58 protein-coding genes and 1 riboswitch (2 of these 59 cut by a window edge) are annotated in these 55,258 nt (G+C 71.4%); of the genes, 35 read left to right on the plus strand and 23 right to left on the minus strand.

Annotated features, from left to right (window positions below; translation table 11 throughout):
• A protein-coding gene (locus OM076_RS22215; RefSeq protein ID WP_270042262.1) for a TetR/AcrR family transcriptional regulator crosses the window boundary here: on the minus strand, positions 1-318 show its 5' portion. Its footprint begins 243 nt before the window's first position; 318 of the gene's 561 nt are visible here — the first part of the coding sequence; the start codon lies at positions 316-318; its stop codon lies off the left edge, out of view.
• A gap of 86 nt (positions 319-404) precedes the next feature.
• Here OM076_RS22215 and OM076_RS22220 point away from each other — a divergent pair, with 86 nt between their 5' ends.
• Together OM076_RS22220 and OM076_RS22225 are read left to right on the plus strand one after the other, a co-directional pair.
• The gene (locus OM076_RS22220; protein WP_270042263.1) at positions 405-1,238 is read left to right on the plus strand and encodes an SDR family oxidoreductase; all 834 of its coding nucleotides are present in this window, start codon (positions 405-407) and stop codon (positions 1,236-1,238) included.
• Positions 1,235-2,146: an SDR family NAD(P)-dependent oxidoreductase gene (locus tag OM076_RS22225; protein WP_270042264.1), complete on the plus strand. Its 912-nt coding sequence runs from the start codon at positions 1,235-1,237 to the stop codon at positions 2,144-2,146. Before OM076_RS22220 ends, OM076_RS22225 begins: the two co-directional genes overlap by 4 nt.
• Here the strand turns inward: OM076_RS22225 and OM076_RS22230 are convergent.
• On the minus strand, positions 2,071-4,284 hold the full coding sequence (locus OM076_RS22230) for a hypothetical protein (RefSeq protein ID WP_270042265.1): 2,214 nt from the start codon (positions 4,282-4,284) through the stop codon (positions 2,071-2,073). The two genes, OM076_RS22225 and OM076_RS22230, sit on opposite strands and share 76 nt — an antisense overlap.
• Positions 4,285-4,348: 64 nt before the next feature.
• On the opposite strand from OM076_RS22230, the gene OM076_RS22235 reads away from it, so the two are divergent.
• Positions 4,349-5,221, plus strand: a complete 873-nt coding sequence (locus OM076_RS22235) for a glutathione S-transferase (RefSeq protein WP_270042267.1) — start codon at positions 4,349-4,351, stop codon at positions 5,219-5,221.
• On the opposite strand, the gene OM076_RS22240 is transcribed toward OM076_RS22235, so the two are convergent.
• Together OM076_RS22240 and OM076_RS22245 are read right to left on the minus strand one after the other, a co-directional pair.
• Positions 5,158-6,993 (minus strand): cyclic nucleotide-binding domain-containing protein, encoded by a 1,836-nt coding sequence (locus OM076_RS22240; RefSeq protein ID WP_270042268.1) that lies wholly within the window; start codon positions 6,991-6,993, stop codon positions 5,158-5,160. The genes OM076_RS22235 and OM076_RS22240 overlap by 64 nt on opposite strands.
• A 16-nt stretch (positions 6,994-7,009) precedes the next feature.
• A complete protein-coding gene (locus tag OM076_RS22245; RefSeq protein WP_270042269.1) occupies positions 7,010-7,822 on the minus strand; it encodes a DsbA family protein in 813 nt (270 codons plus the stop codon).
• Positions 7,823-7,891: 69 nt separating this feature from the next.
• Between OM076_RS22245 and OM076_RS22250 the strand changes: the two genes are divergently transcribed.
• A complete protein-coding gene (locus OM076_RS22250; RefSeq protein WP_270042270.1) occupies positions 7,892-8,596 on the plus strand; it encodes a hypothetical protein in 705 nt (234 codons plus the stop codon).
• Here OM076_RS22250 and OM076_RS22255 read toward each other — a convergent pair.
• Genes OM076_RS22255 through OM076_RS22265 form a run of 3 tightly spaced genes read right to left on the minus strand, consistent with a single transcriptional unit; the run spans position 8,589 to position 11,927 of the window.
• Positions 8,589-9,668, minus strand: a complete 1,080-nt coding sequence (locus OM076_RS22255; protein WP_270042271.1) for an acetate kinase — start codon at positions 9,666-9,668, stop codon at positions 8,589-8,591. The genes OM076_RS22250 and OM076_RS22255 overlap by 8 nt on opposite strands.
• Positions 9,665-11,707: a phosphate acetyltransferase gene (gene pta / locus OM076_RS22260; RefSeq protein WP_270042272.1), complete on the minus strand. Its 2,043-nt coding sequence runs from the start codon at positions 11,705-11,707 to the stop codon at positions 9,665-9,667. Before pta ends, OM076_RS22255 begins: the two co-directional genes overlap by 4 nt.
• Positions 11,708-11,720: 13 nt before the next feature.
• Complete coding sequence (locus OM076_RS22265; RefSeq protein ID WP_270042273.1) at positions 11,721-11,927, minus strand: RNA-binding S4 domain-containing protein; 207 nt, start codon at positions 11,925-11,927, stop codon at positions 11,721-11,723.
• Between the two features lie 27 nt (positions 11,928-11,954).
• Here OM076_RS22265 and OM076_RS22270 point away from each other — a divergent pair, with 27 nt between their 5' ends.
• The 3 genes from OM076_RS22270 to OM076_RS22280 all read left to right on the plus strand — a co-directional run bounded on the left by OM076_RS22270 (position 11,955) and on the right by OM076_RS22280 (position 16,109).
• Positions 11,955-12,875, plus strand: a complete 921-nt coding sequence (locus OM076_RS22270) for a LysR substrate-binding domain-containing protein (RefSeq protein WP_270042274.1) — start codon at positions 11,955-11,957, stop codon at positions 12,873-12,875.
• 268 nt (positions 12,876-13,143) lie between these two features.
• Positions 13,144-15,084 carry a M1 family metallopeptidase gene (locus OM076_RS22275; RefSeq protein WP_270042275.1) on the plus strand — a complete coding sequence of 647 codons (1,941 nt, stop codon included), beginning with the start codon at positions 13,144-13,146 and terminating at the stop codon, positions 15,082-15,084.
• Positions 15,085-15,098: 14 nt separating this feature from the next.
• Positions 15,099-16,109, plus strand: coding sequence for a hypothetical protein (locus OM076_RS22280; RefSeq protein ID WP_270042276.1), 1,011 nt, complete (start codon positions 15,099-15,101; stop codon positions 16,107-16,109).
• Here the strand turns inward: OM076_RS22280 and OM076_RS22285 are convergent.
• Together OM076_RS22285 and OM076_RS22290 are read right to left on the minus strand one after the other, a co-directional pair.
• Positions 16,092-17,231, minus strand: coding sequence for a cobalamin-independent methionine synthase II family protein (locus tag OM076_RS22285; protein WP_270042277.1), 1,140 nt, complete (start codon positions 17,229-17,231; stop codon positions 16,092-16,094). The two genes, OM076_RS22280 and OM076_RS22285, sit on opposite strands and share 18 nt — an antisense overlap.
• Positions 17,228-17,866, minus strand: a complete 639-nt coding sequence (locus OM076_RS22290) for a GntR family transcriptional regulator (RefSeq protein WP_270042278.1) — start codon at positions 17,864-17,866, stop codon at positions 17,228-17,230. The genes OM076_RS22285 and OM076_RS22290 overlap by 4 nt, the downstream gene beginning before the upstream one ends.
• Before the next feature lie 80 nt (positions 17,867-17,946).
• Here OM076_RS22290 and OM076_RS22295 point away from each other — a divergent pair, with 80 nt between their 5' ends.
• Positions 17,947-18,945, plus strand: a complete 999-nt coding sequence (locus OM076_RS22295) for a VOC family protein (RefSeq protein ID WP_270042279.1) — start codon at positions 17,947-17,949, stop codon at positions 18,943-18,945.
• 34 nt (positions 18,946-18,979) lie between these two features.
• Positions 18,980-19,561: a polysaccharide deacetylase family protein gene (locus OM076_RS22300; protein WP_270042280.1), complete on the plus strand. Its 582-nt coding sequence runs from the start codon at positions 18,980-18,982 to the stop codon at positions 19,559-19,561.
• Here the strand turns inward: OM076_RS22300 and OM076_RS22305 are convergent.
• The 3 genes from OM076_RS22305 to OM076_RS22315 all read right to left on the minus strand — a co-directional run bounded on the left by OM076_RS22305 (position 19,550) and on the right by OM076_RS22315 (position 22,090).
• Positions 19,550-19,996: a hypothetical protein gene (locus OM076_RS22305; protein WP_270042281.1), complete on the minus strand. Its 447-nt coding sequence runs from the start codon at positions 19,994-19,996 to the stop codon at positions 19,550-19,552. The two genes, OM076_RS22300 and OM076_RS22305, sit on opposite strands and share 12 nt — an antisense overlap.
• Before the next feature lies 1 nt (position 19,997).
• Positions 19,998-21,278 carry a hypothetical protein gene (locus OM076_RS22310; RefSeq protein ID WP_270042282.1) on the minus strand — a complete coding sequence of 427 codons (1,281 nt, stop codon included), beginning with the start codon at positions 21,276-21,278 and terminating at the stop codon, positions 19,998-20,000.
• A 206-nt stretch (positions 21,279-21,484) separates the two neighbouring features.
• Positions 21,485-22,090, minus strand: a complete 606-nt coding sequence (locus OM076_RS22315; protein WP_270042283.1) for a TetR family transcriptional regulator — start codon at positions 22,088-22,090, stop codon at positions 21,485-21,487.
• 65 nt (positions 22,091-22,155) lie between these two features.
• On the opposite strand from OM076_RS22315, the gene OM076_RS22320 reads away from it, so the two are divergent.
• Positions 22,156-23,001, plus strand: coding sequence for an oxidoreductase (locus tag OM076_RS22320; protein ID WP_270042284.1), 846 nt, complete (start codon positions 22,156-22,158; stop codon positions 22,999-23,001).
• Here OM076_RS22320 and OM076_RS22325 read toward each other — a convergent pair.
• Entirely contained in the window at positions 22,988-23,422 is a 435-nt protein-coding gene (locus tag OM076_RS22325) for a cupredoxin domain-containing protein (RefSeq protein WP_270042285.1), read from the minus strand. The two genes, OM076_RS22320 and OM076_RS22325, sit on opposite strands and share 14 nt — an antisense overlap.
• A gap of 100 nt (positions 23,423-23,522) precedes the next feature.
• Here OM076_RS22325 and OM076_RS22330 point away from each other — a divergent pair, with 100 nt between their 5' ends.
• Positions 23,523-24,773, plus strand: a complete 1,251-nt coding sequence (locus OM076_RS22330; RefSeq protein ID WP_270042286.1) for a hypothetical protein — start codon at positions 23,523-23,525, stop codon at positions 24,771-24,773.
• Here OM076_RS22330 and OM076_RS22335 read toward each other — a convergent pair.
• Positions 24,770-25,663 carry a DMT family transporter gene (locus OM076_RS22335; protein WP_270042287.1) on the minus strand — a complete coding sequence of 298 codons (894 nt, stop codon included), beginning with the start codon at positions 25,661-25,663 and terminating at the stop codon, positions 24,770-24,772. The two genes, OM076_RS22330 and OM076_RS22335, sit on opposite strands and share 4 nt — an antisense overlap.
• An 81-nt stretch (positions 25,664-25,744) precedes the next feature.
• Here OM076_RS22335 and OM076_RS22340 point away from each other — a divergent pair, with 81 nt between their 5' ends.
• The 5 genes from OM076_RS22340 to OM076_RS22360 all read left to right on the plus strand — a co-directional run bounded on the left by OM076_RS22340 (position 25,745) and on the right by OM076_RS22360 (position 30,200).
• Entirely contained in the window at positions 25,745-27,013 is a 1,269-nt protein-coding gene (locus OM076_RS22340; protein ID WP_270042288.1) for a hypothetical protein, read from the plus strand.
• The gene (locus OM076_RS22345) at positions 27,010-28,308 is read left to right on the plus strand and encodes a hypothetical protein (RefSeq protein WP_270042289.1); all 1,299 of its coding nucleotides are present in this window, start codon (positions 27,010-27,012) and stop codon (positions 28,306-28,308) included. Before OM076_RS22340 ends, OM076_RS22345 begins: the two co-directional genes overlap by 4 nt.
• Positions 28,309-28,423: 115 nt before the next feature.
• Complete coding sequence (locus tag OM076_RS22350) at positions 28,424-29,578, plus strand: hypothetical protein (RefSeq protein ID WP_270042290.1); 1,155 nt, start codon at positions 28,424-28,426, stop codon at positions 29,576-29,578.
• Positions 29,575-29,922 carry a hypothetical protein gene (locus OM076_RS22355; protein ID WP_270042291.1) on the plus strand — a complete coding sequence of 116 codons (348 nt, stop codon included), beginning with the start codon at positions 29,575-29,577 and terminating at the stop codon, positions 29,920-29,922. The genes OM076_RS22350 and OM076_RS22355 overlap by 4 nt, the downstream gene beginning before the upstream one ends.
• Before the next feature lie 56 nt (positions 29,923-29,978).
• A complete protein-coding gene (locus tag OM076_RS22360) occupies positions 29,979-30,200 on the plus strand; it encodes a hypothetical protein (protein WP_270042292.1) in 222 nt (73 codons plus the stop codon).
• Between the two features lie 85 nt (positions 30,201-30,285).
• Here OM076_RS22360 and OM076_RS22365 read toward each other — a convergent pair whose 3' ends face one another.
• The 4 genes from OM076_RS22365 to OM076_RS22380 are packed head-to-tail and all read right to left on the minus strand — an operon-like array spanning position 30,286 to position 32,533.
• A complete protein-coding gene (locus OM076_RS22365; RefSeq protein WP_270042293.1) occupies positions 30,286-30,879 on the minus strand; it encodes a methyltransferase family protein in 594 nt (197 codons plus the stop codon).
• 21 nt (positions 30,880-30,900) lie between these two features.
• On the minus strand, positions 30,901-31,449 hold the full coding sequence (locus OM076_RS22370; protein WP_270042294.1) for a GNAT family N-acetyltransferase: 549 nt from the start codon (positions 31,447-31,449) through the stop codon (positions 30,901-30,903).
• A complete protein-coding gene (locus OM076_RS22375; RefSeq protein WP_270042295.1) occupies positions 31,446-32,162 on the minus strand; it encodes a cation efflux transmembrane domain-containing protein in 717 nt (238 codons plus the stop codon). Before OM076_RS22375 ends, OM076_RS22370 begins: the two co-directional genes overlap by 4 nt.
• 20 nt (positions 32,163-32,182) lie before the next feature.
• Complete coding sequence (locus tag OM076_RS22380) at positions 32,183-32,533, minus strand: ArsR/SmtB family transcription factor (RefSeq protein WP_270042296.1); 351 nt, start codon at positions 32,531-32,533, stop codon at positions 32,183-32,185.
• Positions 32,534-32,671: 138 nt separating this feature from the next.
• Between OM076_RS22380 and OM076_RS22385 the strand changes: the two genes are divergently transcribed.
• Both OM076_RS22385 and OM076_RS22390 read left to right on the plus strand, forming a co-directional pair.
• The gene (locus tag OM076_RS22385) at positions 32,672-33,796 is read left to right on the plus strand and encodes a serine hydrolase domain-containing protein (RefSeq protein ID WP_270042297.1); all 1,125 of its coding nucleotides are present in this window, start codon (positions 32,672-32,674) and stop codon (positions 33,794-33,796) included.
• The gene (locus OM076_RS22390; RefSeq protein WP_270042298.1) at positions 33,793-34,872 is read left to right on the plus strand and encodes a serine hydrolase domain-containing protein; all 1,080 of its coding nucleotides are present in this window, start codon (positions 33,793-33,795) and stop codon (positions 34,870-34,872) included. The genes OM076_RS22385 and OM076_RS22390 overlap by 4 nt, the downstream gene beginning before the upstream one ends.
• Here OM076_RS22390 and OM076_RS22395 read toward each other — a convergent pair.
• Complete coding sequence (locus OM076_RS22395) at positions 34,869-35,063, minus strand: hypothetical protein (protein WP_270042299.1); 195 nt, start codon at positions 35,061-35,063, stop codon at positions 34,869-34,871. The genes OM076_RS22390 and OM076_RS22395 overlap by 4 nt on opposite strands.
• A 21-nt stretch (positions 35,064-35,084) precedes the next feature.
• On the opposite strand from OM076_RS22395, the gene OM076_RS22400 reads away from it, so the two are divergent.
• The 6 genes from OM076_RS22400 to OM076_RS22425 all read left to right on the plus strand — a co-directional run bounded on the left by OM076_RS22400 (position 35,085) and on the right by OM076_RS22425 (position 40,108).
• Positions 35,085-35,705, plus strand: a complete 621-nt coding sequence (locus tag OM076_RS22400; protein ID WP_270042300.1) for a C40 family peptidase — start codon at positions 35,085-35,087, stop codon at positions 35,703-35,705.
• Positions 35,702-36,568 (plus strand): sugar phosphate isomerase/epimerase family protein, encoded by an 867-nt coding sequence (locus OM076_RS22405; protein ID WP_270042301.1) that lies wholly within the window; start codon positions 35,702-35,704, stop codon positions 36,566-36,568. Before OM076_RS22400 ends, OM076_RS22405 begins: the two co-directional genes overlap by 4 nt.
• Positions 36,562-37,545: a Gfo/Idh/MocA family protein gene (locus OM076_RS22410; RefSeq protein WP_372518071.1), complete on the plus strand. Its 984-nt coding sequence runs from the start codon at positions 36,562-36,564 to the stop codon at positions 37,543-37,545. The genes OM076_RS22405 and OM076_RS22410 overlap by 7 nt, the downstream gene beginning before the upstream one ends.
• Positions 37,546-37,637: 92 nt before the next feature.
• Positions 37,638-37,720: riboswitch (cyclic di-GMP riboswitch) on the plus strand.
• A gap of 39 nt (positions 37,721-37,759) precedes the next feature.
• Positions 37,760-38,296, plus strand: a complete 537-nt coding sequence (locus OM076_RS22415; protein ID WP_270042303.1) for a CAP domain-containing protein — start codon at positions 37,760-37,762, stop codon at positions 38,294-38,296.
• A gap of 29 nt (positions 38,297-38,325) precedes the next feature.
• The gene (locus OM076_RS22420; protein WP_270042304.1) at positions 38,326-39,768 is read left to right on the plus strand and encodes a hybrid sensor histidine kinase/response regulator; all 1,443 of its coding nucleotides are present in this window, start codon (positions 38,326-38,328) and stop codon (positions 39,766-39,768) included.
• A 10-nt stretch (positions 39,769-39,778) separates the two neighbouring features.
• Positions 39,779-40,108 carry a translation initiation factor gene (locus tag OM076_RS22425; RefSeq protein WP_270042305.1) on the plus strand — a complete coding sequence of 110 codons (330 nt, stop codon included), beginning with the start codon at positions 39,779-39,781 and terminating at the stop codon, positions 40,106-40,108.
• Position 40,109: 1 nt separating this feature from the next.
• On the opposite strand, the gene OM076_RS22430 is transcribed toward OM076_RS22425, so the two are convergent.
• Complete coding sequence (locus tag OM076_RS22430; protein WP_270042306.1) at positions 40,110-40,757, minus strand: hypothetical protein; 648 nt, start codon at positions 40,755-40,757, stop codon at positions 40,110-40,112.
• A gap of 28 nt (positions 40,758-40,785) precedes the next feature.
• On the minus strand, positions 40,786-41,901 hold the full coding sequence (locus tag OM076_RS22435; RefSeq protein ID WP_270042307.1) for a low temperature requirement protein A: 1,116 nt from the start codon (positions 41,899-41,901) through the stop codon (positions 40,786-40,788).
• Between the two features lie 21 nt (positions 41,902-41,922).
• Here OM076_RS22435 and OM076_RS22440 point away from each other — a divergent pair, with 21 nt between their 5' ends.
• Both OM076_RS22440 and OM076_RS22445 read left to right on the plus strand, forming a co-directional pair.
• A complete protein-coding gene (locus OM076_RS22440) occupies positions 41,923-42,507 on the plus strand; it encodes a DUF1989 domain-containing protein (protein ID WP_270042308.1) in 585 nt (194 codons plus the stop codon).
• A 55-nt stretch (positions 42,508-42,562) separates the two neighbouring features.
• A complete protein-coding gene (locus OM076_RS22445; RefSeq protein WP_270042309.1) occupies positions 42,563-44,014 on the plus strand; it encodes an NAD-dependent succinate-semialdehyde dehydrogenase in 1,452 nt (483 codons plus the stop codon).
• 550 nt (positions 44,015-44,564) lie between these two features.
• On the opposite strand, the gene OM076_RS22450 is transcribed toward OM076_RS22445, so the two are convergent.
• Entirely contained in the window at positions 44,565-45,305 is a 741-nt protein-coding gene (locus OM076_RS22450; RefSeq protein ID WP_372518072.1) for an MBL fold metallo-hydrolase, read from the minus strand.
• A gap of 150 nt (positions 45,306-45,455) precedes the next feature.
• On the opposite strand from OM076_RS22450, the gene OM076_RS22455 reads away from it, so the two are divergent.
• Entirely contained in the window at positions 45,456-46,022 is a 567-nt protein-coding gene (locus tag OM076_RS22455) for a chemotaxis protein CheB (RefSeq protein WP_270042311.1), read from the plus strand.
• A 187-nt stretch (positions 46,023-46,209) separates the two neighbouring features.
• Here OM076_RS22455 and OM076_RS22460 read toward each other — a convergent pair whose 3' ends face one another.
• Entirely contained in the window at positions 46,210-47,175 is a 966-nt protein-coding gene (locus OM076_RS22460) for a zinc-binding dehydrogenase (RefSeq protein ID WP_270042312.1), read from the minus strand.
• Positions 47,176-47,240: 65 nt separating this feature from the next.
• On the opposite strand from OM076_RS22460, the gene OM076_RS22465 reads away from it, so the two are divergent.
• The 8 genes from OM076_RS22465 to OM076_RS22500 all read left to right on the plus strand — a co-directional run.
• Positions 47,241-48,359, plus strand: a complete 1,119-nt coding sequence (locus tag OM076_RS22465; protein ID WP_270042313.1) for a hypothetical protein — start codon at positions 47,241-47,243, stop codon at positions 48,357-48,359.
• A 91-nt stretch (positions 48,360-48,450) separates the two neighbouring features.
• Positions 48,451-49,563: an NDMA-dependent alcohol dehydrogenase gene (locus OM076_RS22470; protein ID WP_270042314.1), complete on the plus strand. Its 1,113-nt coding sequence runs from the start codon at positions 48,451-48,453 to the stop codon at positions 49,561-49,563.
• Positions 49,544-50,485 (plus strand): AAA family ATPase, encoded by a 942-nt coding sequence (locus OM076_RS22475; protein ID WP_270042315.1) that lies wholly within the window; start codon positions 49,544-49,546, stop codon positions 50,483-50,485. Before OM076_RS22470 ends, OM076_RS22475 begins: the two co-directional genes overlap by 20 nt.
• A gap of 206 nt (positions 50,486-50,691) precedes the next feature.
• Positions 50,692-51,405 (plus strand): vWA domain-containing protein, encoded by a 714-nt coding sequence (locus OM076_RS22480; protein ID WP_270042317.1) that lies wholly within the window; start codon positions 50,692-50,694, stop codon positions 51,403-51,405.
• A gap of 195 nt (positions 51,406-51,600) precedes the next feature.
• The gene (locus OM076_RS22485) at positions 51,601-52,968 is read left to right on the plus strand and encodes a hypothetical protein (RefSeq protein WP_270042318.1); all 1,368 of its coding nucleotides are present in this window, start codon (positions 51,601-51,603) and stop codon (positions 52,966-52,968) included.
• Positions 52,969-52,999: 31 nt separating this feature from the next.
• Entirely contained in the window at positions 53,000-53,770 is a 771-nt protein-coding gene (locus OM076_RS22490) for a hypothetical protein (protein ID WP_270042319.1), read from the plus strand.
• 154 nt (positions 53,771-53,924) lie between these two features.
• On the plus strand, positions 53,925-54,428 hold the full coding sequence (locus tag OM076_RS22495; RefSeq protein ID WP_270042320.1) for a hypothetical protein: 504 nt from the start codon (positions 53,925-53,927) through the stop codon (positions 54,426-54,428).
• Between the two features lie 102 nt (positions 54,429-54,530).
• Positions 54,531-55,258: the 5' portion of a fimbrial biogenesis chaperone gene (locus OM076_RS22500; protein WP_270042321.1), read on the plus strand. The gene runs 22 nt beyond the window's last position; the window shows 728 of its 750 coding nt (coding positions 1-728); the start codon lies at positions 54,531-54,533; its stop codon lies beyond the right edge, outside the window.

Consider the following 55,258-nt stretch of genomic DNA (forward strand, 5'->3'; position numbering starts at 1 on the left):
GCCCTTCTTGGCCGTCGCGTAGGCGACGAAGCGCTCCATCCACTCGGCGAGCGCCACGTCGGGCGGATGCGTGGCCAGCAACTCGTCCGCGGCCTCGCAGAGATGCGTGACCTCGGCGCGGTAGGCGGCCTCGACCAGCGCTTCGCGCGTCGGGAAGTGGCGATAGAGCGTCCCGATCCCCACGCACGCCCGCTTGGCGACCGCGTCCAGCGAGACGTCCGTGCCGACGGTCGCGAACAGCTCGACGGCCGCGACCAGGAGCTTCTCGCGGTTGCGGCGCGCGTCGGCGCGCTTGATGGGGGTCTCAGGGGAAGTCATCGAAATGTAAACGGAGGGTCCCTCCGGTTGGTGCTACATTGAGCGAACCGGAGTAATCCTCCGCTTCATTCTAGGAGGCAAGCAACATGTCGAAAGTCTGGTTCATCACCGGGACTTCGAAGGGCTTCGGCCGGGTGTGGGCCGAAGCGGCGCTGGAGCGCGGCGATCGGGTGGTCGCGACGGCGCGCAACGCCGACACGCTGACCCCGCTCGTCGAGGCCTACGGCGACCTCGTGCTCCCGCTCGCGCTGGACGTCAACGACAAGGCCGCGATCGACGCGGCCGTCAAGCGGGCGCACGAGCATTTCGGCCGCCTCGACGTCGTCGTCAACAACGCCGGCTACGGCCTGTTCGGCGCGATCGAGGAGATCACCGAACAGCAGGCACGTGATCAGGTGGAGACCAACCTGTTCGGCCCGTTGTGGGTGACGCAGGCGGTGCTCCCGATCCTGCGCGAGCAGAAATCGGGTCACATCATCCAGGTCTCGACGATCGGCGGCGTGAACGCGTTCCCGATCCTTGGGCTCTACCACGCGTCCAAGTGGGGTCTCGAGGGCTTCACGCAGTCGCTCGCCGCCGAGGTCGCCGGGTTCGGGATCAAGGTGACGCTCGTCGAGCCCGCGGGCTACTCGACCGACTGGCGCGGTGCCTCGGGCGTCTTCGCCGACCAGATGCCGGAGTACGACGAGGTGCGCGACTACCGCGCCAAGCTGTTCAGCGGGCCGCTGGCGGAGCCCGGAGACCCGGAGGCCACCGGCCCCGCGATCCTCGAACTGGTCGACGCCGACGAGCCGCCGCTGCGCACGTTCTTCGGCACCGGCACGCTCGACATGATCCGCGCCGAGTACGAGAAGCGGCTCGCGGTCTGGGAGCAGTGGGATCACCTCGCCGTCGCCGCGCAGGGCGGGGTGAAGGCGTGACGACCTTCGGCTTCGAGTCCACCGCGCTGGAGGTCGTCGAGGGCATCGACCTGACCGGCAAGCGCGCGATCGTCACCGGCGGCGCGTCCGGGATCGGCGTCGAGACCGTCCGCGCGCTGGCCTCGGCGGGTGCCGAGGTCACGATCGCGGCGCGCGACGTGGCCGCGGCGGAACGGGTCGCGACCGACACCGGCGCGATCGGCGTCAGCTACCTCGACCTCTCGAACCTCGAGTCCGTCGACGCGTTCGCGCGTGGCTGGGACGGGCCGCTGCACATCCTCGTCAACAACGCGGGCGTGATGGCGATCCAGGAGCTGACGCTCAACGGCGACGGCCTGGAGATGCAGTTCGCGACCAACCACGTCGGCCACTTCGCGCTGGCGAGTGGCCTGCACGGCGCGCTGGCGGCCGAGGGCGCGCGGATCGTGTCGGTCAGCTCGAGCGGGCACCTGCGCTCGCCGGTGATCTTCGACGACCTGAACTTCGCGTTCCGCGACTACGAGCCGTTCCTGGCCTACGGGCAGTCCAAGACCGCGAACGTGCTGTTCTCGGTCGGGGCGACCGCTCGCTGGGGACGCGACGGAATCACCTCCAACGCGCTGATGCCGGGCGGGATCGCCACCGCGCTGCAGCGCCACATGGACCCGGGCTACATCGACCGGGCGCGCGAGTCGGGCTTCCGTCTGAAGTCGACCGAGCAGGGCGCGGCGACGTCGGTCCTGCTGGCGACAGCGCCTGCGCTCGAGGGCGTCGGCGGCCGCTACTACGAGGACTGCGCCGAGGCGCCGGTCGTCGAGCGGCGCGGCGAGATGGGCACCGGCGGCGTGGCGCCCTACGCGCTCGACGCCGACAACGCCGACCGGCTCTGGGCCCTGTCGGAACGGCTCCTCGGAGCGCACGTCCGATAGCGCCGTGACACGGTGAAGGTGCGGCCGTCGCGCAGCTTGACGGCCACCTTCACCGTGGTGCGCCCCTTCGGGAGGCGCACCGTGACGGCGCCGGTGAAGGTCTGCGGGCGCTTGGCGCCGACGGTCACGGTGGCCTTGGCCACCTTGACGCCAGTGGGACGGCGCAGCCGGAGGGTGAGCGTGCGGTGGCTGACGCAGCGGCTCGCCGAGGGCAGCGCGACGAGATCGGCGGCGGTGAGCTTCGCCGGTCCGGGCGTCGCGGTCGCCTGCGGCACGGCCGTCGCGCTCGGCGAGGGCGAAGCGGTCGGTTGCGGCGCGGCCGTCGCGGTGGCGGTCGGCGACGCGGTCGCGGTCGGCGTCGCGGTGGCGGTCGGCGACGCGGTCGCGGTGGCCGTCGGACTCGGCGTGGGCGTGGGTGTGGCGAAGCCGCACGCGCCCGCGGCGCACAGCGCGACCCCACCCGCCCCGTAGCCCAGCCCGAAACGCGCGGCGGCCGTGCCGGTCACGCCCGCCCACGTCCCCGCCAGCGTTCCCGCGGTGACGATCGGGAACTGGTCTCCCGGCGCTGGGACGTAGGCGCCGAGCAGGTCGAGGGTTCCGCCGAGGCTCGCCGCGCCCCCCACCGCGAGCACGTCGAACGTGCCCGCCGCGGCGCCTTCGATCTCCATGCGCAGCACGCCGCCCGCTCCCTGCGAGTACGCGCCCGCCACGCTCAGCGTCCCCGGCGACGCGCCCGGCTCGACGACGCCACCGTTGTTCGTCAACCCGCGAACGGTCCCGCGCCCCTTCAGCGTCCCGCCGTTCAAGACGACGTGCTTGTCGAGCACCGCGCCCGCGAGCACGTTCGTGAGCCCGGCGGACTGCGTGAGGACGCCGTAGGTGCCCGTCGGCACGTCACTGCCGAACCGGCCGGCCGACACCGTGATCGTGCCCGAGTTCTGCACCGATGCGGAGCCCAGGAACCCGCCCGCGCCCGTCTTGGCGATCGTCCCGCTGTTGGTCAGCAGGCCCGGCCCGGACAGGATGCCGCTCGTGATGTTGATGGTCCCCGCGTTCTCCCAGCTGCCCGCGGTCAGATCGACGGCGCCCTGGAGCCAACTCGTGGTCCCGGTCGTCCGCAGCAGGGCGCCGTCGGTCAGGTACGACGCATCGCCCGACTGGATCAGCAGCGGCCCGTCGAACACGGTCTTCCCGCCGCCGAGATGCGTGCCGAGCAGGAGCGAGTCTCCGGTCGCGCGCAGTTCGCCGGTGCCGAAGCGGCCGCCGTTCGCCAGCGCCGAGTGCAGCTCCAGCTTGCCCACGACCGCGTCCGTGTTGAGCTCGAAGCGTTCCGCGCTGAAGAGTCCGAGCACGCCTGGGGCGAACGCGGCCCCGGAGTCGACGCGCACGGTCCCGCCCCCGGAGACCAGCGACGACATCTCGAAGCGCCCGGCGCCGCTCACCGTCGAGTCCTTGTCGAGCACGAAGGTCGAGCCCGGGCCGGGGCGCAGTGAGAACGTCCCGGTCGCGGACGCCTCGAAGTCCCCGTCGCTGGCCAGGGAACCGGGGGACGGGATGATCTCGGTCAGCACGTCCGTGTGCAGCTTGCCCCGGTTCTGGAAGCGCGTGAGCACCTGCAGGTTCGTGAACGGCTCGACCGTCACGTCCGCGGCCGGGGTGATCGTCGTCGTCCCGGAACCCGTCGCGCCTTCCAGCACGGCGCCGGACCATTTCACGCCCGCGCCGGAGATCATCAGCGACGCGGAGCTGGTCGGCGACCCCAGGGTCAGGCCGCCCTGATAGTGCCCGGGACCGGTGATCGACACCGCACCGCCGTTGACCACCGATACCTGTTCGAACGAGGTCACATCGGCCGGCGACCCGGTCACGGTCAGCGGCACGCCGTCGATCGTGAGTCCTGACCCGCCGTAGACGGCGGCGACCGACGCCCCCGAGCCACTCAGCGTCACCTTGTGGCTGTCGTTCGTCTTGCCGAGATAGACGGTGTCGCCCGGCACCGGGAGACCGTTCATCCAGTTGCCCGCGACGTTCCAGTCGCCGGTGACGCCGTCCTTCCACACGCGCAGCGCGGCTTCGGCGGGAGCGGTCGACCAGAGGCCGAGCAAGAACACCGCTCCGACGATCGCCATCCGTCGCATTTGGCGAGTATCTCCCGACCCGTGGAGAGAAATCAACGGGTGGACTGATTCACTCCCACGAGCGATGCAAGTTCTCGACGGCGGGGCCGATCATCACGGACATGCCCTGCGTGATCAAGCTCATCATGGATCTGATCCTCGGCCCCGAGGAGCAGGTCGCCTACGTGTCGGTGACCACGCGCTAAGGCGCCTCGTCACGATCCCGATCAGCCACTACTGCGAGAAGGCGCGCTGGGCGCTCGAGCGCGCCGGCCTGACCTACCGCGAGGAACCGCACGTCCAAGGCGTGCACCAGTTCGCGTCCAGACGAGCGGGCGGGCACGGCACGCTGCCGGTTCTGATCACCGAGCACGGGACGTTCGCGGACTCCGAATGGATCGTCCGCTACGCCGATCTGCACCTCGAGCCGGAGCAGCGCCTGTTCACGGGCGATCCGGCGGTCGAGCAGCTCTGCCGCGAGCTCGACGCAGGCCTCGGCCCTGACGGGCGCCGCCTGATCTACGCCCACATGCTGCCGCGGCCGGAGCTGATGCTCGCCTACAACAACCAGGCCGTCCCGGCCTGGGAGGCGAAGGCGCTCACGAAGCTCTACCCGTTCGCGGTCCGCTGGGCGACGCGCGAGCTCGCCCTCAAGGATCTCGACGGCGACCGCAACCAGGTCCTGCAAGCGTTCGACGCGATCGCGCAACGCCGCTCCGACGGCCGAAAGCACCTCCTCGGCGGCCGCTTCACCGCCGCGGATCTCACCTTCGCCTGCCTCGCCGCCGCCGTGGTGCTCCCACCCGAGTACGGCGTCGCACTGCCGCAGCCGGAGGAGCTTCCCGACGCCGTGCGCGAGGACGTGGAGCGCTTCCGCGCCCACCCGGCGGGTGCCTACGCGCTCGAACTCTTTGCGAAGCGGCGCGAGAACGCCTTCGCGCAGCGCGCCGCGTCGTAGCGCTCGAGGAAGGATTCCTGGGTGCGCAGGCGCGTGACCATCGCGCCCTGCAGCGCCTCGAACAGCGCGGGCCGCGCGGCGAGCAGCGGCTCCAGCTGCTGGCGCCCCACCTCGTAGACGAGCGCGCCGTCGACCGCCCGGACCGTCGCGCTGCGCGGCTCGCCGGTGAGCAGCGACATCTCACCCACCACGGTGCCGTCGGGTCGCGTGCCGATCTGCACCTCGGAGCCGTCCTCACGTCGCAGCACGACCTCGACCGTCCCTTCGACGACGGCGAACAGCGAGTCACCCTCCTGGCCCTGCACGATGATCCGTTCCAGCGGCCCGAACAGCTGCGGCCGCGCCGTGCGGGCCAGCTGCGCGATCTCCTCCGCGGTGAGGATCGAGAACGGCGCCGTCTTGCCCAGCAGCTCGGCCAGGGCGGGGAGCGGGGGCGCGTACTCGGTGGGGAGTTCCGCACCCACCTCGAGGCGGGCGGAGTCGTAACCGTCGCGGCGCTGGAGCAGCGCCACCCGCGACGGCTGGTTGATGTGCGCCTCGAAGAGGCTCACCCCGCGCGGAACCGACTCGTCGCCGGTGTGGTCCATCAGGCCGCGCTCGCGCGCCCAGTCCGCGACGTGGTTCATCGAGTCGCGGTACTGGTTGCAGGCTGAGCCGAACAGCCCGTCCTGGTCGCCGATCAGCTTCGGCAGCGGGCCCGGCACGCGCAGCACCCGCCGCAGGCCGAGCTGCCCTTGCCGGTGCCAGAGCACGAACCGGCGTACCTCGGGCGGGAGATCTCCGAGCTCGGGGAACGCGTCCGGCGTCTGGCGCAGGACGGCGCGCTCGGCGTCGCGGAAGACGCGGTGCCAGGTCTCCTGCGCGTGGTCGACGTTGGGCCCGGCGAGCTCGATCGCGTGCTTGAGGTCCTCGTGGTGGACGTGCAGGAACTCGAGCGTCGCGCGGCGCTTGGCGAGCAGGTTCATGGCCGAGACCGGCCCGCTGCGAGGCAGCCCGCGGGTGACGATGTCGCGCAGCGCCCACACGCCCCGCCAGCCTTCGACGTTGACCCGCGCCCGGATCTCCGCGAACGCCGGCGACGTCTCGAACGCCGCACGTTCGCGCGGGTCGAGCAGATCGCCGAAGTCGTCCCGGACCGCCTCGACGATCCCCAGCGCGGTCAGGAACTCGAGGTAGAGCCCGACGCGCACCAGCCAGCCGGGGTCGGCGAGGTCGCGGCGCTTGTGGACGATGTCGCCGACGAGCGCGCGCGTGTAGAGCTCGGCCTTGTGGGCGCCGATCAGCAGGACCGGGAACCACGGGTGATAGGCGTGCGAGAGCCCCGGCGCCTGCCGCGCCGTGTCCGGCTTGATCAGCCGCTCGACGATCCGCTCGTAGAGCGAGCCCATCTGGGCCACGTCGTAGACCGCGAGCCGCCCCTCGTCCGCCGCGACCGTCTCGCCGTCGCGGGTCAGCCGCACCTCGAGCGCCAGTTGCTGCGAGAACAGCGTCTCGAACGCGTACGTGCCCGGGAGGTCACGCAGCACGACCACGTACGTCCGGTCCTCCTCCAGCGAGACCTCGCGCAGGGTCCCGTCCTCGGCGAAGACGGTGGGCGCGACCACGCTCTCGCCGACGACGAGCTCACAGCCGCCACCGCCGCGGATGGCGAGCAGCAGGTAGTACTCGCCCTCCAGGAACGCGACCGCGTCGCTGGAGCCCAGGCCGGGGTGGCGCGCCTCGTCGGTCGGGCGACGGCCGGGGGAGAACGGAATGATCTCGACCGTCGTCAAGACGGCCGACGCTACATCACCGCGCGGTCCAGTAGAAGTCCGCGCCGGCCGGGATCGGCGTCGCCACGCGGGTCAGCGCGGCGCGGGTCTTGGCCGGGTCGGTCTGCATGATCGCGATGATCTCGACAGTCGCGAGCGGCTCGGTGGTCCAGCTCAGCACCTGCTCGACGGACTCCGGCTTGGCGCGGCGGGTCAGGCCGAAGTTGGCCATCGCGGCCTCGTAGACCTCGATGGGATTGAAGCCGGGGATCGAGAACGTGCGGCCGTCCGAGGCGCTCAGCTCGTAGCTCGGCGCCGTGTAGCGCCGCTCGTGGGCGGGACCGCCGAGCTTGTGGTCCAGGCGGCGGGCGGCGGGGGAGGGAGAGCGGGCGGCCTCGATGTCCGCGCGCAGGGCGTCCTCCACCGCCGGCATCCGGCTCCAGCGCTCCAGGTCGCCCGGGTCCAGACCGACGTCAGTGGCCGCGGCGGCGAGCAGCGCCGGGTCGTCGAGCAGGCCGCCGAGCATCGCCCGCACGCGCAGGCGGCGCAGCAGCGCCGCCTCGGCGCCGGGCACGTTGAGGCGGGCGGCGACGATCGCGCGGCACGCCGGCTCCGACGAGAACGTGCGCGCGTAGGGGTGCGGGTCGATCGGCATCCCGTACTTGCGCTGCAGGCCGGGCGCGCCCTCGGCGAGCTTGGCGTCCTCGCCCGGCTCGAGCGTCAGCACGATCATGTTCAGCCGCCAGCGGAGCTGGTCGCCGTAGTACCAGCGCAGGCGCTGGCGGTTCGGCTCGCCGGAGAAGGCGAAGGGGCAGGCGGGATCGGTGAAGAGCGTGATGTCGACGGCCACGCGCAGCCAGGCTACTTCACCCGCAGCGTCACCAGCTTCGTCTGCGTCCGGATCCCTAGTCTGCCGCGGATGTCAGTCCTTGACCTCGTGGAACGGATCGCCCGCGACGAGCTCGCCGAGCTCCTCGGCGACGTCACACAACCGCCGGCCGAGGAACCCGTGCTCGTCCGCGGTACTGAGGAGCAGCTCGCCGCGCAACTGGCCGCCGAGCACCACGGCGAGTGCTGGGACACGTTCGCCGCCGGCGCCGTCTCGGAGGCGTTCACCGGCCGCGCGCTGGACCTCTATCACGCCTCGACCCCCTGGCTGCGGGACGACAACGACGCGGCCGAGGGTGCTGCCGAGCTGCTGCGCCAGATCGGCGACGGCTACGCGATGCTCTCCTATCCCGTCGACACCTCGCCGCTGCCCCTTCCGCTGAAGGTGTTCGCCGAGGTCGTGATGCGCGCGCTCGGCATCGACGCGTGGGCGGCCGCTCTCGGCCACCCGCTCGAGCTCGACGTCGCCGAGGCCGACTACCAGCTCGAGCACCACCAGGACCCGGACACCGACGACCGCGACCCGGACGCGGATCTTGCCGGCGCGGTGGACACGGCCACGCGCCGGTTCGAGCTCCTCGAAGTCCTCTGTGACTCCCCGACCGGCCGGACCGCGCTGCAGAGCGACGGCTTCCGGCGGTTTGCCGTCGAGCAGCTCGTGGCCGGTCACGCGTGGGCCTTCTGGGTGCGGCTAGGCCCGCGTCGTGATCGGAAAGTAAGCCACAGGCTTACCTAGCGATCACGGCGGCGGCCTGCGTCGCCATCTCGAGCTCCTCGTTGGTGGGGATGACGAGGACGGCGACCGGCGATCGATCGGGGGAGATGACGGTCTCGCCCGCCTCGTTGCGCGCCGCGTCGATCTCGATCCCGAGCCGCTGGAGCCCCGCCAGAGACCGTGCGCGCACGACCGGGTCGTTCTCGCCCACGCCCGCGGTGAAGGCGATCGCGTCGGCGCCGCCGAGCGCCGCGAGGTACGCGCCGACGTACTTGCGGATGCGGTAGCAGTAGACGTCCAACGCCAGCTCCGCCGCCCGATCGCCCGCTTGGACGCGCCGCTGGACCTCGCGCATGTCGTTGTCGCCGGCCAAGGCCAGCAACCCCGATCGCGAGTTCAGGACCGCGTCGATCTCGTCCGTCGACAGGTTGTGGGTGCGGCGCAGGTGCAGCACCAGGGCCGGGTCGACGTCTCCGGAGCGGGTCCCCATGACCAGGCCTTCGAGCGGCGTCAGCCCCATCGAGGTGTCGATCGAGCGCCCGCCGGCCACCGCGGACGCAGAAGCGCCGTTGCCGAGGTGCAACACGATCACGTTCACGTCGGCGACCGGCCGGCCGAGCACCCGCGCGGCCTCGCGGGAGACGTAGGCGTGCGAGGTGCCGTGGAAGCCGTAACGGCGCACGTTCCACGCCCGCGGGACCGCGTACGTGTAGGCGCGCGGAGGCAGAGTCGTGTGGAAGGCGGTGTCGAAGATCGCGACGTGCGGCACGCCCGGCAGCGCTTTGAGGGCGATCTCGATGCCGTCCGCATTGGCCGGGTTGTGCAGCGGGGCGAGGACCGAGAGGTCCCGGATCGCGGCCACGACCGCGTCGTTGATCAGCACGGGGGCGGAGAAGCGCTCGCCGCCGTGGACGACGCGGTGCGCGACCGCGACGACGTCGTCCAGTGGCGCCACCGACAACACATCCGCCAGCGCGGCGGCGTGGTCGACCACCTTCTGCACCGTGCCCGAGCCCAAAGTCGAGCCGGAGGCCACGTCGATCACCGACCACTTCAGCGACGACGAGCCGCAGTTGACGACGAAGACGCTCACGAGCTGGCCTGGATGGCCGTGATCGCGACGGTGTTGACGATGTCGTGGACGGTCGCGCCGCGCGAGAGGTCGTTGACCGGCTTGTTCAGGCCCTGCAGGACGGGCCCGATGGCGATCGCGTTCGCGGAGCGCTGCACGGCCTTGTAGGTGTTGTTGCCGGTGTTGAGGTCCGGGAAGATGAAGACCGTGGCGCGGCCCGCGACGTCTGAGTCGGGCAGCTTGGTGCGCGCGACGCCGGCGTCGACCGCGGCGTCGTACTGGATCGGCCCCTCGACGGACAGCCCAGGTGCCCGGGAACGCACCAGTTCGGTGGCTTCCCGCACGGCCTCGACCTCGGCCCCGGCACCCGAAGCGCCGGTCGAGTACGACAGCATCGCCACCCGCGGCTCGATCCCGAATTGAGACGCCGTGGCGGCGGAGGAGATCGCGATGTCGGCCAGTTGCTCGGCGTTCGGGTTCGGGTTGACCGCGCAGTCGCCGTAGACCAGCACGCGGTCGGCCAGGCACATCAGGAAGACGCTCGACACGATCGAGACGCCCGGCCGCGTCTTGACCAGCTCGAACGACGGCCGGATCGTCTCCGCGGTCGTGTGCGTCGCCCCGCTCACCATCCCGTCGACCATCCCCAGCGCGACCATCATCGTGCCAAAGTACGAGACGTCTGAGACCACGTCACGGGCCTGGTCGACGGTCACGCCCTTGTGGGCGCGCCGCGCCGCGTACTCGGCCGCGAAGCGCTCGAGCAACTCCGGCTCCGACGGATCGACGATGTGGGCGCCGTAGAGGTCCAGGCCCAGCCGCGACGCCGCGCCCCGCACCTCCGCCGCCGGTCCGAGCAGCGTCAGCTCGACCACCCGCCGGCGCAGGAGGATGTCCGCCGCCCGCAACACGCGCTCGTCCACGCCCTCGGGCAGGACGATGTGCCGGCCGGCCGCCCGCGCGCGATCCAGCAGCGTGTACTCGAACATCAGCGGTGTCACCACGGCCGAGCGCGTGACGTCGATCCGGTCGAGCAGATCGTCGCCGTCGACGTGGGTCTCGAAGAGCGCCAGCGCCTTGGTGATCTTGCGCGGCGCGTCGCGGGTGATCGCGCCCTCGCGCGCGCTGGCCAGCGACACGGTCTCGTACGTGTCGTGCTCGGTCAGCACGACCGGCACGATCCCGCCGAAGCTCCCCAGCGCGCCGAGGATCAGCTCGGGCGGGCGCAGGCCGCCGGTCAACACCACGCCCGCGGGGGAGGGCAGCGACGTCGACGCGTGGGCGAACATCGCCGCCAGCAGCACCTCGGCGCGATCGCCGGGCGTGATCAGCACCGCGCCGTCGGTGATGCGATCCATCAGGTTCGGAAGCGTCATCGCCGCGACCATGAGGTGCAGCGCCTCGCGGCCGAGCAGCTCGGCGTCGCCCGCGATCACCGTGCCGTGACACGCCGCCGCGACCTGGCCAACGGTCGGCGCCATCAACAGGTCGACCTCCGGGAGCGCGTAGATCGGCATCGCGTCGGCGGAGGAGGCCACGGCGTCGAGCTCGAACCCGCGCACGCGGTTGGCGACCACACCCACGACGTCGGGTCCCCAGCGCCGCCAGGTCGTGAGCGACACGTCGATGGCGGTGGCGATCTCCGCCGGCGTGCGCCCGTGCCCGCTGACCACCAGCAGCGCGGGCAGACCGAGGTTCAACGCCACGCGCGCGTTGAACGCCAGCTCGCTCGCGGTCCCCGCGAAGTCCGTCCCTACGACGAGCACGCCGTCGCACTGCGCGGCCAGCGCCCGGTAGCGCGCGACGATCTCCTCCAGCGCCCGGGCCTCATCGGCCCGGACCTCTTCATAGCCGACGCCGCACGATGCCTCGTAGGGCAGGAAGGACGCACCCAAAGGGCGCAGCAGGTCGATCAGCGGGTCATGCTCGGGAGCCGCGATGACCGGCCGGAAGATGCCGAGCCGCTCGACGCGGCGGGTCAGGAGCTGCTGGACGCCGAGCGCGACCGCGGACTTTCCCGTCGCGGGCTCGCAGCCCGAGACGTAGACGCCGGGGGTCATGCCCGGCAGCGTTTCAGGTCAGGCGAACCGACGCTTCGCCGAGCGTCACGACGTCGCCCGGATGCAGCTGGCGCCCGCGGCGGGTCTCGACCTCGCCGTTGACCGTGACCTGCTCGTCGGCCAGCAGCATCTTCGCCTCGCCGCCGGTGTCGACCAGCCCAGCGGCCTTGAGCAGCTGGCCCAGCCGGATCATGCCGTCGCGTGCGTGGAACTCGTCCATACCGCACACCATCATGAACGAACCCGTATGGAGCTCCGCCATCTCCGCTATTTCATCGCCGTCGCCGAGGAGCTGCACTTCCGCCGCGCGGCCGAGCGGCTGCACATGTCCCAGCCGCCGCTGAGCCAGCAGATCCGCCAGCTCGAGGAGGAGGTCGGCGCGCAGCTGCTCAGCCGCAACCAGCGCAAGGTCGAGCTGACCGCGGCGGGTGCGGCGTTCCTCGTGCGCGCGCGCGAGATCCTCGACGCGGTCGAGGACGCCGCGCGCCAGGCGCGGCGGGTGCAGCGCGGCGAGGTCGGGCGGCTCGCGGTCGGCTTCGTCGGCTCCGCGATGTACAGCTTCGTGCCCGAGCTGCTGCGGGCGTTCCGCGAGCAGGCGCCGGACATCGGGTTGCGCCTGCACGAGATGGGCACGACCGAGCAGCTGCGCCAGCTCGACGACGGCCGGCTCGACGTCGGCTTCCTGCGCACCCCGGGGCGCTGGCCCGGCCTGAGCTTCGAGACCGTGCTCGAGGAGGAGATCGTCGTCGCGATGCCGGACGTCCACCCGCTCTCCCAGCACCCGCTGGTGCACGCCGCGGACCTGGTCGGCGAGTCGCTCGTCCTGCTCACCCCCGCCGGCTCACCGGGGCTGCGGGCCGCGCTGGCGACCTCGATCGCCCAACTCGGCGGTGAGGAGCAGATCGTCCAGGAAGTAGCGGAGATGCAGACCGTGATCGGCCTCGTGGCCGCGGGCGTCGGGATCTCGCTGGTGCCGGAGTCGGTCCGGGCGCTGGTGCGCCACGGAGTCACCTACCGGCCGCTGGACGGCAACGCGCCCGTGGTGCGGCTGGCGATGGCCTGGCGGGCGACCGACGAGTCGCCGGTGCTCGCGGCCTTCCTGGAGAAGGCACGCGCGGCGGCCCCCGCCGAAGGAGAGAGAGGTCGGCGAGGGCCAGCGCGTAAATGACGTCGCCTCGACCCCGGGGAGGAGAGATATGTACCGGAGCCGCTGCGAGGTGGGGAGCCACCAAGTCGTCGAGAGAGAATGTACGACGCCACGGGTGATTGGTCCAATATCGAGATAGCGGCCCGGTGATAGCTAGCAAGTCTCACATGTTTAGACTTCTCATCAGGGACCAATCTTGTTGTGCTTCTCAGCGCACGGTAGGTTCGCTCTCAGAAAGGTGCGCCGGTACGGATCGCCTGCGCGCCGACTGAGAAGAGGGGTCGTTTACATGCGAGGTCGTTCCTGGGCCGCGATCGGGGGCATTTTCCTCAGCCTGGCGCTGAGTGCCACCGCGAGCGCGCAGACGTACACGCCCGGAGGGCGCACGTTGGGGGACCGTCTTCCCGAGTTGGCCAACGTCGGCAACACGGGCTACGACGTCCAGAACTACGACTTGACGCTGAACTACGACCCGGTTGCGAACGTCTTCAACACCGGGACGAAGGCCGACATCACGCTGCGCGCGACGCAGAACCTGTCGCAGTTCTCGCTCGATTTCCGCGGCCTGAACGTCGACTCCATCACCATCGACGGCGTCGCGGCGACGTTCACGCGCGAGAACGACGATGCGGCGTACAAGAACAAGCTGATCGTCACGCCGGCGGCCGGCATCCTCAACAACCGCGTCTTCCACGTCGTCGTCAACTACTCGGGCACGCCGACCGCGATGGAGGACCCGGACGAGTCGTTCGAGGGCTGGATCCGTACGACGGACGGCTCGTTCGTCGTCAACGAGCCGATCGGCGCCATGACCTGGTTCCCGAACAACAACCACCCCGCCGACAAGGCGACCTACGACTTCCACATCACCGTCCCGAGCACGCACACCGCGCTCGGCAACGGCGAGCTCGTGGGCTCCAACCCGCCCGCGCTGAACGCCGACGGCCTGACGCGCACGTGGAACTGGCACGACGGCTACCCGACGGCCACCTACCTGACGACGGCGACGGTCGGCGTCTTCGACTTCACGATCGGCGAGGGCGCGACGGCCAAGGGCGCAGGCGGCAACGCGCTCGGGCTCTACAACGCCTGGGAGAGCACCTTCACGACCGCGCAGAAGACGTCGCTGAACACCGCCGCGGCGCGTGAGGACCAGATCGTCGCCTTCGAGGCCGACTACAACGGCGTCGCCTACCCGTTCGACTCGATCGGCGCCGTGGCCGACCGCCTGCCGTCCTCGCTCGGCTACGTGCTCGAGGTCCAGACCAAGATCCACTTCCCGTCCGCGAGCATCAGCCTCAACACGCTCTCGCACGAGATCGCGCATCAGTGGTACGGCAACAGCGTCTCGCTGAAGCAGTGGACGGACATCTGGCTCAACGAGGGCTTCGCCACTTGGTTCGCGTGGAACTGGGGCAACAAGTTCAACGGCGGCGCGACCCTCGAGTCGCAGTTCACCACGAACTACAACCGCGCCTCCAACAACTGGACGACGCCGCCGGCCAACCTGCCGAGCGCCTCGGTCCTGTTCTCGAACTTCCCGGTCTACACGCGTCCCGCGACGATGATCGAGGGCCTGCGCCAGATCATGGGCGAGCCGGCGTTCCGCGAGCTGCTGAAGGCGTGGCAGACGACCTACCGCCACGGCAACGCCGACACCGCCGCGTTCATCGCGCTGGCGAAGTCGACCGCCGCCACGAAGGGCGGGTTCGTCCAGGCCAACGTCGACAAGCTCGACACGTACTTCCAGCAGTGGCTGTTCGGGACGGTCAAGCCGGCGCTGAACCCGACGACGTTCTTCCAGAGCACGTCGACCACCGGCCCGGTCGGCGGCGCGGTGCCGGCGACGCTCTCGCTCGCGCTGGGCGCGCCGGTCAGCTTCGGCGGCTTCGCGCCCGGCGTCGCCAAGACCTACTCGGCCTCGACGACCGCCACGGTGATCTCCACCGCGGGTGACGCGGCGCTGTCGGTCGTGGACCCGAGCAGCAACGCTCCGGGCCGCCTGGTCAACGGCGCGTTCTCCCTGGCCTCGCCGCTGCAGGCCAAGGCCAACGCCGGCACGCCGGCCGCGGTCAGCGGCACGCCGCTGACGCTGCTCACCTACGCGGGCCCGGTCTCCAACGACCTCGTCACCATCGGCTTCGATCAGTCGATCGCCGCCAACGAGGCGCTGCGCACCGGCGCCTACAACAAGACGCTCACGTACACGCTGAGCACCACCACGCCATAGCTAAGGTCCCCACGATGCTTACGAGCCTCGTGGGGTCTTACCCGCAGCCGCAGTGGCTGCTTGATCGCGAGAAGCTGCGGGGGCGCCAGCCCCCGCGGATTCGCGCGGCGGACTTCTGGCGCGTCGAGGAGCGCTTCCTCGAGGAGGCGCAGGACGCCGCGACCCTGATGGCGATCCGCGACCAGGAGCGCGCCGGCCTGGACGTCATCACCGACGGCGAGCAGCGGCGCGAGAGCTACTCCAACCGCGTCGTGATGGCGCTGGACGGCATCGACGTCGACAACCCGGGGGAGACCCTGGACCGCAACGGCAACCCGTTCCCGGTGCCACGGATCGTCGGCCCGATCGCCCGCCCGAAGCCGATCCTGATCCGCGACGCGGAGTTCCTGCGCGCGAACACCGAGCGCCTGACCAAGGTCACGATCCCCGGGCCGTTCACGATGGCCCAGCAGGCCCAGGACGATCACTACGGGGCGCCGCGCGACGTCGCGTTCGCGTTCGCCGACGTCGTTCGCGCCGAGATCGAGGACCTGCACGCGGCGGGCATCGACATCGTCCAGCTCGACGAGCCGTGGATGGAGTCGCGCGCCGACGCCGCGCGCGAGTACGGCATCGAGACGCTGCAGCGGGCGCTGGACGGCGTGCGCGGCACGACCGCGCTGCACATCTGCTTCGGCTACCCGCTCTTCGTCCCCGGCCACAAGCGCGCCTACCGCTTCCTGGCCGAGCTGGCCGACGCGCCCGTCGACCAGATCTCGATCGAGTCCGCGCAGGCGGAGCTCGACCTCGAGGTGCTGGGCGCGCTGACCGGCAAGACGATCATCCTCGGCGTGATCGCGCTCGACAGCGACGACGTCGAGAGCGCCGAGACGGTCGCGGCGCGCCTGCGGCGCGCGCTGCCGTACACGCGCGACCTCGTCGCGGCCCCCGACTGCGGGATGAAGTACCTCACGCGCGAGTCGGCGTTCGGCAAGCTCCAGTCGCTGGTCGAGGGCGCGAAGACGGTGTCAGTAGAGCTCGCGTGAGGCGATCGCCGCGCCCTCGGTGAGCGCGGCGAGCTTCGCCCACACGACGTCGGGATCGACCGCGGCCTGGCCCACCCACGTGCCGTAGCCGCAGTCGCTCCCGGCCATGACGTTCTCGCGCCCGACGAGGTCCGCGTAGCGGCGGATTCGCTGGGCGATCAGCTCCGGATGCTCGATGAAGTTGGCCTTGGACTCGAGCACGCCCGGGATCAGGACCTTGCCGTCGGGCAGCTTGACGTCCCCGAAGATCTGCCACTCGTGGGCGTGGCGGGGGTTGGCGGCCTCGAAGGCGATCGCGTTCGGGCGCGCCTTGAAGACGAGATCGACGATGTCCTTGAACGGGACGTCGCAGTGGTGCGGGCCTTCGTAGTTGCCCCAGCAGACGTGCATCTTCAGCAGCTCGGGATCGATGTTGCGGGTGGCGTGGTTGAGCGCCTCGATGTTCAGCTGCGCCTCTCGCCGGAAGTCGGCCAGCGAGGAGTCGGCGAACTGGATGTGGCGGCCCATCGCGAGATCCGGGCAGTCGATCTGGACGATGATGCCCTGCCTGGTGACGGCCTCGTACTCGACCGCCATCGCGTCGGCGATCGCGTAGAGGTACGCCTCACGGGTGGGGTAGTGGTCGTTGCGGAAGAAGAGCGCGATCACGCCGGGGGACGCGGCGTTCAGGAACGCCTCCTGTCCCGCGGGGAGCGCGGCCTTGAGGTGCTCGACGTCGACGTTGGCGGCCTCGGGGTCGCGGACCGTGATGTCGCCGTCGCAGGCGGGCAGCCGGCGCCGCGAGCGGCCGGGGTCGCCGAACACCTTGCGGTGCAGGACCGGGAAGGCGTCGAGGTCGGCGTAGGTCTCCACGGGATGGCTCTCGCCGCCGAAGCCGTCGAGCCGGTCGATCACGTAGGTGACGTAGCTGGGCTTGCTCATCTCGCCGTCGGACACGACGTCGACGCCCGCGGCGGTCTGCTTGGCCACCGTCTCGGCGACGGCGGAGCGGGTGCGCTGCTCGAGCGCGACCGGATCGACGGGGACGCCTTCCTGCTTGGCGAACATCGTGCGAATCAGGTCGTCGGGGCGCGGAAGGCTCCCGACGTGGGTGGTGAGGATGCGTTCTGTGCTGCGGTTCATAGATGGGTGGCGACGTGCTCGACCGTGTTCTCGAGGTGCTCGCGGGTGGCCGCGGCGGCGCGCTGGGGGTCGCGCGCCACGCACGCGGCGAGGATCGCGCGGTGCTCGTGGTCAAGGCGCGCGGTGGGGAAGTCCGACTGCGCACGGTAGATCTGCAGGTACGCGCTGGAGGCGTCGCGCAGCGCGGCGATCATCGCGACGAGCTGCAGTCGCCCGGAGTGCTCGTAGAGGCGGGTGTGGAAGGCCTGGTTGAGCGCGAGGTAGCGCTCGGCGGGCGGGGCGTCGCGCATCTCGGCCAGCAGTGCTTCCAGCGGCGGCGCCCACGCCGGCTCGAACTGCTCGGCGGCCTTGGCGGCGGCCAGCGCCTCCAGCGCGGCGCGGATCTCGTAGTGATGGCGCAGGTCGTCGACGCTGGGCAGGAACACGACCGCACCCCGCTGCGGGTGGTGCTGAACGAGCCCCTCGCGCTGCAGCGTGGCGAGCGCCTCGCGCACCGGCGTGGTGCTCACGCCGTAGCTGCGGGCGATCTCCACCTGACGCAATTTCGCCCCCGCGGGCCGCTCACCGGCGAGAATCTCGGCCTTCAGCCGCTCGGCCACCTGGCCGGCGATCGTGCGCGGGGCGGTGAGTGTCATCCGGCCGCAAGTATTGACGCGTAATATCGATTGTGCAAATTTTTGGGCTGGACGATGCGCCGCGCCGAGGAGGAGACCACATGAAGCAACCACTCAAGGGACCCCACCACTTCACCGGGATCACGCGCGACGTCGTGACCAACGTGGACTTCTGGTGCCGGATCATGGGCATGCGCTTCGTCAAGAACACGCTCAACTTCGAGACGACGTTCCGCTACCACACCTACTTCGGCGACGAGGAGGGCAACCCGGGCAGCGTGGTCACCTTCCTCGAGTTCAACGAGGCGCCCGCCGGCGTCCCGGGCGACGGTGACATCCACCGCATGGTCCTGCGCGTCGGCTCCTACGACTCGCTCGAGTACTGGATGGACCGGCTGATCGCCAACCAGACGCACAGCGAGCTGCTGCGGCTGGACCCGACGTCGCCGCAGTCGCTGGTCTTCCACGACCCGGAGGGCCACGAGGTCGAGCTGATGGTGTCCGACACGCCGGACACGCCGCTGCTCGCCGACGCCGACGACATCCCCGCCGAGCACCGCATCCGCGGCCTCGAAGGGGCGCGCTCCTACACGACGATCGACGAGCAGGAGCCGTTCGCGGCGCATCTCGGCTTCCGCCGTGACGGCAACCGCCTCGTGCTCGACGGCGAGCGCTCGGGCCGCTGGTACTTCTCCGAGCCGACCGGGCGGCCGAGCAACGACGGCCGCGTGGGCGTGTGGCATCACATCGCCTACGACGCCGGCGACGGCGCCGAGACCGAGCGCGCTCGCGACGAGGCCAACGAGGGCGTGCGGCCGTGGACGAAGATCTTCGACCACTACTTCTTCGACAGCTGCTACTCGATGTCTCCCGGAGGGCGGATGGAGATCTGCACCACGGGGCCTGGATTTCAACTCGACGAGAAGCTCGAAGACCTCGGAGACCGCCTCTGTCTCTCGCCTCGAGTGGAGCCGCTTCGCGCCAAGCTCGAAGCCGAGCTGACACCGATCGTCAACCCGCGCCCGCGCTCCAAGCAGAAGGCAGCCGCCAAGCCCTCTGACAACGGCGTGCCCGCGACGGAGCCTGCGACCGTCGCCTGACGTCACCCTCACGTTCGACAACGGCCCGGACCCGGTGGCGACGCCCCGGGTCCTGGACGTGCTCGCCGAGCGCGGCCTGAAGGCGACGTTCTTCGTCGTCGGCCGGCAGCTGGAGCACTACCGCACGCTCGCCGCCCGCGCGGCGCAGGACGGCCACTGGATCGGCAACCACACGATGACGCACCCGCGTCCGCTCGGGCTGCGCGAGGCGGGGGCCGCCGACGAGATCGAGGACGCGCAGGCGCTGCTCGGCGAGCTCTCGCGGCCGGAGAAGCTCTTCCGCCCCTCGGGCGCCGGGGGTGACCTCGAGCCCGGGCTCTTGAACCACACCGCGGTCGGCACGCTGATCGGCGGCGGCTACACCTGCGTGCTCTGGAACGCCGTCCCGCGCGACTGGGAGGACCAGGACGGGTGGGTGGACCGCGCGCTCGAGCAGATCGAAGAGCGCGACTGGACGCTGCTCGTCCTGCACGACGTGCAGGACGCGTCCGCCGCGCGGCTCGAGGAGTTCCTGGACCGCGCCGGCGATGTCACCTTCCGCCAGGACTTTCCGCCGGACTGCGTCCCGATCCGCGACCGCAAGCTCGTCGGCCCGATCCGCGGGCTATTGGCCTAGCCGCACCGGGAGCGGGTCGGCGCGCAGGATGCGCGAACGTTCCGTGTCATCGGCGTCGATCAACGTGGCGATCACGCCGAGGGAATACGCGCCGGCGGTGATCGGCCGGCCGCCGGCGAGCTGGTCGAGCTCGACGGTCGTGCTGCGGCGGCCGCCGGGGTCGAGCGTGACCGTCTCGGAGTTGCGCCCCGTCAGCAGAGCGGGTGCGCGCGGCGGGAGCGCGAGTGGCGCGCCGCGCTCGTCGAGCAACTGCCACTGCAGCATGTCCCACGGATCGAGCAGCGAGACGCGAGCGTCCCCGTGGTGCTCGAGCGTGACGGTCGCCTGCAGCGCCGGCTGCTCGTCGCCGACGTCGAGCGTCGCGGACAGCGCGGCGATCTCCGAACCGCTCGGCGGCGGCCGGCCCGGGATGTCGGTCAGTTGCGCGCGTGCCATGTCACGGGCAGTCCGCGCACGCGGGCCACTTCTTCTTCTTGGCCGTCTTGCAGATCGCCTTGACCATCGGGTCGACGATACGGTGCTCGGCCCGGTCAGTGGGTCCACCGCCGGCGTGGTCGCCCGCGACGCGGGTGAGGATCTCCGCGAGCCAGAGCGCCTGCGCGCCCGTCACGGCGGCCTGGAAGGTCGGGTCGAGGTTGATCGCGGCGATCGCCGCGGCCTTGTTCATGCCGGCCGCGTGCGGGACGCTCGCGGCTTCCAGCGAGGTGACGATCGCGTTCTTGCGCGCCTTCAAGGCGGGGACGAAGCGCGTCTTGTGCACCTGCTCGTGGCGCTTGACCGCCTTGAGCATGTACCACGGGTTGCCGACGGTGTTGCCGAGCGTCGTCAGGCCCGTCACCTGCGAGCAGAAGTTCGCGCTGGTCGTGTTGCCCTTCGGTCCCGTGACCTCGGATTGGCCGGGGAGGAGCCGGATCTGCATCGAGTAGCGCCCGGTCAGCTTGCTCACGCGCGGCACCCAATTGGCACCGGAGCGGACGGCGGTGAACTTCACGTCGACGGACTCCGGGAAGGTCAGGCCGTAGATCCCGGCGCCGAGCGGGATCGAGGCGGCCGCGGCCGACTTCATGCTCACCGAGGCCTTGGCCAAAGCGCCGTAGGCGCCCGCGGCGTCGAGCGCGTGCGACGGCGCGGCGGAGCCGAGGTTGAGCGCGCGCCGGGCGACGGTCCCGCCGCCTTCTTCGGTTTCGAACTCGGCGTCGGGGGTCTCGTCGGCCTCGGGCTCGGGGCCGTCGTCGAGGTCTTCCTCCGGGCTCTCGTCGATGACCTCGGCGTCGACCTCGCTGGGCGGTGTGAGCGGTGCGACCGCCGCGTCGGCGGCGGGCGCGCCTTCGGCGGCCGGCGCCCCCTCGGCGGGCGCGGCAGCGGTCTCGGGCTCGCCCCCCGCCAGGTCGGCCTCGACCAACCCGGGCGGGGACGGGACGCCGGCGGCGAACTCGGGCGCGTCGCCGAGGGCCTTGGTGAGGCGGGCGAGTCGCGGGTCGGGCGGCCGCTCCTGCTCGGTCTCCTCGGTCTCGTCGTCGCAGCTACAGGTGCCGCCGCAGTCCGGGCAGCGGTCGATGCGGGCCGCGGCGGCCCGAGCGAGCGCGCGTTCGAAGGAGCCGGTGGGCGGCGCGGGGGCCGACGGGGCGGTGGGCGCGACCATCGAGCGGCCGAGGGCGCGCGTGGCGGCGCAGTTTCCCGCGCTGCGCTGCAGGCCGAGCACGCTGCTGACGGTCATCGCGCTCGGGCTGGCAAGCGCGGAAGCGATCGTGGGCGCCGGTGCCTCACGTTGCTCGACGTGTGGCACCTGGCCCTCAGCGGGCTCCAGGTGGCGAACGGCGATGGCCTAGGGTCGCATACGGGCCGTCGCGCCGAGGCGCCACGAGGTTCTGGCTCGGTGGAGCACGGGTTCACCGTTCACCGGCGGGTCAGCGTGCGGACAATTCAGCGCGCGTAGCCGGCGATCAGCGTCGCGACCAGGCGACCCAGGCGCCCTTCGAAGTCCGGTTGGAGCAGGCCCGGGGTTTCGGCGTAGATGGCGACGACGCGGGGCGCGGGGTTGGTCAGGGGGTACAGGCCCGCGGCGATCAGTAGCGCGGCCGCGACCACCTCGAAGGCGTCGTCGAAGGCGAGACGCGTGGCGGTCGCGACGTCGCCGGCGAGCGTGCGGACGAGGTCGATCGACGTGGCGCGGAAGTCGCGGACGGTCTCGCCCGACACGTTGTGCTCGAGCACCGCCGCCTGTTCTCCCAGCAGATCGCAGAAGAACGGGCGCTCGGCGAGGGCGCGGGCGAGGCCGGCGGCATCCGGCTGAGCCGAGGCCGCGACGGTGAAGGCCTCCCACTCGCGCCGCAGGAGCGTGAGGAAGATGGCCTCGCGCGACTCGAAGTAGCGCAGCAGGTTGGATTTGGCGAGCTCCACGCGGCGCGCGATGTCACCGAGTGAGACGTCGCGGACGGGGCGCTCGCCCGCCAGCGCGCGGGCGGCGGCGAGGATCGCTTCGCGGCGCTCCTCCTTGTGCTCCGGCGAACGGGCGCGCTGGTAGGTCATGGGCTTGAGTTTAGAGAACGGCGTTCTATAGTTAGGAGAACACCGTTCTTGTAAGGAGTTCGACCATGACCCAGACCTGGCTCATCACCGGCAGTTCCCGTGGCCTCGGGCGCGCGCTCGCCGAAGCGGTCCTGGACGCCGGCCACAACCTCGTCGCCACCGCGCGCCGGCCGGAGCAGGTGCAGGACCTCGTCGACCGCTATCCGGACCGGGCGCGCGCAGTCGCGCTCGACGTCACCGACCGCGCCGCCGCGGCCGCGGCCATCGCGGCGACGGTCGACGCCTTCGGGCGCCTGGACGTGCTGGTCAACAACGCGGGCTACGCGAACGTCAGCTCGATCGAGGACTTCGACGAGGCCGACTTCCGCGCGCAGCTCGAGACCAACCTGTGGGGTGTCATCAACGTGACCCGCGCCGCGCTGCCGGTCCTGCGCGAGCAGGGCTTCGGCCACGTGATCCAGGTGTCGTCCGTCGGTGGGCGGGTGACGACGCCGGGGATCGGCCCGTACCAGACCGCCAAGTGGGCGGTCGAGGGGTTCTCAGGTGTGCTCGCGAAGGAGGTCGCGCCGCTCGGGATCAAGGTCACGATCATCGAGCCGGGTGGGTTCCGCACCGACTGGGCGGGTTCGTCGATGACCGTGCACGAGTACCACGACGCCTACGAGCAGACCGTCGGCGTGATGAATTCCTACCGCGCCGCCGCCGTCTCGCTGGGCGACCCGGCGAAGGGCGCGCAGGCGATCTTGAAGGTCGCTTCGGTCCCCGAGCCGCCGTTGCGGCTGCTGCTGGGGAGCGACGCGTTCAAGATCGCCCGCGAGGCCGACGAGGCCAAGATCTCAGGCGACGAGGCCTGGAAGGAGCTGACGCTCTCGACCGACCACGACGACGCGGCGGTGACTACTTCACGGTGAAGTCCGCGCGCATCCCGCCCTTGTAGTGGCCCGGGATGTTGCAGATCAGGACGTAGTGACCCTTCTTGAGGTTGAGCGTGAGCTTCTTGCTCTTGCCGCCGGCCAGGTCCTCGACCTCGCCCACGGAGCCCTTCTCGCTGACGCGGTTGTTGCTGCCGACCTTCAGCTTGGAGGCAGCGGTCGACGTCTTGATGACGACCATCTCGTGCTCCATGTCGCCCGCGTTCTTGACGTTGAACGTGACCTTGCCCGCGGACGCGGTCTTGGGCGAAGCGGAGATCTTGAACTCGCTCAGGGTGACCTTGGAGGACTTCGAGGCGGCGTCGGACGTCGACGCGAGCGCGACGGCGACGATGATCGCCGCGAACGCGGCGACGAGGCCGAGCAGACCCACTCGGCGGTGATGCGTTAGGGAGGACATAGGACGATCTACGCACTCGGGGACTAAGAGTTCATTCAGGCGTGAGAGTGCCGCTCATGTTGAGGTGTGGCGACGGAACACTGAGGGCATGCTCACCGCAATGCTCCGTCGCCTGGTGTGCCTCGCCGGACTTCTGCTCGCGATCGTCCCGTCCAGCGCCGCGGCGCAGGGGGAGGACAGCGAGTGGGCGTCGTCCTCCGGTGGGCACATGGCGTTCACCACCTCCGACCAGGACACGGGCGTGTCCACGCTGCAGTTCGTGGGTGCCGACGGCGTGCAGGCGCCGCCGGAGGTCGTGACCGACGGGTACGACGATCCGCTGATCGCGCTCGGCGCCCGCGGCGACGCGATCCTCGTCTGGTACGACGACGACAGCCGGCTGTGGGCGCGGTATCGGCCGGTCGGCGGAGTGCTCGGGCCGCGTGAAGTGGTGGCGGACGGCGTCGACCGGGACGCCGAGGCGATCGCCGTCGGGCTCGACGGCGCGGGCACCGCGACGATCGTCTGGCCGCCCGAGAAGCCCAACGAGACGGGCGGGCTCGCGATCGTCACGCGGAGCGAGTCCGGTAGCTACAGCGCGCCGCAGGCGATCGCCGCCTACCGCGTGTTCGCTCCCGATCTTGCCGTCACGGACAACGGCTCCGCGGTGCTCGCGTGGCGCCAGACTCGGTCGCCGAAGCGGCCGAACGGCGATCAGGTCGCGGTCAGCACCCGCCCCGCCGGCGCGGCGACGTTCGGCGCGCCGGTCGTGGTCGCGGGCGTCCAGCGCAACCCGAGCGAACCCACCGTCGCCGCCAACGATCGCGGCGACGCGATCGTCGGCTGGAGCCAGAATCGCGACGACGCGCACTCGAGGGACGGCGTCGTCTTCACCGTCTACGGGGTGTTCCGCGCGCCCGGAGGCGGCTTCGGCCGGACGGTGAAACTCAACAAGACCAAGGACATGGGCGGGCCCTGGGCGGCCGTCACCTCCGAAGGCCGGATGGTGCTCGGGTGGACGGACAACTTGAAGCGTCGCGCCGAGGTACGCGTCCGGTCCGCGGCGGGGGTGCTCGGCCCACCGATCCGCCTCACCGACGATCTCGAGGAGAACTCGAACCTGTTCCCACTGCCGTACGGCCGCGGGCTGATCGCGTGGGCGGACCGCGACCCGGGGGTGAGCACCATCAACGTCGCGCAGGCGACCGAGGACCTCAAGCTCGGCCCGGCGCAGTTCATCACCCGCGTGCACGGCTGGTTCCTCGGCCCGTCGTTCGCCACCTCACCGCAAGGGGGCTTGGTGACCGTCCCGCGCCCGCCGCTGCGCACCGGCGACGCCATCCGCTGGTGGCGCGTCCCGCTGCAGCCCTAATGCGGTGTCGCGGGCGCGTCGGGTTGCGTCCCCCGCGTCTGGATCACGATCGCGACGATCACGATGGCGCCGCCGACGAGCGTGAGCGTGCTCGGGCGCTCGTCCAGCGCGAGCCAGACCCACAGCGGGCCGAGGACCACTTCGAGCAGCGTGATCAGGCCCACCTGCGCGGCCGGGATCAGCCGCGCGCCGACCGTGAGCAGCGCGAAGCCGAGCCCGATCTGCCCGACGCCGAGCGCCGCCAACCAGCCGACGTCGCCGCCGGAGATCTCGCCGGGGCTGGCGAACGGGAGGAACGCGGCGACGAGGATCACCTGCGAGAGGCAGGTCGCCGGCGCCATCGACACGTCGTGGCGCCAGCGGGTGATCACCACCATGATCGCGAACGCGAGCGCGCACAGGAACGAGAGGCTGTCGCCCACCAGGCTGCCTTCCCCGGGCGAGCCGAGCATCACGCTGACGCCCACCAGCGCCAGCGCCATCGCGAGGACGGTCCGGCGCGAGATCGGCTCGCCGAGCGTCACCCGCGCGAGCAGGGCGGCCAGCATGGGGGAGACGGCCAGGATGAAGAGGACGCGCGCCACGCTCGAGTGGTTCAGCGCGCCGATGAAGCTGGCCGAGGCGACCGCGACGCACCCCGCAACGGCGACGCCGGCCAGTCCGATCGAGCGAAACGCGTCCAGCACCCGGCCGCGGTCGACCACGGCGACGTACGCCAGCAGCGCGAAACCCGCGAACACCGCGCGGCCGAAGACCTGCGTCGCGGTGTCGAGCGTGAGCTGGCGCTGGAGCACGCCGGCGGTCGACCACGCGACGGCGGCGAGCGCGACATAGATCTGTCCTCGCCTCTCGCGCCGGGACCCCTCGAGCGCCAGCGCCGCCGTTGTCACGCCGCGAAGTGATAGCGGGTGTAGGCGAGTCTCGCCCTTGGTGGTCGTGTAAGGAGGGCGCGACCGTGGAAGGTGATGGCTATGAGAGTGCTGAGGGTCATTGGCGGCGCCGTCGTGCTCGCGTCGCTGTCCGCGTCGGTGGCGAATGCCGCGTGGACGCGTCCGGCCGTGCTGGTGACGGGTGACGACGCGGGCCTGCTCGCCTCGGTGGCGCGGGCCGATGGGAGCCTGCGGACGGCGATCGCCGACACCGGTCGCGATATCTCGCTGGGGCTGGTGGACGCTGCCGACGCAGCGCCGTTCGCCGATCCGCTGGTCGCGCTGCGCTCTCCGGCGCGGGTCGCGTACGTCTCCTTGGCGGCGGACGGCAGCGGCGTGGCGCTCGACGTCCAGCGTCGTGCGCCGTCGACCGTGGTCGGCTTCGATGCCGCCGGCACGACCGGACCGCTGCTGACGGTCGACGATGTGGGTGGTGGGCCGGCGCTGGCGATCTCGCCCACCGGGACGGCGGTGGTGGCCTGGGTCGCCAAGTCGCCGCAGGGCTTCGAGGTCGATGCCGCGTTCCGCGACCCCGGCTCCGCGACGTTCGGTGCGCCGGTACGGGCCGGCTACACGGCGGACAAGCGCACGCTCGTCTCGGCGGGCATCGGCGACAGCGGCGAGGCGGTCGTCGCGTGGCAGACCAACAGCTTCCCGTCCGATCTCGCGGCGGCGGTGCGGCTGCCCGGCGCCGGCTTCTCCAAGGCCGGGTTCGTGAGCCGGAACGCGGGGGATGTGCGGCTCGCCGTCGGGCCCGGCGGGCAGGCGATCCTCGCCTCCACCCGCGGCGCGGGGCTCGACGTGGCGGTCAAGCCGCCGGGCGCCGACACGGTGCCGGCGGCGAAGCGCATCGACCGTGGGCAGGGCTTCGCGGTCGACGTGGCGGCGGCCGGCCCGAGTGCCGTGGCCGCCGTCTGGCTTGCGGCGCCCAAGGCCCGTGACCGTGCGCGGGTCCGCGTGTTCGAGGGCGACAGCCGCCTGCGGCGCATCGGCACGGTCGGTCGCGACGGCTACGGGGAGACCGTGAAAGTGGCGATCGACGGCGCCGGCGCGACGGTCGTCGCGTGGGAGGAAGCGCTGAAGGCCAAGCGCGGCGATCCGTCCGCGCGCTCGCAACTCGGCGTCGCCTACCGTCCGGCGGGAGGCCGGCTGCGCGCTCCCGTGCACTTCGGTCCGGTGTCGCTCGAGGTCACGCCCGAGTCGGTGCAGCTCGGCCCAGGAGGACGCGCGTGGGTGCTCTATGAGGCCTTCGAGACCAGCGATCGCGACGCGGGATACCGCCGCGTGTATGGCACGGAGCGCCGGCCGTGAGGTGGCTCGTCGCCGTCGTGTCACTCCTGGCGTTTGGCGCCGCGCCCGCGCATGCGGCTCGCTGGTCGGCGCCGCGGGCGTACGATCGCGCGTCCTGTGACCCGGTCAGCGCGTGCGTGCTCGAGCCGGCGCCGCGCGTCGCGGTCAATGCACGGGGCGCCGCGGTGGCGGCCTGGGTCGACACGCACGGACGCGTGCGCGTCGCGGTCGCCACGCGGGCCGGGCAGTTCGGCCGCGCGACGACGCTCGCCTCGAGCGGGCTGCGCCCCGCCCCGGCGATCGGGCCCGATGGGACGATCACCGTGGTCTGGCAGGGGAACGGCGGGACGCTGCGCTTCGCCCGCCGGGCCGCCGGACGCGCGCGCTTCGGGGCCTCCGCGCCGCTCGCCGCCCGCGGCGACAAGCGCGGCGACGACCTGGGCGGGGTCGCCGGCGAGCCCGACGGTTCCGCGGTCGCCGTCTACGAGTCCGGCGAGAACGTCCGGACGGTCACGATCTCGGCGGCCGGGACGCCGGGTCCGGCGATGACAGTCGGCAAAGGCGGCTTCGATCACGACAGCGTGCGCGCGGCGCCCGACGGGACGCTCGCGGCCTGCTGCATCCGGCCGGTCAACGACGATCCCAGCGTCCCGCAGGACACGGCGACCAAGGTGGCGGTGTACCGGTCGGCGGGCGGGTGGCGGCTCGTCTCCGCGGCCGCCGTCGGAAAGGACGACATCGAGACCGTCTTCGCCTCCGCGAGCGCGCTGGTGCTCGGGAGCATCGATGTCACGGTGGGCGGCGACGCGGGCGTCCTGGGCGTCCCCGGACTCGCTCGCGCCGGGGCGGACGACGTCGTCGCCGCGCCGCTGCGCGCCTTGGTGACACGCCGCAGTCGCGGCCTGGCGCCCGACGTGACCGTCGACGGCTCGGGCCGCAGCGTCCTCGTGTTCCAGGAGAAGACCAAGCCGCAGGCGTTCGAGCGCAACGCGCCCGTCTTCGCGAGCGTCGCCGCTCCCGGAGCGACTGCGTTCCCGTCCCGCTCCCGGCTCGACGGCCGGGAGGCCTACCAGCCCACGGTCCGCCCGCTCGGCCCCGGCGCGATCGCCGCCTGGCAGCTCCCGGACTCGCGGTGGGGCGTGGCGATCGAACGCGACGGCCGCTTCCACCGCGCACCGGCGCCCCGCGGCGCAGGCCCAGCGCTCCACCTCGGCGAGGACTTCAACTACAACCACGACCTCGGCGCGGGCGGGGACTACGCGGTGCTCGCCTGGGTCGCGGCCGACGGATCCGTCCGGCTGGCCGAATGGCACTGAGTGTGCGAGAACCTGTTGGTCGGCCGCGGTCGCGGCCGCGCTCCTGATCGGTTCCCTCATTCTCCCCAGCCGCGGGAGCCTTGACCTGCGGCGCCAACGGTGAGATGTTCGCCGCATGAAAACGGCCGAGCTCGCCCGCCGCGAGCAGGAGGAAGCCGTGACCGCCCGCGAGCCTGAGGCCTCCGGGCCCGCTCCCGCGCCCGCGGAAAACGTCCTGCAATGGCAGCGTTCCGCGGGCAACGCCGCCGTTTCCCGCCAACTCGGTGGCGCGTCCAAGGCGCGGACCGCCGCACGGAAGCGCAGGGTTCCCGCCGCCGACCAGGCGCTCGGACGGATGCTCGCGCGCACGGCCGACAGGCGCGCCGGCGTCAAGGAGCGCGACCCGGCCGCAGAGGTTGCCGAGACCGAGCCGGAGCCCGAGGAGACGAGCGCGCTCGAGACCGAGGAGTCCGACGAGCTCGAGACCGAGGAGGCCGCGGAGACCGAAGCCCCGGGCGAGGAGCGGCCGGCACCCGTCGGGACCAAGGCCACGCTCGCGCGCAAGCCGCCCAAGACGAAGGCGCCGCCGACCCTCAAGGTCGAGCCGCAGACGAAGTTCAAAGCGCCGAGCGGCGGCCGCAAACGGACCGACGTCGGCGTCGGCGAGGACGTGACGTTCACCAGCAACCTCAAGGGTTCTTGGGCGGCGAGCGGCGGGACGCCCGCGGCAGCGGTGACCAACGGCAAGAAGTTCAAGTGGCGCGCGGCCAACCGCGCCGCGTCGATCACGGTCACGGTGACCGCCGGCACGCAGACGAAGACCACGACGATGAACGTGATCGAGCCGACCATCATCACCGCCAACAAGCTCTCCGAGATGAGCTTCAAGAAGGGCGAGCAGGGCGCGGGCATGAAGCTGCGCTTCGTCTATCAGCCGCTCAACGTGTCGTTCGGCAACATGGAGGTCAAGGAGGTCTCCGGGCCGGCGACCAGCATCACGGGCTACTACCTGACCCAGCCCGCCAAATCGCTGTGGCACGACTCGGGCGATACGTTCACGCGCATCGGCAAGAACAACAAGGACACGGCCGTCGACACCGCCTCCAACGGCGGCGACGCGAAGCCGTGGAGTGACGGGACCTTCGAGTGGGTGATCCCCAACCACTTCAAGACGATCGATGAGGGCGGCGACGGCAAGCAGTTCACGACCGTGACCCAGGCCTTCACGCTCTTGGCGGACGGGACGATCACCGTGTCCAAGGGCGGCCAGTCCGTCACCCGCAGCCCGTGAGCATCCGATTGCGCCTCGACGTCGAGCCGACGTCGCTGACCCTCGCCACACTCGACCAGCTGAAGCTGACGCTGACCGCGCGCAACGTCGGCATGGCGATCGTCGACCCAGAGCTCCACCGCGCCCGGCTCACGGTGAACGGCACGCCCTCGAAGGCGTTCGCCAACGCCGTGGGGAACGGCCGCCGCGAGGAGAAGTGGTTCGCGCTGCCGGCCGGCGACGAGGTCGCGATGACGTGGTCGACACTCGGTGAGCGGCTGATCTTCGAGCCGGGGGACTACGCCCTCGCGCTCTCGCTCGACGAGAACGCCGCTGAGCCGGTCACCGTGGTCGTCGCCCCGTGACGAGCGCGACGGCATCAGTGCTTGACCGTCGCGCCGCTGCTGCCGATGGGTGGGTGATGCTCACGCCCACCGCGCCGGCCTCCACCGGGTCCCGAATGGCCGCCACCGCGCGGCGCTACGACGCCGCCACGGCCAGGATCGCCACTCCGGTCACGCGTCGCGTCGCTCCCGACGTCGCGGACGCGACGAAGCCCGACCCGGCCGGGTACGGCGCAAACGCGGCCGTGTCCCTCACCGCCGAAGCGGCCCGCGGCTCCCTCGTCGACGTTCTCGCCTAGCGTTCTGTTCCTCCCGTGATCACTTGGTAAGCCACAGGCTTACCAAGGCATCACCGAGCCGCCCGCGGGGGTCGGGACTGGCGGTTCACCAGATTCCGGGGATCAGGCGGGCCCGCGTGGTCGCGAAGCGGCGGTAGGGCTCACCGAGGCCCGCGAGGAGCGCACGCTCCTCGACGCGGATGCGCACGACGAACCCTGCGGCCGGCACCACGACCAGCAACGCCAGCGCCGCCCAGTTGCCCAGCGCCAGCCCGATCCCCAGGAAGGTGACGAGCATCCCGGTGTAGGAGGGATGCCGGACCCGGCGATAGGGGCCCCGCTCGACGACCACCTGCTCGGGGTGCACGCGGATGTCGACCGTGAAGAACTCGCCGAGCAGCGCGACCGCCCACTGACGCAGCGCGATCCCGGCGCACATCAGGAGCACGCCGAGCACGAAGATCGGCCACCGTGCGACGGCGATCGCGGCCGAAGGCACGGCGCCCGCCACCACGCACCCGCCGGCCACTCCGGCCGCCACCGCGACGACGACCACCAGCAGGCTGCCGCGATCCTCGCGCGTCCCGTGCCGGTTGAACCGGCTCTTGAGGCGAATCCGCTGTTCGAGCACGACGAAGACGCCGAGGACCGCGAAGAACGCGATCTTGGCGCCCGGATCGGTGTAGGGCAACGGCGCCACACACCAAGTGTGATGCGCCGGCTAGGGCTGGGTGATGAGGCGTCGCATCTCGATGGCGGCGGTCTCGACGCCGTCCGGCATCGCCACCATCGTGCGCCCGACCTCCTCGAAGCCGAACGCGCGGTAGAGCGGCTCACCGGGGAGCGTCGCCATCAGCACGAGGGAGCTGAAGCCCTCGGCGCGAGCGGCGCGCTCGCACGCTTCCAGCAGGGCGCGCCCGAGGCCGCGGCGCGTCCAGTCGCCGCGCACGAACATCGCGCGCACCCGGGCGGGCTCGCTCGCCGGATCCAGCAGGCGGTCGTCGCCGGGAAGGTCGCCGCCGTCGGCGTAGAGCTTGGCCCGCCGGCTCCAGCCGCCACACGCGACGAGCTCGCCGCCGGCCTCGTGCACAAAGTAGGTGCCGTCCTCGATCAGCGCCATGTCGAGCTGCGCGACGTGGACCACCGCGCTCGAAGTCTGCCGCGCGTCGTAGAAGTGCGGGAAGAGCTCTCGCGCGGACGCGCGCATCAACGCCTGGATGCGCTCGGCGTCGGCGACGACCGCCAGGCGCTGAGGTGGGGAAGCCGTCACCGCGAGCAGCAGTCGTCGTCGCAGGCCGCATCGGTGACGGTGAAGCCGTCCAGCGGAGAGCCGACGCAGCAGCCGTCGCCGCGCCACGCGTCCACGCCTTCCTTGATCGCGACCGCGGCGATCGCCAGCCCGACGAGCGGGTCCAGCCACCAGGCGCCGGCGAGCGCGTTGCCCGCCAGGCCCAGCAGCAGCGCGCCGGCCAGATAGGCGCACAGCACGTTCTGGCGGCCCTCGCCCTTCGTCGCGGCGGAGCCGAGCTGCTCCGCAAGGCGCTGCTTGGCCACGCCGAGCAGTGGCATCGTGATCAGGCTGAACACCGCCAGCGCCATCCCGAGCGCGCTCACCTGCGGGTGCTCGCCGCCCGCCAGGGCGCGCACGGACTCGACGGCCACGTACGGCGCAAGGAGGAAGAACTGAATCGCCACGAGCTTCTGCGCCCGGTGCTCGGCGTCCGAGGAGAGCATGCGCGAGCCCGTGAAGCGCCAGATGATGATCACGCTCGCGAAGCCCTCGATGGCCGAGTCCAGACCGAACCCGACCAGCGCGATCGAGCCGGCCATGATCCCGGCGATCATGGCGACGACACCCTCGACGCTCATCGCGGCGAGCGACAACCACGAGAGCAGCCGCACGCGCGCCGCCACTTCGCGGTAGCGCTCCGGCGTGATCGCGGCGGCCGGCGGCGCGGCGGGCGCCGCCACAGCGGAGGCCATCGGCAGCCCCACCGGGGCGCTCACGCCGTCACCGCGCCCGCGGTCACGGCACCCAGCAAAGCGCGACCGGTGTCGGTGAGCGTGTACATGACCATCCGGCCCTCGCGCTCCGAGCGCGCCAGGCCCGCGGCCCGCAACGCGCGCACATGGTGGGAGACGAGCTTCTCGTCGCGGCCGACGATCCAGGCCACGTCGCACACGCACGCCCGCGCCGCCTCCCCGAGCGCCAGCGCCACCGCCAGCCGCGTCGGGTCACCGAGCGCCCGCGCCGCGCTCGCCCACGTCTCGAGCTCCGCCGCGGCGGGCATGCGCTCGCGCGCGGCCTGCGCCTTGGGGATGTCCAGGCAGAGCAGGTCGCAGGTGTCGTCCATGTCGCCGAAGACTACCGCATATCCGTACGTACGTGCGAATGAAGCTAAGCGCACCTCGTAGGTGCCGTTTCCGGTACCGCGATCCGCCTGGCATCCCCCGCAACGCGGGACCCGCGCGGCGGGAAGCTGCACGGACCCATGCTCCCCTTGTTCCCCATCACGCTCGCCGCCGCCGCGCTGTTCGCTCCCGCGGTCGCCGGCGCCGCTGAACCGCAGGCCCGCGCGCTGCAGCCGCTCATGGCCGCCGAGGTCGCCGCCGGCGCGCCCGGCGTCACGGCGTACGTCGACGACGGACACCGCGTCTGGCAGGGCGCCGCCGGCGTCGCGGATGTCCGCACCGGCCGCCGCCTGCGGCCGACCGATCGCTTCCGCGCCGGCAGCAACACGAAGTCGATGGTCTCGACCGTCGTGCTGCAGCTCGTCGGCGAGCACCGGCTCGCGCTGACCGACACCGTCGCACGGCGACTCGGCCCGGTCCTGCCGTACGCGAACCGCGTGACGGTGCGGAACCTGCTCAACCACACGAGTGGCATCCCCGACAACGCGACCCCGCCGGCGGTCGAGCTCTTCAAGGGCGACCCGTTCCGCCGCTGGCGGCCGGAGGAGCTGGTGGCGCTCGTCGCAGACCTTCCGCAGGAGTTCCCCGCCGGCTCCGCCTGGAACTACTCGAACACCAACTACACGCTGCTGGGCATGATGGTCGAGCGCAGCACCGGCCACACGCTGGCGCAGGAGGTCGAGCGCCGGATCCTGCGGCCGCTCGGGCTGCGCGACTCGTCGATGCCACTGCACGAGCCCACGCCGAGCGGCTCGTTCGCGCGCGGGTACTCGCTCGACTACGACGACGAGTACAACCAGATCCCGGAGACGCTGCGCGATGTCACTGCGCACGACTCGTCCGGCTACTTCGCGGCCGGCAACCTCGTCACCACCGAAGCCGACCTCGCGCGCTTCTTCCGCGCGCTGCTCAGCGGCCGCCTGCTCTCACCCGCCCTGCTGGCGGAGATGAAGACGACGGTCCCGACGAGCTACGGGCCGGGTATCCGCTACGGGCTCGGGCTGTTCTTCTTCGACGACACGCCCTGCGGGACGCTGATCGGCCACGGTGGCGGCATGCCGGGCTATGAGAACCAGTTCGCGTCAACCCCGGACGGCCGTCACCAGGTCGGCATCATGCGCAACTATGAAGAGGCGCCCGATGCCGTGACCGAGGCGCAGGGCACGCTGTGGTCGAAGGCGATGGAGCTCGCGTGCGCGGCATGAAGTCCTTCGCCCTCGCCCTTCTCGGGCTCGCCTGCCTGCCCGCCGCGTCACACGCGGCCGGCCTCCAGAAGGACCTCGACCGCCTCGTCGCCAAGGGCGCGCCGGGAGCGGTGCTCTCGGTCCGCCACGGCGACCACACGCAGCAGCTCGCCTCCGGGCTCGCGGACCGCGACGCGGGCACGAAGATGCGCCCGGCGCACCGCGTCCGGATCGCCAGCCTGACCAAGTCCTACACCGCGACGATCGTCCTGGGGCTCGTGGGCGAGCACCGGCTCGCCCTGACCGACAGCGTCGAGCAGCGGCTGCCCGGGCTCGTCCCCAACGGCTCCGGCATCACGGTCCGCCAGCTGCTCAACCACACGAGCGGCCTGCAGGACTTCGAGCTCGACCCCGCCGTGCTGGAGCCCTACCTGGGCGGCGAGCTCGATCACCGCTGGGCGCCGCGCGACCTGGTGAAGATCGCGGTCGCGCACCCGCCGCTGTTCGCCCCCGGCACGCGGTACTCGTACTCCAACACCAACTACGTGCTGCTCGGCCTGATCGCGGAGGCGGTCACCGGACATTCGCTCGAGGAGGAGCTGCGGGCGCGGATCTTCACGCCGCTGCGGCTGCGTGCGACGTCGTTCTCCAGCGCCGCCGCGATGCCCGCGCCGTTCGCGCACGGCTACCGCGTCTTCGACCAGCCGCCGGCGAGTGACATCACCGGCCTCAATCCCTACCCGTGGGCGGCGGGAGCGATCGTCGCCACGGCGCACGACGCCGCCCGCTTCTACGAGGCCCTGCTCGGCGGCCGGCTGCTCGACCGCCGCCTGATGCGCGAGATGAAGACGACCGTCGAGAACCCCGGCGGCGACTTCAAGGGCCAGCGCTACGGGCTCGGGCTGGAGTCCTTCCCGACCCACTGCGGCGTGGCCTGGGGCCACAACGGCGACATCCCCGGCTATCTCACCTACGCGTTCGTCTCCGCCGACGGCCGCGACCTCGCCGTCCTGACGGTCAACCAGGACGCGCACTCGCTCCCGCCCGGCGCGGGCGAGGCGTTCTACGCCCTGATCGAGAAGGCCTACTGCGGCTAGTTCTTGGGCGGAACCACCGGGGCCGCTTCCGCGTCGCCGGCCTGGACCTTTTCCAGCCGGTCGCGGAGGCGGTCGCGGAGCTCGTCGGGCGAATAGTCCGACTGCGGGCGGCGGTTGCGGGCGGCGATCGCGCCCGTCGCGGCGACTCCGGCGGCGCCGGCGAGACCGAGGAGCTTCCATCGACCCTTCATGGTTCGCGTAGGTTACCGGCCGTGACCGTCTCCGCGCTGGGATTCGACGAGGCCATCGCCACCGCGGCGACCGGCGACATCTGGTTGTTCCGCGGCCGCTCGCTCGCGGACCGGGCGATCCAGACCTTGACCAACAGCCCCGTCAATCACGTCGGGATGGTCGTCGCGCTCGAGGACATGCCGCCGCTGCTCTGGCACGCCGAGCTCGGCAAGTCGCTGCCGGACGCGTGGACGGGCGAGCGCCAGCGCGGCGTCCAGTTGCACAACCTCGCCGACGCCGTGCGCACGTGGGACGAGAAGTACAACCAGCGGGCGTGGATGCGCCGGCTGGAGGGCACGCTCCAGCGCGAGCACGAGGACCGACTGATCGAGACGATCGACAAGTACGACGGCAAGCCGTTCCCCACGACGCCGGGCCTGATGCGCTCGTGGGCGACCGGCCGGGTGCGCCGGCGCGAGGTCTCGCGTGAGACGATCTACTGCGCGGAGCTGGTGGCGGTGACGATGCAGAACATGGGGCTGCTGCCCGACAAACGGCCGATGAGCTGGTACGACCCGGGGAAGTTCTGGTCCGGCGACGAGGTTGTGCTGGTGGAGCCGTTCGCGCTCAGCGGCGAGATCTACGTGGAGCCTGCCGCATGAAGGTCGCGAACGCACCGCTCAGCTACGGGGCGTTCGAGATGACGGTCGGGACCGAGTTCCCGGTTCCGCACCCGCGCCTGGTGCTCGAAGCGATGGTCGCCGCGGGCTACGAGGGCACCGAGCTCGGGCCGCCCGGCTATCTCGGCGACGAAGACCTCCGCGGGTTGACGATGGTCGGCGGCTTCATCCAGATCCCGTTCACGGACCCCGACGCGAGCTTCACCGAGCTGCACGCGACGCTCGACCGCTTCGGCGACCATCGCCACGCCCGTCCGGTGCTGTGCGACGCGGGCGGCCCGGAGCGGATCGCCAACCCCGGCCGCGGCGGCGAGGACCCGTCGCTCGCCCTCGACGACGCCGGCTGGCGGCGGCTGATCGACGGCATCGAGCGCGCCGCCGACACGATCCGCGAGCGCGACTTCGAGCCCGTCTTCCACCACCACACGTCGACCTATGTGGAGAGCGTCGCGGAGATCGAGAAGCTGCTCGAGTACACCGACGTCGACCTCCTGCTCGACTGCGCCCACCTCGTCGTCGCGGGCGGCGATCCGGTGCAGGCAATCTCCGACTGGGGCGAGCGGATCCAGGCGATCCACATCAAGGACGTGCGGCTCGACGTGCTCCAGGCGGTCAAGGCCGCGCGCGCCGACACGCTCACCGCGTGGCGGAGCGGGCTGTTCTGCGCGCTCGGCCAGGGCAACGTGGACCTGGCCGGCTTCTGCCGCGGCGTCGAGGCGATCGGCTACGACGGCTGGGTCGTGGTCGAGCAGGATCGCGTGCTCGCGTCGGCGGCCGACTTCGCCTTCGCCCAGCACGACCAGATCGCCAACCGCCACTGGCTGCGCGACAACGCCGGATGGTGAACGTCGGCGTGATCGGCGCGGGGCTGATGGGCTCCACGCACGCACGCCTGCTCGCCACCGCGATCGCGGGCGCCGAGGTCGTGGCGATCTCCGACGCGGTGCACGAGCACGCGCAGCGCATCGCCGACGAGCTCGACCTCAGCACGATCCACGCCGACGGGATGGAGCTGATCGCCAACCCCGCGGTCGACGCGGTCGTGATCGCCTCGCCCGCGGCGACCCACGAGCCGTACACGCTCGCCTGCATCGAGGTCGGCAAGCCGGTGCTGTGCGAGAAGCCGCTGGCGACCTCCGCCGCCGCCGCGAAGCGGATCGTCGAGGCCGAGGCCGCCGTCGGGCACCGGTCGGTGACGGTCGGGTTCATGCGCCGCTACGACCCGGGCTACGCCGACCTCAAGGCCCGCCTGGACGCCGGCGCGATCGGCGCCCCCCTGCTCATGCACTGCGCACACCGCAACCCGAGCGTCCACCCGTTCTTCGACAGCGCGATGATCATCACCGACAGCGCCGTCCACGAGATCGATGTCACCCGCTGGCTGCTGGGCGAGGAGATCGTGCGCGCGACGGTGCTCACGCCGACGCCGACCAGCAAGGCGCGCGAGGGCCTGCGTGACCCGCAGCTGCTGCTGTTCGAGACCGCGGGCGGGCGCCTGGTCGACGTCGAGGCGTTCGTCAGCGCCGGCTACGCGTACGACATCCGCTGCGAGGTCGTGGGGGAGGACGGGACGCTCGAGCTGCTTCCGCCCGCGACGGTCGCGCTGCGGACGGACAACGCCGAGTCGCAGGCGATCCCGCCGGGCTTCCGGGAGCGCTTCGGCACCGCGTATTTGCACGAGCTGCAGGCGTGGATCCACTCGATCGCCCGCGGGTCCGAGCCCGACGGCCCGAGCGCCTACGACGGCTTCGCCGCCGCCGCGGTGAGCGAGGCGGCGGTCGCCTCGCTCGAGTCCGGGCGCCCGGTCGACGTCGCGCTCTGAAACCTTAATCCCCCCATAAGGGGGAGATCCGCTCAAGACCTCGACGGGACCGGCCGAGAGGAGTCCCAGGTCGCAACATCCATAGGTACCTCCCCCGACAAGGGCACCCCCGTTTCGTAAGACGGGTCCGCAAAGTCCAGGAGCTCCCACCCGAGGAGCCGGCCGGATTGCCGAAGGGTCAATGGGAGCTGCCGTTCTCGTCGGAGGTCCTCCCATGCGCCGTATCGCGCAGCGCTTCGCCGTGTCGTCCCTGCTCGTCCTCGCCACCGCGGCTGCTCCGTCGGCCGCGAACGCCGCGGGTTGCTCGGGCGCCGATCGCGACCCGTCCGAGCTCGGCCAGGCCGGCACCGCCCACGTCACGCTCTGCCTGCTCAACCAGCAGCGCCACGCCCACGGCCTCGGCAAGCTCCGCGCCGACGGCAAGCTGCGCAGCGCCGCCAACGGCCACGCCGGCGACATGGTCGCCCAGCACTACTTCGACCACACCTCCAAGTCCGGCGCCTCCTTCGTGACCCGCATCAAGCGCACCGGCTGGACCAAGTCGCGCCACTCGTGGACCGTCGGCGAGAACATCGGCTACGGCACCGGCACCTACGCGACGCCGCGCCAGATGGTCCGCGGCTGGATGCACAGCGCCGGGCACCGCGCGAACATCCTCGCGCGCCAGTTCCGGATGATCGGCATCGGCGTCGCCAACGGCGCGCCGACCGGTGGCGCGGGCGCGACCTACGCCACTGACTTCGGGGGATAGCCGCGCCGCCAGGCCCCATAATGGGGCCAGTGGCACGTGCTGATGCAGTCCGACGCCGCCAGGCCGGTGTGCTCGTGGTCGGTGCCGCGGAGCCCGAGATCCAGTCCTGGCTGCGCGCCGCGGGGCATGCGCCCCGCGCGGTCCGGCGTGCCGCCGCGGCCGGCAAGGCGCTGGAGGAGGAGCCGGTCGACCTGGTCATCGTCGACCGCGACTCGTCCGGGCTCGACGCGCCCGAGGTCTGCCGCCGCCTGCGCGACGACCCGCGGCTCGGCGACGCGTGGGTGCTGGCGATCACCGTCGCGGCCAAGGGCCGGATGGCGGACTCCGTGCTCGACGCGGGCGCCGACGACTATCTGCATCGCCCGTTCACCCGCGCGGAGCTGATCGCGCGAGCGCGCGCGGGACTGCGAGCGAGCGAGCAGCGCGCCAACGACCGCCTGCTGCGGACGCTGATGGAGAACGTCCCGGGCGCGATCTACCGCTCCGCCTGGCACGCCGACTTCGTCCTGGAGGCGATCAGCGACGAGATCGAACGCATCTCCGGCTACCCGCCGGCGGGCTTCCTGGCGTCGCAGAAGCGCACGATCCTCTCGATCGTCCATCCCGACGACGTCGAAGTGGTGCTCGAGACGGTCTCGCACAGCGCCGAGGCGCACGAGCCGTTCGTGCTCGAGTACCGGATCGTGCGCGCCGACGGCGAGGTGCGGTGGGTGCTCGACCGCGGCCAGCCCGTACCCGGGCCGGGCGGGCGGCTGTGGCTCGACGGCGCGCTGTTCGACATCACCGAGCGGCGCGCGGCCGAGGCCGCGCTGCTCGCGCACAAGGTCGAGGCGGCGCGGACGGCCGAGCTGCGCGCCTCCCGCCAGCGCATCCTCGAGGCCGCGGACGCCGCGCGGCGCAAGATCGAGCGCGACCTGCACGACGGCGCGCAGCAGCGGCTCGTCTCCCTGGTCCTCGACGTCCAGGTCGCCCGGCGCCGGCTCGCCAAGGATCCCTCGCAGGTGGGCGAGTTCCTCGAGCGCCTGGGCAACGAGCTCAAAGAGGCATCGACCGAGCTGCGCGAGCTCGCGCGCGGGATCCACCCCGCGGTGCTGACCGAGCGGGGCCTCGTCGCCGCCATCGGCGCGCTCGCCACCCGCTCGCCGTTCCCGGTGGAGGTCGTCGACCCGCCCGAGCAGCGCTTCCCGCCGGCGGTCGAGGCGACGGCGTACTTCACGGTCGCCGAGGCGCTGACCAACGTCGCCAAGTACGCGCAGGCCACGCACGCGGTCGTGCGCGTGGTGTGCGAGGGGTCGGACCTGGTCGTCGAGGTGCTCGACGACGGGATCGGCGGCGCCGCGGTGGGGAAGGGCTCGGGACTGTCCGGGCTCGCCGACCGTGTGGGCGCGAGCGACGGGACGCTGACGGTCGAGTCGCCGCCCGGCCAGGGCACGGTCGTCCGCGCCGTGCTGCCGCTCAACGGCGCGGGGTAGCCTCATTCGCATGGCGCGCAACGAGCGGATGGTCTATTCGAGCTCCGACGGCGACCTGCGCAAGGCCCGCGACCCGCTGTTGAAGGCGCGCAAGGCCGCCGGCGGTCGCGTGAAGGTCAAGCGCGAGACGTCGGGGCGCCGCGGCAAGGCGGTCACGACGATCTACGACGTGCCGCTCGACGACGCGGGCCTGCGAGAGCTCTCCGGCCGCCTGAAGAAGCGCTGCGGCGTCGGCGGGTCCGTGAAGGACGGCGTGATCGAGCTGCAGGGCGACCATCGCAACGTGGTCATGGAAGTGCTGCGCGCCGACGGCTACGACGTCGTAGCCGCCGGCGGCTGAATCAGCGGAACGGCTTGGCGACGTCCGCGCAGATCATGTTCGCGCTGAAGCGGCTGGCGCCGCCGTTGTCGGTGAACTCGATCTGGTAGCTCGAGCGGAACGGGACGATGCCGTTGAGCGCGTCCTCGGGATCGACGGCGTTGCCACCCGCGCTGAGCGCGACGTCACCGTCGTCGCAGCTGAGGTTCACACCGCTCACGAGCACGGTCTTCCCGCCGCCCGGCCCGTTGACGAGGCCGGTCCCGACGCCGTAGAGCCGGCTCGGGATGAAGTCCTCCTCGCTCTTGCCGTCCAGCTTGTCGGCGTTGAGGCCGGAGGCCTTCCCGGCGTCCGGGTTGACGGAGATCGGGGGCTGCCCCGGGGGGACGTTGATGTCGATGCCACGCCGCGCGACGCCCGGTCCCTCGTTGACGACCTTCAGGACCGCACCGATGCCGCTGCCCTGATCGCGCCGCAGTTGCAGGACACCGCTGCTGGTCTGACCGACGCCGCTGAGCGTCGTCGTCGCCTTCTCGATGTGGTTGTCCTGCCCGAGCTTGAACGGGTCGCCGGGCGAGGCGCCGGTCGCCGCCAGGGCGACGGTGGGGACCGCGGTGAAGCCGAGCGCCAGTGCGATGACGGTGCGGCGATTGCGAAGGAATCGGTTCATGCCGGTACAGACGCCCGGCTCACGGCTCCTATCCGGGGGGTTCCCCCGCCGTCCCCCCGACCACCAGGGCGACGGTGAGGATCGCCGCCAGCGCGCCGACCTGCGCGACGCCCGCGACCTCCGTGCCGAGGAAGACCGTCGCGATCGACACCACCCCGGCGGCGGCCCGGACGCGGTTGCCCGGGATCCCGAACGTCCGGCGGAAGCCGAGGTCGCAGAACAGGTAGAGCGCGGTACCGAGGGCGAGCCCGATCGCGATCCATTCCTCGAGCGGGTCGTACGGGTGGCCGACCGCCTTCTTCAAACCCGCCGCGATCGCGATCACCGCGAGCAGGATCCCGAAGTGCCAGTAGCCGAACGCCGTGAGCGCGAGTTGCGCCCGGCGCTCGGGCGGCGCGGCCTCGAAGCCCTCCTCGACCGCGGTCTCGTCGCTGAAGTAGACCCACCACAGGGCGGCGTTGAGCGCGAGCCCGAGCAGCGCCACGAGCACGAGCCCGGCGTCCAGCTTGAGCCCCTCGGCGCCGACGCCGATGACGACGATCGACTCGCCGAGGGCGACGATGACCACGAGCCCGTGACGCTCGACGAAGTGCGAGACCCCGACCACGAACCCCTCGACGCTCGTGAAGCGCGGCGTGAGCCACAGCATCACGCCCGCGAGCGCCCACAGGATCGTCTGCGCGTCGCCTTCAAGCGCGCCGCCGGCGAGCACGATGATCGCCGCGAGGAGGTTGAACGGCGCGATCCGCAGGATCGCCCGCATCTCCGCGAGCGTCGCGCCGCGGGCGTACATGCCGGCGTGCAGGACGACCACGGCGAGATAGGCGAGGCCGAAGACGACGCCGTCGCCCTCGTAGGCGTGCGGCGCGGCGAGCGCGATGATCAAGAAGCCGCCCATCCCGCCGACCAGCAGCAGCCGGAAGCGCAGGCGGTCCGTCGTGATCGCGTTGGTCAGCCACGCGTAGCCGTCGTACATCCACCAGATCAGCAGCAGCATCACCACGACCCGCGACAGCGCCTGGAAGTCGTGGCCCTCGGCCAGGACGTCGGTCAGCTGCGTGATCGTGAAGACGAAGACGAGGTCGAAGAAGAGCTCGAGCGACGAGACGCGGACGCTGCGCGGGGCCACGGGCGGGGAGGACACCGTGGAATCATCCCGATTCTCATGGCGCTCCAACGGATTCCGGCCCGTACGGCCGTCGCGGTGCGCGTCGCGCGTGGAGAGCGGGTGCGGGTCGTCAACACCCACGGCCAGCAGGTCGTCGACACCTGGGCGTTCGTCGATCCGGCCGCGGAGTGGATGTCGATGGAGCACAGCCGGCTGCACATGGGGCGGGTGAATCCGCGCGTGGGGGACACGTTCGTCACCAACCGGCGGCGCCCGGTGCTCACGCTGATCGAGGACACCTCGGGCGGCGTCCACGACACGCTGCTCGCCGCCTGCGACATCTATCGCTACGAGCTGCTCGGCGCCGCCGGGCATGACAACTGCACCGACAACCTGCACGCCGCGCTCGGCGAGCTCGGGCTGCGCGCGCCGCTGACGCCGAGCCCGCTGAACCTGTTCGAGAACGCGCCGCCGGCGGCGGACGGGACGATCGTGATCGCCCCGCCGGTCTCGACCCCCGGCAGCCACGTCGCGCTGCGCGCCGAACTCGACCTCGTGATCGTGTTCTCGGCATGCCCTCAGGACATGGCGGCAACGAATGGGCCTGGCCCACGGGATGCGCATTTCGAGCGACTTGCGTGACCTGCGCGGCGCATTTATTGTCGCGGCCAACAAACCCGTTTGGAAGAGGTCCTTGATGCTGATCGAACAAGATGTCGTCTCCGCCGTGCCGCGCGGCGTGTGGATCGGCGGCGAATGGCGGGAGACCGGCGCGACGCTGCCGGTCGAGGACCCGTCCACGGGCGAGGTGCTGACCGAGATTGCTGACGCGTCCGCCGAGGACGCGCTGGCCGCGCTCGACGCGGCTTCGGCGGCGCAGGAGGAGTGGGCCGCGTGGGCGCCGCGCGAGCGCGGGGAGATCCTGCGCCGTTCCTACGAGGAGCTGATGGCGCGCCAGGACGAGCTCGCGCTGCTGATGACGCTCGAGATGGGCAAGCCGCTCGGCGAGTCGCGCGGGGAGATCGCCTACGCCGCCGACTTCTTCCGCTGGTTCGCGGAGGAGTCCGTGCGCATCGACGGCCGCTTCGCCACCGCGCCCAACGGCGCCGGCCGCCTGCTGGTCATGAAGCAGCCTGTCGGGCCGTGCCTGCTGATCACGCCGTGGAACTTCCCGATGGCGATGGGCACGCGCAAGATCGGCCCGGCGGTCGCCGCGGGCTGCACGATGATCGTCAAGCCCGCGCAGCAGACGCCGCTGTCGATGCTCGCGCTGGCCGAGATCCTCGAGCGCGCCGGCCTGCCGGCGGGCGTGCTGAACATCGTCACGTCGTCCTCCGCGAGCCGCGTGGTCGGCCCGCTGATGAACGACCCGCGCCTGCGCAAGGTCTCCTTCACGGGCTCGACCGCGGTGGGGAAGATGCTGGTCGAGCAGTCGGCGAACCAGCTGCAGCGCGTCTCGATGGAGCTCGGCGGGAACGCGCCGTTCCTGGTCTTCGAGGACGCCGACCTCGACGCCGCCGTCGACGGCGCGATGCTGGCCAAGATGCGCAACGGCGGCGAGGCCTGCACCGCCGCCAACCGCTTCCTCGTGCACGAGGCGGTCGAGGCCGAGTTCGCGAAGCGGCTTGCGGCGCGGATGGGCGCCCTCAACGTCGGCCGCGGCACCGAGCCGGGGATCGACGTCGGCCCGCTGATCAACCGCGTCGAGCGCGACAAGGTCGCCGAGCTGGTGAGCGACGCGCGTGACCTCGGCGCCTCGGCGCTCGTGGGCGGCGAGTCGATCGACGGCCCAGGCGCCTTCTACCAGCCGACGGTGCTCTCCGACGTCCCCGACGATGCGCGGGTCCTGACCGAGGAGATCTTCGGCCCGGTCGCGCCGCTGCGCACGTTCTCCTCCGAGGACGCCGCGATCACCGCGGCCAACGCGACCGAGTACGGCCTCGTCGCCTACGTCTACACGCAGGACATCAAGCGCGCGTTCCGCGTCGTCGAGCGCCTGCAGACCGGCATGGTCGGCCTCAACCAGGGGATCGTCTCCAACGCCGCGGCGCCGTTCGGCGGCGTCAAGGCGAGCGGCATCGGCCGCGAGGGCGGCCAAGAGGGCATCGCGGAGTTCCTCGACATGAAGTACGTCGCCATGGCAACCTGACCCACGGTGGACCCGAAGGGACGAAAGTCAACTGCGCCGGGTGGGGAGGGGGAGTGGCGCACCCTCCGGGTCTGCCTGCCGTGAGTCCGCCGCTCGGCGCGGCTCTGTTGGCCCGAAATCTCGCGCTGGGATACCGACAGTTACGGGCGTGGGCTGGTCAGTGTGTCCCGCACTCGCGCTGTCCCGGGTCGCCGTGGTCGACCGTGCGCGTTTGAGGGACGGATCGCGGGTTTCGATCAGGTTCGTACTGTTCGATGTGGCGCGCACGACTTCTTTGCTCGCCGAAACCGATCACCGAAAGGCCCGGCGGGGACGGGGGTGTCAGCACCACGCCCGTAACTGTCGGTATCCCAGCACGGCACTTCGACCCCGACAGAGCCGCGCACCGAGCGGACCCACGCCAGCCCGGGACCGGTGGCACTGCCGCTCCCCCCTCCCCCACCCGGCGCAGTTGACGTTCAACCCACCTAGCCCCTGCGGGATCGTCGCCGTCATGGCGTCCGCGAGCTGCTCGGGGCGGACTTCCGGCCGGGCGACAGAGGATTTGGACTCATCCGATGCTCGCGGCACGCGCCTGATCGACGAGGGCGCGTGCGCCGCTCTTCCACGGCTCGCCGTGACCGACGAGCACGGTGCCGGCGTTCGTGTCCGCGATCGCTTCGAGGGTGGCGAGATTGCGCTCGCTGTCGGCGGTCGCCGCTCTGGCGATGATCCGCGGGCCGGTGCGCCCGGTATAGGGATCGAGCGTGACCACGGCGTCGCCGGCGATCACCACGTCGCGATCCGGCAGATGAAAGGCGCAGTGCCCGAGCGTGTGCCCGGGCGTGGACACGACGCGCGGCGAGCCCGGAACCGCCAGGGTCCCGGCCACGTAGCGCGTGACCTCGCGCAACGGCGGGGGAAAGAGCGCCCGGGTCCGCGCGAAGGCGAGCACGTACGGCAGCGCCCGCGGGTGGGTGGCCAGATACGGCGTGCGCGCGCGTTCGTGCCCGTACTGGCGGGGATGGCGAGTCAGCGGGACGTCGTTCTCGTGGACATGGACGGGCACGCCCAGCTCAGCGCGAGCGCGTTCGGCGAACCCGAGATGGTCGAAGTGCGCGTGGGTGAGGATCAGCGCCGCGATCTGCGACGGCTTGCGTCCCAATTCATCCAATGCCGCGTGCAGCGACGCCCACGACCCAGGAACGCCGGCATCGACGATCGTCAGCCGCTGGTCGTCCTCGATCACGTACCAGTTCGTGTGCGCGTCTTCGATCCGATGGACACCATCGGCGACGTTCATCTGCAACATCGGCCAGTGGTACCGGCGGCGATACGTCGCACCGGCGGTCCGGCGGAACCGTGAACACTGTCCGAAGGTCAGGGACATCCGCCCTCAGCGGATGTCGTTCAACTGACGAACCACCCCGGACGCTCATGAGCGTCGGCTAGACCCTGGCCCATGTCGGGGATCGAGGTCGTCGCACTCGTCGCGTCCGCGGGCGGTCTCGACGCGCTCGGCGCGATCGTCAGCCGGTTGCCACCGGGCTATCCGGCGGCGGTGCTGGTCCAACAGCGTCTGGGTGGCAACGGCATGGCGCTCGTCGACCTCCTCGACCGCGAGACCGAGCTCGACGTCTCGTGGGTGGGGCTGCGGACGCGCCTCGAGCCGGGAAGCGTGCTGGTCTGCCCACCGGGAGCGCAGCTCGAGGTCCGCCCCGACGGGGCGTGCGCGCTGACCGCGACCCAGGGCAACGGGCTGGACCTGCCGTTCGACGCCTTGTTCTCCTCGCTCGCCCAATCGTTCGGCGAGCGCGCGCTCGGCGTGGTCCTGACGGGCCGGTCGACCGACGCCGCGGCGGGGACCCGCGCGCTGGTCGCCGCGGGCGCGACCGTGCTGGCGCAGAGCGAGAACAGCGCCGAGCACGCGACGATGCCGCGCGCCGCGGTCGCGGCGGGCGCCGGCCCCTCACTGGGCCTCGAGGCGATCGCGCAAGCGCTGCTGGAGGCCGCTCGTCGGTCGGGATGAGCGCCAACGCGCCCGGCACTGCCGCCATTGGCGCGACGCGCGCGGGTTGTGACTTGCATAACAACCCTCATTGTTGACAGGATGAACAGGCGCCGTCTGACCAGCGGCGTTCCGTAAGCGGAAGAATCCGCGAACCCGTCGGGCCGGCGGCGCGAGCACCTGGGAAGGTCGCGTCGCCGGACCGAACTCAGCGCGTCAACACGAGCTTGCCGAAGACGTCGCCCGCGGCCAGCGCCTCGAACGCCGCCCGCGCGTCCTCGAGCGGCCGCTCGCTCTCGATCACCGGGCGCACGTCGCGCTCGACGCACAGCCGCAGCAGTCGCTCGAGCTCGTCGCGCGTGCCCATCGTCGACCCCACGACGGAGAGCTGCAGGAAGAAGACGCGGTTCAGCCCGGCGGGCGGGTCGGCGCCGGACGTCGCGCCCGAGATGACGAGCGTCCCGCCTGGCTTGAGCGCCTTCAGCGAGTGATCCCACGTCGCCGCGCCGACCGTCTCGGCCACGACGTCGACGCGCTCGGGGAGTCGGGCGCCCGGCACGAAGACCGCGTCCGCGCCGAGCGAGAGCGCCCGCGCGCGCTTGGCCTCCGAACGCGAGGTCGCCCACACCCGCAGGCCCGCGGCGCGTCCGAGCACGATCAGCGCCGTCGCCACGCCGCCGCCCGCGCCCTGCACCAGGACCGTCGAGCCGGGCACGACCGCCGCGCGGGTGAAGAGCATCCGGTACGCGGTCAACCACGCCGTCGGCAGGCAGGCCGCCTCCGCGAACGAGAGCTCCGGCGGCTTGGGCACGAGGTTGCGCCGCGGCACCGCCACCCGCTCAGCGAACGTCCCGGGGTACCGCTCCGAGAGAATCGACCGGCGCGGGTCAAGCGTCTCGTCGCCCCGCCAGGCGTCCGACGTCACGACCGAATGCACGACGACCTCGTTGCCGTCGGCGTCCACGCCCGCGGCGTCGCAGCCGAGGATCATCGGCAGCCGGTCCGCCGGCAGGCCGACCCCGCGCAGCGACCACAGGTCGTGGTGATTGAGGGAGGCGGCCCGGACCTCGACCGTCGTCCAGCCCGGCGGGACGGCCGGTTCGTCGAGCGATCCGACCACCAATCCGGCGAGCGGTTCGTCTGCGTTCGTATGCGCCACATAAACAGCGAGCACGGCGCGAAACCTTAACCTCTTGGCGGGGTTCAGTCCCGCACACGGATGGCCGATCAAACGCACAGATGCCTCGTTCCCTCCCCGCCTGCCTGAGCCTGTTCACGCTCGCGCTCGCTCTCTTCGCCCTTCCGGCGCGTGCTCACGCGTCCGCGGGAATGGAGCTCGCGCTGCAAGACGACGCCGTCTTCGTCGACCAGCGCTGGATGGAGCGCGACGTGGCGATGGACCACGCCGTCGAGCTTGGCGCGACCCGGATCCGCGTGAACGTGCTGTGGGCGCGGCTGCTCGTCGGCGACCCGGAGGCACGGCACGCCCCGCACACCGTCACGTACGACTTCAGCCGCATCGACGCCCTCCAGGCCGCCGCGGCCGCCCGCGGCATCAAGTTGCAGCTGACGATCGCCGGGCCCGCGCCCGCGTGGGCGACGGCGAACCACGAGGTCGGCAACTATCGCCCTGACGCGGCGAAGTTCGGCGCGTTCGTCAAGGCCGTCGTCGGCCATTTCCAGGGCCGGGTCGACCGGTACGCGATCTGGAACGAGCCGAACTGGAACACGTGGCTGGCCCCCGGCCGGACGGCCGCGAGCCAGTACCGCATGCTCTACAGCACCGGCTACAAGGCGATCAAGGCGACCGACCCGCGGGCCAAGGTCCTGATCGGCGAGCTGGCCCCGATCGGGGGCGGGCGGGCGATCGCGCCGCTGAAGTTCCTGCGCGACGTCACCTGCTCGAAGGCCAACTACGCCGCGGCGAAGAAGTGCGCGCCGCTGAAGGCCGACGGCTTCGCCATCCACCCGTACCAGTTCACGTCCGCGCCCACCGTGGTCTCCGGCCGCCCCGACGACGTGCCGATCAGCGCCCTGTCGCGGCTGACGACGGCGCTCGACAAGCTTGCCAAGCGCAACGCGCTACGCACGCCCACTAAGGCCAAGATGGGCGTCTACCTGACCGAGTTCGGCTACCTGACCGAGGGCAATCGCGCGCAGAAGCCGAAGGTCCGCGCCGCCTGGCTGGCCTCCGCGTTCACGGTCGCGCGCCGCAACCCGCGCGTCAAGCAGCTCCTGCAGTACCAGCTCGTCGACCCGCCTGAAGACGAGATCTGGCACTCCGCGATCCTGCACCGCGACGGCTCGCCACAGGCGGCCTACGCGGGCCTCGCGAAGGCCTCCGCCTCCAGCCGCTGAGCGCCCGCGCGCCGCACCCGCAGGCGGTAGCGCGCCGGAAGCGACAGGCGGGGTACGATCGCGGCGTCGGCGTCACACGAAGGAGGAGTTCGTGAAGACCAGGGCAGCCATGCTGTGGGAGACCGGTCGCGATTGGGAGATCGCCGAGCTGGATCTCGACGACCCCAAGCAGGGGGAGGTGCTGATCCGCTGGGTGGCCGCTGGGCTGTGCCACTCCGACGAGCACCTGCGCCACGGCGACATCGTGCCGCGGTTCCCGATCGTCGGCGGCCATGAGGGCGCCGGGATCATCGAGAAGATCGGCCCGGGCGTCTCGCGCGTCAAGGAGGGCGATCACGTCGTCACGTCGTTCCTCCCGGTCTGCGGCCATTGCCGCTTCTGCGCCACCGGGCACTCGAACATCTGCGACCTGGGCGCGACGATCCTCGACGGCTGCCTGCCCGACGGGACGTTCCGCTTTCACTCCAACGGCGACGACATCGGCGCGATGTGCATGCTCGGCAGCTTCAGCCAGTACAGCGTGATCTCCGAGACCAGTTGCGTGTCGGTCGACAAGGACCTACCGCTGGACACCGTCGTGCTCGTCGGCTGCGGCGTCCCGACCGGCTGGTGCAGCGCCGTCTACGCCGCCGACGTGGTGCCGGGCGAGACCGTGATCATCTACGGCATCGGCGGCATCGGCTCCAACGCCGTCCAGGGCGCCAATCACGCCGGCGCGGCCAACATCATCGCCGTCGACCCGCTCGCCAACAAGCGCGAGATGGCCGAGGACCTCGGCGCGACCCACACGGTGGCCAGCGCCGACGAGGCCTACGCGCTCTCCCAGGACCTGACCCGCGGCGTCGGCGCCGACAAGGCGATCATCACCGTCGACATCGTCAACGAGGAGGTCGTCGGCGCGGCCGTCACCGCGATCCGCAAGGGTGGCACCGCGGTCATCACCGGTCTCGCGGACCCGAACAAGCTCACCGTCCAGCTCTCTGGCGCGGTCATGACGCTCTACGAGAAGACGGTCAAGGGCACGCTGTTCGGCTCGGGCAACCCGATGTACGACATCCGCAACCTGATCGGCCTCTACCAGGCGGGCAAGCTCAAGCTCGACGAGCTGGTCACGCAGCGCTACGCGCTCGACGACATCGGCCAGGGCTTCCAGGACATGCTCGACGGCAAGAACATCCGGGGAGTTGTCGTTCACGAGCACTAGCTCGGCATCACTGCTGGCGCGGGTCGACGAGCGGATCGTCGGCCTGCGCCGCGAGGCCGAGGTGCTCGCGGCCACGCTCGCGTCCGGCTGCCACGTCGTCCTCGAAGGGCCGCCCGGGACCGGGAAGTCGACGCTGCTGCGCGCTGTCGCCGACGGCGCGGGCCTCGGGGTCGAGTTCGTCGAGGGCAACGCCGAGCTCACGCCCGCCCGGCTGGTCGGCCATCACGACCCCGCGCTCGTCCTGGAAGCGGGCTACACGCCCGACACGTTCGTCGACGGCCCGCTGATCAGCGCGCTGCGCGAGGGCCGGCTGCTCTACATCGAGGAGCTCAACCGGGTGCCGGAGGAGACGCTCAACGTCCTCGTCGGCGCGCTGGCGGAGGGCGAGATCCACGTGCCGCGGCTCGGGCGCGTGCCCGCTCGCGAGAGCTTCCGGCTGATCGCCGCGATGAACCCGTTCGACGCCGTCGGCACGGCGCGCGTGAGCCAGGCGATCTCGGATCGCATGTGCCGGATCGCGATCACCTACCAGGACGAGGCCGGCGAGCGGGCGATCGTCGAGCGCGTGACCGGGGCGGCGAGCGCGCTCACGCCGCCCGCCGTGACCCTCACCCGCCTCACCCGCGAGCATCCGCAGGTGCGGATGGGGGCGTCCGTGCGCGGCGCGATCGACCTCGTCCGCCTCGGGCGCGAGCTGAGCGGGCTGCGCTCCGAGCCCGAGCCCACGCCCGGGGACGCGACGTTCGCCGACGCGGCGATCGCCGCGCTGTCGGGCCGGCTGCGGCTCGACGAGGGCGCCGACGTCACGCCGGAGGCGATCGTGCTCGAGCTGATCGAGCGGCTCAAGCCCGCCGAGGAGACTGAGCCGCCGGGAAAAGCGCGGGCCGGCGGGCCGACAACGGCGGGGCCGGCCGGGCACTGAGCGGCGCCGAGGCCCAGGAGGTCGTCAAGGAGCGCGGCCGGCGCACCCTGCGCCGGGACCAGCTGGCCGGCGCGCACGCGAGCCTCGAGCAGGTCTCGCCCGCGATCGGCCGGCTCGACGAGGCGGCCTTCAACGACCTGCTCAGGACCGACGCGGACGCCGCCGTCGCGCTGCTCGCCGACCTCGGCGCGGCCACCGACCCGCAGTTGCGGGCCCAGGCGCGCAGGCTGGCCGCGCGGCTGTTCGTGCGCGCCGGACGGCTCGGGAGCGACCGCAGCCGCGGGTATCGGCGATTGAGCCCCGGACGCGCCGGGGGAGAGGGCGACCTCGACCTCGACCTGACCCTTGAGGTTGCCGGCGGAAGGCCGAAACATGGGGACGAGCTGATCGCCCGCCGCTGGACCGCCCCACGGCGCGCGCTGTGCCTGCTCGTCGACCACAGCGGGTCGATGCGCGGCCACGCCGTCGGCCTCGCCGCGATGGCCACCTGCGCGGTCGTCCTGGAGGGCACGCGTCGCCCCGGCGCGAGCACGAGCGTGATCGCCTTCGCCGCCGACGCGCTGGTCCTGCAGCGCCAGGGCGAGGCCCGCCGGCCCGCCGGCCTCGTCGACGATCTGCTCTCTCTGCGCGGCAAGGGCCGCACCGATCTGGCTCTGGCGCTGCGCACGGCGGCCCGGGAGCTCGCACGCGAGCCGGCCGCGGAACGGGTCGCGATCGTCCTCTCGGACTGCCGGGTGACGGCCGGCGACGATCCCTTGGGCGCGCTCGGCGGCTTCGATCGCGTGGACGTCCTCGGCAGCGACGCCGACCCTGAGGCGGTCGCGGCGGGCAAGCGCCTCGCGGCCCGCGCGCGCGGGCGCTACTTCTCCGCTGCTCGCTTCGAAGACCTCCAATCCAGTCTAGTCGCGCTCCTGGCCTAAAGAACGTGTGGAGTCATCTGGACGAATAGTGGCTTGACGAGCCCTCTCATCTCTATGTACCGTCGCCCGCACTCGGGGTGTGATGTCGCCTCACGGGGAGAGGCGCGTCCTACGATGCTCCGCTCGGTCAATACGGGTCCACGCAGGTTGCATGCAGGAGGGAGAGTGGCAGCGATGCCCTCAGTCGGTCTCAAAATGAAGCTTTCGGTACTCGGGGTGGCGTTCGCCGCCCTGGGTGTGTCGACGAGCACGGCATCCGCCAGTGACGTATGGCTGTGGGCCTGTCACGGGCCCTCCGGCTCGGCGATCAATTCGTTCGGCTCGCACAATCTCGCGGGATATGGAAACGGCTGCTCCGGCGCCGGCAGCACGCTGGACGACGGCGGTCTGCGGGGCCTGTTCACTCCTGTCGGCGGCCTGGTCTACGGCACCGACAGCGCCGTTCTCAGGGTTCCGTCGGAGACCAAGCTGACGGGGCTGCGCGTGCAGCGGCGCGTGAGCGGCATCGCGACGGGCATGGAGTACTCGCTCAAGGCCCCGTCCAACGCGGTCACGCTCGAGTCCTCGACCGGCGACCCCGTCCCCGCGGCGGACAAGACGTTCGCGGTCGATCCCGGCTCGACCGTCAGCGGCACCGTCGCGATCGCGCTCGGCTGCCCGGCGGCGGCGGGTTGCGCCGCGGACGGGCCGGCCACGCTCGACGTCTCGCGCATCGGCATGAAGGTCTCTGACACCCAGGCCCCGACGTTCGCCGTCGGTGGCACGCGCAGCCCGGCGGCCGGCACGCTGGACCTCGACGTCCACGGCAACGACGCGGGTGTCGGCCTCCGCTACGCCGAGGCGGGCATCGAAGGCACGTCGCTGGCGAGCAAGGCGTTCCCGGCCACGAACTGCGACGACCTCTCGCCCGACGGCGCGACGGTCGACCTGCCGCTCGACAACGACTGCGCACACGTCGACAAGGTCGATCTCCACGTCTCCACGACCGGCCTGCCCGACGGCGACTACACGCTCCTCGTCCGCGTCACCGACTGGGCCGGCAACGTCACCGAGCAGCGCTCGCCCGTCGAGATCGCCAACAACGTCAACCTCGGGACGAACACGCAGACGCTGAGCATCGGCACGAGCGGCGCGCCGACCCCGAACGCGAACGCCAACGCCAACGCGAACAACAACAACGGCGGGATCCTCGGCGCCAGCTCGCAGAACTGCAAGACGCCGCGCCTCTCGTTCTCGCTCTCGCAGAAGCCGCTCCGGGTCTCCAAGGGCGTCCCGGTCCTGCAGTACGGCAAGCGCTACCGGTTCAACGGGCGCCTGACGTGCGTCATCAACGGCAAGCGCCAGTCGGCTCCGAAGCGCGCTCGGATCGACGTCCTGAACAAGATCGGCAAGAAGACCTACAGCAAGGCCGGCACGACCGTCCGCGACGCAGGCAAGCTCACCATCATCCTTGCCTACAAGAGCTCGCGTACGATCACGTTCCGGTTCACCAACAGCGATGGGAAGCGCTCGTCGGTGAGCATCAAGGTCAAGGTCGAAAAGAAGAAGTCGTCCAAGCGCTAAGCGCTTGCGTCGGCGGCAGGGAGATTCAGACATGAAGCGGTATGTGGCGCTCGGCGCCGTGCTCACGGCGCTCGGCGCCGGTGGCACGGCGCTCGTGCAAGGCGCAGCGGCCGGCGGGTCCGCTGCGCAGACGCAGGACGGCGGGCTCTCGATGATGCCCGCGGTGATTCAGCACAACGCGCAGCCCGGGGCCTTGGCCTCCGTGACGGTGGCCAACCGCTCCGCGGCGGCGATGGCGGTCACCGTCACACCCCGTCCGTGGGTGCAGGCGGCGACGGGCAAGGTCGCCCCGAACCGGCGCGCGACGCTTCCCGGCGTCAGCGTCGACAAATCGACCTTCACCCTCGCCCCCGGCGCCGAAGAGGTCGTGACCGCGACGCTGGGCTCGGCGCCCGCGGCCGGCTACCTCTATGGCTCGCTGGAGGTCATCGGCGTCCCGACCGACGCCGCGACGCGCAAGGGCGTCGTCCTCGGCTACCGGCTGGTCGGCGCGGTCCGGATCCTCCCGGCGGCGCCGAAGTACCTGATCACGGCGGGCAATGTCAAGGCCTCCGGGGCGACCGCGGTCATCCCGATCAAGAACGCCGGCAACACGCTTGACCCGGTCGCGGGCTCGGTCAAGGTCAAGGGCTCCTCGGGGACCAAGAACCTCACCGTCGCGTCGGTGAAGGTCCTCCCGGGCAAGACCGTGAATCTGCCGGCCGGCACGAAGCTCGCCAAGGGCTCCTACACGGCCACCGTGTCGCTGACGCAGCACGGCAAGAAGGCGCTCGCCGTGACCAAGAAGTTCAAGGTCAAATGAGAACCCGCAAATCACGTCCGATTCCGGGTTCCGGCAGCTACGCTCGATCCGGTTCGGTCAGAGGCTCATCCACGCGCTGGGTGGAGCGCTCCGATTCCGATGCCCACGTGTTGGTGTCATCGGTGGTCACGATGAAGATCTTGGAAGGGAAGTAATGAAGCTGCGAACGATCCTCGCCGCAACGGTCATCGGCGCCCTGGCCGCGCCGGGCGCCGCCATGGCGCAGACGCCGCCGGTCAGCGGAGGCACCGACATCGGCGGCTCCGTCCCGAGCTTCCTCGAGCTGATCCTCACGCAGCCGGCCAAGGGCTTTGCGGCCTTCTCGAAGACCAAGTCCTATGAGATGTCCTTCGACGCGCAGATCACGGCGACCGATCCGGGCACGCTCCTCTCGCTCGCCGACGGCGACGCGACGAGCGGGTCCAAGCTCGGGCACCTGTCGGTCGGCTCCAAGCGCCTGCCCGAGCCGCTGGAGGCAGCGGTCGGCAAGTCCGCGTTCCAGCCGCTGGACGGCTCGGTGGACCCACTGCTGACGAAGCTCAGCGACGCCGCCACCCGTTCCAAGACGACGGTCAAGCTGCGCCAGAAGGTCAAGGGCAAGGCCACGGGCAACTACCACAAGCTGGTCCTGGTCACGCTCTCCACCGAGACGCCGTAGTCCCCGGCGTCTCCCGCACTACCTGAAACTGAAAGCAAGGAGATCCCCGAAGTGAAGCGCGCAACGAGTCGGCTTGTCGCCGGCGCTCTCAGCCTTGCCGTCGTGGGGTCCGCGACTGGCGGTGTGATCGCTGCTCAGGCGGACGACTCAGCGCCGCGGGCCCAGGCTGCCCAGCAGGGCGGCGTCTCGATCACGCCGGCGACCGTCGAGGCCACCGCCAAGCGCGGCTCGGTCGGGACGTTCACCGTCAAGAACACGACCAAGGACACGCTGCGGGTCACCGTCACGGTCCGGCCCTGGAGCCAGAACCGCTCGACCGCCCAGGTGGCGCTGAACAAGCGGGCGAACCTCTCGCCGTACGTCGTCGGGAGCCCCGCGTCGTTCAACCTGGCACCCGGCTCGCGCTCGGTGAAGCTCAACATGAAGCGCCTGACGGCCTCCGGCTCGCTGTACGGCGGCATCCAGGTCTTCGCCAAGCAGAAGAAGCCGAAGGCGACCAACGGCATCGTCCCGCAGTGGGACATCGTCGGCCGCCTGCGCCTGAACCCGTCGAGCAAGCGCCCGAACCTGCGCGTCGGCGCCACGGACGTGGTCGGCGGCGGCAGCAACAAGTCGCTGATCCTCGCCGTGCGCAACATCGGCAACACGCTTGACCCGGTCGGCGGCACGGTCAAGATCACGGGCCCGACGGCGCGCAACGCCACGATCCCGCAGGTCAGCATCGTCCCCGGGCAGGTCGTCTACCTCAAGGGCGGCGCACTGCGCGGCATGAAGGGCGGCAACTACACCGCCACGTGGTCGATCACGCAGGGCACCAAGCGCTTCACCGC

Source organism: Solirubrobacter ginsenosidimutans (assembly GCF_027587205.1).

Coding starts and splice junctions, on each gene's coding strand:
- OM076_RS22220 (WP_270042263.1), top strand. CDS start 405: ATGTCGAAAGTCTGGTTCATCACCGGGACTTCGAAGGGCTTCGGCCGG.
- OM076_RS22230 (WP_270042265.1), bottom strand. CDS start 4,284: ATGCGACGGATGGCGATCGTCGGAGCGGTGTTCTTGCTCGGCCTCTGG.
- OM076_RS22235 (WP_270042267.1), top strand. CDS start 4,349: ATGCAAGTTCTCGACGGCGGGGCCGATCATCACGGACATGCCCTGCGT.
- OM076_RS22250 (WP_270042270.1), top strand. CDS start 7,892: ATGTCAGTCCTTGACCTCGTGGAACGGATCGCCCGCGACGAGCTCGCC.
- pta (WP_270042272.1), bottom strand. CDS start 11,707: ATGACCCCCGGCGTCTACGTCTCGGGCTGCGAGCCCGCGACGGGAAAG.
- OM076_RS22265 (WP_270042273.1), bottom strand. CDS start 11,927: ATGGACGAGTTCCACGCACGCGACGGCATGATCCGGCTGGGCCAGCTG.
- OM076_RS22270 (WP_270042274.1), top strand. CDS start 11,955: ATGGAGCTCCGCCATCTCCGCTATTTCATCGCCGTCGCCGAGGAGCTG.
- OM076_RS22275 (WP_270042275.1), top strand. CDS start 13,144: ATGCGAGGTCGTTCCTGGGCCGCGATCGGGGGCATTTTCCTCAGCCTG.
- OM076_RS22280 (WP_270042276.1), top strand. CDS start 15,099: ATGCTTACGAGCCTCGTGGGGTCTTACCCGCAGCCGCAGTGGCTGCTT.
- OM076_RS22285 (WP_270042277.1), bottom strand. CDS start 17,231: ATGAACCGCAGCACAGAACGCATCCTCACCACCCACGTCGGGAGCCTT.
- OM076_RS22290 (WP_270042278.1), bottom strand. CDS start 17,866: ATGACACTCACCGCCCCGCGCACGATCGCCGGCCAGGTGGCCGAGCGG.
- OM076_RS22295 (WP_270042279.1), top strand. CDS start 17,947: ATGAAGCAACCACTCAAGGGACCCCACCACTTCACCGGGATCACGCGC.
- OM076_RS22305 (WP_270042281.1), bottom strand. CDS start 19,996: ATGGCACGCGCGCAACTGACCGACATCCCGGGCCGGCCGCCGCCGAGC.
- OM076_RS22310 (WP_270042282.1), bottom strand. CDS start 21,278: ATGACCGTCAGCAGCGTGCTCGGCCTGCAGCGCAGCGCGGGAAACTGC.
- OM076_RS22315 (WP_270042283.1), bottom strand. CDS start 22,090: ATGACCTACCAGCGCGCCCGTTCGCCGGAGCACAAGGAGGAGCGCCGC.
- OM076_RS22320 (WP_270042284.1), top strand. CDS start 22,156: ATGACCCAGACCTGGCTCATCACCGGCAGTTCCCGTGGCCTCGGGCGC.
- OM076_RS22325 (WP_270042285.1), bottom strand. CDS start 23,422: ATGTCCTCCCTAACGCATCACCGCCGAGTGGGTCTGCTCGGCCTCGTC.
- OM076_RS22330 (WP_270042286.1), top strand. CDS start 23,523: ATGCTCCGTCGCCTGGTGTGCCTCGCCGGACTTCTGCTCGCGATCGTC.
- OM076_RS22340 (WP_270042288.1), top strand. CDS start 25,745: ATGAGAGTGCTGAGGGTCATTGGCGGCGCCGTCGTGCTCGCGTCGCTG.
- OM076_RS22350 (WP_270042290.1), top strand. CDS start 28,424: ATGAAAACGGCCGAGCTCGCCCGCCGCGAGCAGGAGGAAGCCGTGACC.
- OM076_RS22360 (WP_270042292.1), top strand. CDS start 29,979: ATGCTCACGCCCACCGCGCCGGCCTCCACCGGGTCCCGAATGGCCGCC.
- OM076_RS22375 (WP_270042295.1), bottom strand. CDS start 32,162: ATGGCCTCCGCTGTGGCGGCGCCCGCCGCGCCGCCGGCCGCCGCGATC.
- OM076_RS22380 (WP_270042296.1), bottom strand. CDS start 32,533: ATGGACGACACCTGCGACCTGCTCTGCCTGGACATCCCCAAGGCGCAG.
- OM076_RS22385 (WP_270042297.1), top strand. CDS start 32,672: ATGCTCCCCTTGTTCCCCATCACGCTCGCCGCCGCCGCGCTGTTCGCT.
- OM076_RS22390 (WP_270042298.1), top strand. CDS start 33,793: ATGAAGTCCTTCGCCCTCGCCCTTCTCGGGCTCGCCTGCCTGCCCGCC.
- OM076_RS22395 (WP_270042299.1), bottom strand. CDS start 35,063: ATGAAGGGTCGATGGAAGCTCCTCGGTCTCGCCGGCGCCGCCGGAGTC.
- OM076_RS22405 (WP_270042301.1), top strand. CDS start 35,702: ATGAAGGTCGCGAACGCACCGCTCAGCTACGGGGCGTTCGAGATGACG.
- OM076_RS22410 (WP_372518071.1), top strand. CDS start 36,562: ATGGTGAACGTCGGCGTGATCGGCGCGGGGCTGATGGGCTCCACGCAC.
- OM076_RS22415 (WP_270042303.1), top strand. CDS start 37,760: ATGCGCCGTATCGCGCAGCGCTTCGCCGTGTCGTCCCTGCTCGTCCTC.
- OM076_RS22425 (WP_270042305.1), top strand. CDS start 39,779: ATGGCGCGCAACGAGCGGATGGTCTATTCGAGCTCCGACGGCGACCTG.
- OM076_RS22430 (WP_270042306.1), bottom strand. CDS start 40,757: ATGAACCGATTCCTTCGCAATCGCCGCACCGTCATCGCACTGGCGCTC.
- OM076_RS22440 (WP_270042308.1), top strand. CDS start 41,923: ATGGCGCTCCAACGGATTCCGGCCCGTACGGCCGTCGCGGTGCGCGTC.
- OM076_RS22445 (WP_270042309.1), top strand. CDS start 42,563: ATGCTGATCGAACAAGATGTCGTCTCCGCCGTGCCGCGCGGCGTGTGG.
- OM076_RS22450 (WP_372518072.1), bottom strand. CDS start 45,305: ATGTTGCAGATGAACGTCGCCGATGGTGTCCATCGGATCGAAGACGCG.
- OM076_RS22455 (WP_270042311.1), top strand. CDS start 45,456: ATGTCGGGGATCGAGGTCGTCGCACTCGTCGCGTCCGCGGGCGGTCTC.
- OM076_RS22465 (WP_270042313.1), top strand. CDS start 47,241: ATGCCTCGTTCCCTCCCCGCCTGCCTGAGCCTGTTCACGCTCGCGCTC.
- OM076_RS22485 (WP_270042318.1), top strand. CDS start 51,601: ATGAAGCTTTCGGTACTCGGGGTGGCGTTCGCCGCCCTGGGTGTGTCG.
- OM076_RS22490 (WP_270042319.1), top strand. CDS start 53,000: ATGAAGCGGTATGTGGCGCTCGGCGCCGTGCTCACGGCGCTCGGCGCC.
- OM076_RS22495 (WP_270042320.1), top strand. CDS start 53,925: ATGAAGCTGCGAACGATCCTCGCCGCAACGGTCATCGGCGCCCTGGCC.